This is a genomic window from Haematobacter massiliensis (assembly GCF_000740795.1).
GTDB lineage: Bacteria > Pseudomonadota > Alphaproteobacteria > Rhodobacterales > Rhodobacteraceae > Haematobacter > Haematobacter massiliensis.
Window position 1 is genome coordinate 115,344 of record NZ_JGYG01000008.1, and the last position, 57,671, is coordinate 173,014.

At 66.7% G+C, this 57,671-nt stretch carries 49 protein-coding genes and 3 pseudogenes (2 of these 52 cut by a window edge); 25 read left to right on the forward strand and 27 right to left on the reverse strand.

The window, feature by feature from the left end:
* The 5 genes from CN97_RS12820 to CN97_RS12835 form a co-directional block, all read left to right on the forward strand.
* Positions 1-163 carry the 3' end of a type II toxin-antitoxin system RelE/ParE family toxin gene (locus tag CN97_RS12820; RefSeq protein WP_035712083.1) on the forward strand. The gene continues 197 nt to the left of window position 1, outside the view, so 163 of the gene's 360 nt are visible here — the last part of the coding sequence; the start codon falls outside the window, past its left edge; it ends in the stop codon at positions 161-163.
* A gap of 663 nt (positions 164-826) precedes the next feature.
* Entirely contained in the window at positions 827-1,201 is a 375-nt protein-coding gene (locus tag CN97_RS12825) for a hypothetical protein (protein WP_035712088.1), read from the forward strand.
* 94 nt (positions 1,202-1,295) lie between these two features.
* On the forward strand, positions 1,296-1,556 hold the full coding sequence (locus tag CN97_RS12830) for a hypothetical protein (RefSeq protein WP_035712090.1): 261 nt from the start codon (positions 1,296-1,298) through the stop codon (positions 1,554-1,556).
* 252 nt (positions 1,557-1,808) lie between these two features.
* Positions 1,809-1,952: a hypothetical protein gene (locus tag CN97_RS20700; protein WP_156969588.1), complete on the forward strand. Its 144-nt coding sequence runs from the start codon at positions 1,809-1,811 to the stop codon at positions 1,950-1,952.
* Between the two features lie 179 nt (positions 1,953-2,131).
* The gene (locus tag CN97_RS12835) at positions 2,132-3,010 is read left to right on the forward strand and encodes an aminoglycoside phosphotransferase family protein (protein WP_035712093.1); all 879 of its coding nucleotides are present in this window, start codon (positions 2,132-2,134) and stop codon (positions 3,008-3,010) included.
* Positions 3,011-3,077: 67 nt separating this feature from the next.
* Here CN97_RS12835 and CN97_RS21545 read toward each other — a convergent pair.
* The 3 genes and pseudogenes from CN97_RS21545 to CN97_RS12845 form a co-directional block, all read right to left on the reverse strand.
* Positions 3,078-3,188, reverse strand: a pseudogene (locus CN97_RS21545) (helix-turn-helix domain-containing protein); the annotation flags it as partial.
* Positions 3,189-3,273: 85 nt separating this feature from the next.
* On the reverse strand, positions 3,274-3,699 hold the full coding sequence (locus CN97_RS12840) for a GlcG/HbpS family heme-binding protein (protein ID WP_035712096.1): 426 nt from the start codon (positions 3,697-3,699) through the stop codon (positions 3,274-3,276).
* Between the two features lie 200 nt (positions 3,700-3,899).
* Entirely contained in the window at positions 3,900-5,594 is a 1,695-nt protein-coding gene (locus tag CN97_RS12845; protein WP_035712099.1) for an L-lactate permease, read from the reverse strand.
* 235 nt (positions 5,595-5,829) lie between these two features.
* Between CN97_RS12845 and CN97_RS12850 the strand changes: the two genes are divergently transcribed.
* Both CN97_RS12850 and CN97_RS20290 read left to right on the forward strand, forming a co-directional pair.
* On the forward strand, positions 5,830-6,609 hold the full coding sequence (locus tag CN97_RS12850; RefSeq protein WP_035712100.1) for an FCD domain-containing protein: 780 nt from the start codon (positions 5,830-5,832) through the stop codon (positions 6,607-6,609).
* A 68-nt stretch (positions 6,610-6,677) separates the two neighbouring features.
* Positions 6,678-6,950: pseudogene (locus tag CN97_RS20290) on the forward strand (IS5/IS1182 family transposase); the annotation flags it as partial.
* A gap of 538 nt (positions 6,951-7,488) precedes the next feature.
* Here the strand turns inward: CN97_RS20290 and CN97_RS12855 are convergent.
* The gene (locus CN97_RS12855) at positions 7,489-8,295 is read right to left on the reverse strand and encodes a helix-turn-helix domain-containing protein (RefSeq protein ID WP_035712102.1); all 807 of its coding nucleotides are present in this window, start codon (positions 8,293-8,295) and stop codon (positions 7,489-7,491) included.
* 45 nt (positions 8,296-8,340) lie between these two features.
* Positions 8,341-9,378: a phosphotransferase gene (locus tag CN97_RS12860; protein WP_051911226.1), complete on the reverse strand. Its 1,038-nt coding sequence runs from the start codon at positions 9,376-9,378 to the stop codon at positions 8,341-8,343.
* Positions 9,379-9,506: 128 nt separating this feature from the next.
* Between CN97_RS12860 and CN97_RS12865 the strand changes: the two genes are divergently transcribed.
* A complete protein-coding gene (locus CN97_RS12865) occupies positions 9,507-10,778 on the forward strand; it encodes an acyl-CoA dehydrogenase family protein (RefSeq protein ID WP_035712104.1) in 1,272 nt (423 codons plus the stop codon).
* Positions 10,779-11,017: 239 nt separating this feature from the next.
* Here CN97_RS12865 and CN97_RS12870 read toward each other — a convergent pair whose 3' ends face one another.
* The 7 genes from CN97_RS12870 to CN97_RS12900 all read right to left on the reverse strand — a co-directional run bounded on the left by CN97_RS12870 (position 11,018) and on the right by CN97_RS12900 (position 17,540).
* The gene (locus CN97_RS12870; RefSeq protein ID WP_035712106.1) at positions 11,018-11,725 is read right to left on the reverse strand and encodes an oxidoreductase; all 708 of its coding nucleotides are present in this window, start codon (positions 11,723-11,725) and stop codon (positions 11,018-11,020) included.
* A gap of 119 nt (positions 11,726-11,844) precedes the next feature.
* A complete protein-coding gene (locus CN97_RS12875; protein ID WP_035712108.1) occupies positions 11,845-12,666 on the reverse strand; it encodes a crotonase/enoyl-CoA hydratase family protein in 822 nt (273 codons plus the stop codon).
* A gap of 3 nt (positions 12,667-12,669) precedes the next feature.
* Entirely contained in the window at positions 12,670-13,743 is a 1,074-nt protein-coding gene (locus CN97_RS12880; protein WP_035712109.1) for a branched-chain amino acid ABC transporter permease, read from the reverse strand.
* Positions 13,744-13,754: 11 nt separating this feature from the next.
* On the reverse strand, positions 13,755-14,783 hold the full coding sequence (locus CN97_RS12885) for a branched-chain amino acid ABC transporter permease (RefSeq protein WP_035712244.1): 1,029 nt from the start codon (positions 14,781-14,783) through the stop codon (positions 13,755-13,757).
* Positions 14,784-14,795: 12 nt separating this feature from the next.
* Positions 14,796-15,518 carry an ABC transporter ATP-binding protein gene (locus CN97_RS12890; protein ID WP_035712111.1) on the reverse strand — a complete coding sequence of 241 codons (723 nt, stop codon included), beginning with the start codon at positions 15,516-15,518 and terminating at the stop codon, positions 14,796-14,798.
* On the reverse strand, positions 15,511-16,308 hold the full coding sequence (locus CN97_RS12895) for an ABC transporter ATP-binding protein (RefSeq protein ID WP_242685293.1): 798 nt from the start codon (positions 16,306-16,308) through the stop codon (positions 15,511-15,513). Before CN97_RS12895 ends, CN97_RS12890 begins: the two co-directional genes overlap by 8 nt.
* Positions 16,309-16,331: 23 nt before the next feature.
* The gene (locus tag CN97_RS12900) at positions 16,332-17,540 is read right to left on the reverse strand and encodes a substrate-binding domain-containing protein (RefSeq protein WP_035712113.1); all 1,209 of its coding nucleotides are present in this window, start codon (positions 17,538-17,540) and stop codon (positions 16,332-16,334) included.
* A 203-nt stretch (positions 17,541-17,743) separates the two neighbouring features.
* Between CN97_RS12900 and CN97_RS12905 the strand changes: the two genes are divergently transcribed.
* From CN97_RS12905 to CN97_RS12940, 8 genes are all read left to right on the forward strand, one after another.
* Positions 17,744-18,928: an acetyl-CoA C-acyltransferase gene (locus tag CN97_RS12905; protein WP_035712115.1), complete on the forward strand. Its 1,185-nt coding sequence runs from the start codon at positions 17,744-17,746 to the stop codon at positions 18,926-18,928.
* On the forward strand, positions 18,925-19,722 hold the full coding sequence (locus CN97_RS12910; protein WP_051911227.1) for an enoyl-CoA hydratase/isomerase family protein: 798 nt from the start codon (positions 18,925-18,927) through the stop codon (positions 19,720-19,722). The genes CN97_RS12905 and CN97_RS12910 overlap by 4 nt, the downstream gene beginning before the upstream one ends.
* 116 nt (positions 19,723-19,838) lie before the next feature.
* A complete protein-coding gene (locus CN97_RS12915) occupies positions 19,839-20,138 on the forward strand; it encodes an MBL fold metallo-hydrolase (RefSeq protein WP_165496735.1) in 300 nt (99 codons plus the stop codon).
* 248 nt (positions 20,139-20,386) lie between these two features.
* Positions 20,387-21,535 (forward strand): acyl-CoA dehydrogenase family protein, encoded by a 1,149-nt coding sequence (locus CN97_RS12920; protein WP_035712117.1) that lies wholly within the window; start codon positions 20,387-20,389, stop codon positions 21,533-21,535.
* Positions 21,536-21,595: 60 nt separating this feature from the next.
* A complete protein-coding gene (locus CN97_RS12925; RefSeq protein WP_035712120.1) occupies positions 21,596-23,155 on the forward strand; it encodes a class I adenylate-forming enzyme family protein in 1,560 nt (519 codons plus the stop codon).
* Positions 23,136-24,059, forward strand: coding sequence for an SDR family oxidoreductase (locus tag CN97_RS12930; RefSeq protein ID WP_051911237.1), 924 nt, complete (start codon positions 23,136-23,138; stop codon positions 24,057-24,059). The genes CN97_RS12925 and CN97_RS12930 overlap by 20 nt, the downstream gene beginning before the upstream one ends.
* Positions 24,052-25,233 (forward strand): acyl-CoA dehydrogenase family protein, encoded by a 1,182-nt coding sequence (locus CN97_RS12935; RefSeq protein ID WP_211253700.1) that lies wholly within the window; start codon positions 24,052-24,054, stop codon positions 25,231-25,233. The genes CN97_RS12930 and CN97_RS12935 overlap by 8 nt, the downstream gene beginning before the upstream one ends.
* 15 nt (positions 25,234-25,248) lie before the next feature.
* Positions 25,249-27,381 carry a 3-hydroxyacyl-CoA dehydrogenase NAD-binding domain-containing protein gene (locus CN97_RS12940; RefSeq protein ID WP_035712122.1) on the forward strand — a complete coding sequence of 711 codons (2,133 nt, stop codon included), beginning with the start codon at positions 25,249-25,251 and terminating at the stop codon, positions 27,379-27,381.
* A gap of 153 nt (positions 27,382-27,534) precedes the next feature.
* Here CN97_RS12940 and CN97_RS12945 read toward each other — a convergent pair whose 3' ends face one another.
* From CN97_RS12945 to CN97_RS12975, 7 genes are read right to left on the reverse strand one after another with little or no spacing between them, the layout of a single operon-like run.
* On the reverse strand, positions 27,535-28,422 hold the full coding sequence (locus CN97_RS12945; protein WP_035712124.1) for a BKACE family enzyme: 888 nt from the start codon (positions 28,420-28,422) through the stop codon (positions 27,535-27,537).
* A gap of 45 nt (positions 28,423-28,467) precedes the next feature.
* A complete protein-coding gene (locus CN97_RS12950; RefSeq protein WP_035712127.1) occupies positions 28,468-29,106 on the reverse strand; it encodes a glutathione S-transferase family protein in 639 nt (212 codons plus the stop codon).
* Between the two features lie 7 nt (positions 29,107-29,113).
* Positions 29,114-30,880 (reverse strand): acyl-CoA dehydrogenase, encoded by a 1,767-nt coding sequence (locus CN97_RS12955; protein WP_035712130.1) that lies wholly within the window; start codon positions 30,878-30,880, stop codon positions 29,114-29,116.
* A 3-nt stretch (positions 30,881-30,883) separates the two neighbouring features.
* Positions 30,884-31,657, reverse strand: a complete 774-nt coding sequence (locus CN97_RS12960) for an enoyl-CoA hydratase-related protein (RefSeq protein ID WP_035712133.1) — start codon at positions 31,655-31,657, stop codon at positions 30,884-30,886.
* Between the two features lie 3 nt (positions 31,658-31,660).
* Positions 31,661-32,428: an enoyl-CoA hydratase-related protein gene (locus tag CN97_RS12965; protein WP_035712137.1), complete on the reverse strand. Its 768-nt coding sequence runs from the start codon at positions 32,426-32,428 to the stop codon at positions 31,661-31,663.
* The gene (locus tag CN97_RS12970) at positions 32,425-34,419 is read right to left on the reverse strand and encodes an acetyl/propionyl/methylcrotonyl-CoA carboxylase subunit alpha (RefSeq protein WP_278251011.1); all 1,995 of its coding nucleotides are present in this window, start codon (positions 34,417-34,419) and stop codon (positions 32,425-32,427) included. Before CN97_RS12970 ends, CN97_RS12965 begins: the two co-directional genes overlap by 4 nt.
* Positions 34,416-36,032, reverse strand: a complete 1,617-nt coding sequence (locus CN97_RS12975; RefSeq protein WP_035712140.1) for an acyl-CoA carboxylase subunit beta — start codon at positions 36,030-36,032, stop codon at positions 34,416-34,418. The genes CN97_RS12970 and CN97_RS12975 overlap by 4 nt, the downstream gene beginning before the upstream one ends.
* A 232-nt stretch (positions 36,033-36,264) precedes the next feature.
* Between CN97_RS12975 and CN97_RS12980 the strand changes: the two genes are divergently transcribed.
* Positions 36,265-36,933 (forward strand): GntR family transcriptional regulator, encoded by a 669-nt coding sequence (locus CN97_RS12980; protein WP_051911230.1) that lies wholly within the window; start codon positions 36,265-36,267, stop codon positions 36,931-36,933.
* Between the two features lie 443 nt (positions 36,934-37,376).
* Positions 37,377-37,571, forward strand: coding sequence for a hypothetical protein (locus CN97_RS20955; RefSeq protein ID WP_035712142.1), 195 nt, complete (start codon positions 37,377-37,379; stop codon positions 37,569-37,571).
* 350 nt (positions 37,572-37,921) lie between these two features.
* Here CN97_RS20955 and CN97_RS12990 read toward each other — a convergent pair whose 3' ends face one another.
* The gene (locus CN97_RS12990; RefSeq protein WP_035712144.1) at positions 37,922-40,210 is read right to left on the reverse strand and encodes a heavy metal translocating P-type ATPase; all 2,289 of its coding nucleotides are present in this window, start codon (positions 40,208-40,210) and stop codon (positions 37,922-37,924) included.
* A 105-nt stretch (positions 40,211-40,315) separates the two neighbouring features.
* Here CN97_RS12990 and CN97_RS12995 point away from each other — a divergent pair, with 105 nt between their 5' ends.
* The 7 genes from CN97_RS12995 (at position 40,316) to CN97_RS13030 (ending at position 48,775) form a co-directional block, all read left to right on the forward strand.
* Positions 40,316-40,747 (forward strand): MerR family transcriptional regulator, encoded by a 432-nt coding sequence (locus CN97_RS12995; RefSeq protein ID WP_035712146.1) that lies wholly within the window; start codon positions 40,316-40,318, stop codon positions 40,745-40,747.
* Positions 40,748-41,625: 878 nt separating this feature from the next.
* On the forward strand, positions 41,626-42,696 hold the full coding sequence (locus CN97_RS13005; RefSeq protein WP_035712149.1) for an ABC transporter ATP-binding protein: 1,071 nt from the start codon (positions 41,626-41,628) through the stop codon (positions 42,694-42,696).
* Complete coding sequence (locus CN97_RS13010) at positions 42,693-43,628, forward strand: ABC transporter permease (RefSeq protein ID WP_176414899.1); 936 nt, start codon at positions 42,693-42,695, stop codon at positions 43,626-43,628. The genes CN97_RS13005 and CN97_RS13010 overlap by 4 nt, the downstream gene beginning before the upstream one ends.
* Complete coding sequence (locus tag CN97_RS13015; RefSeq protein WP_035712151.1) at positions 43,625-44,428, forward strand: ABC transporter permease; 804 nt, start codon at positions 43,625-43,627, stop codon at positions 44,426-44,428. The genes CN97_RS13010 and CN97_RS13015 overlap by 4 nt, the downstream gene beginning before the upstream one ends.
* 26 nt (positions 44,429-44,454) lie before the next feature.
* Positions 44,455-45,471 (forward strand): extracellular solute-binding protein, encoded by a 1,017-nt coding sequence (locus CN97_RS13020; protein ID WP_084684160.1) that lies wholly within the window; start codon positions 44,455-44,457, stop codon positions 45,469-45,471.
* 65 nt (positions 45,472-45,536) lie between these two features.
* A complete protein-coding gene (locus tag CN97_RS13025; protein ID WP_035712153.1) occupies positions 45,537-47,183 on the forward strand; it encodes an amidohydrolase in 1,647 nt (548 codons plus the stop codon).
* Positions 47,183-48,775: a GMC family oxidoreductase gene (locus tag CN97_RS13030; protein WP_035712156.1), complete on the forward strand. Its 1,593-nt coding sequence runs from the start codon at positions 47,183-47,185 to the stop codon at positions 48,773-48,775. Before CN97_RS13025 ends, CN97_RS13030 begins: the two co-directional genes overlap by 1 nt.
* A gap of 39 nt (positions 48,776-48,814) precedes the next feature.
* Here CN97_RS13030 and CN97_RS13035 read toward each other — a convergent pair whose 3' ends face one another.
* The 7 genes and pseudogenes from CN97_RS13035 to CN97_RS13065 form a co-directional block, all read right to left on the reverse strand.
* Complete coding sequence (locus tag CN97_RS13035) at positions 48,815-50,884, reverse strand: oxidoreductase (protein ID WP_035712158.1); 2,070 nt, start codon at positions 50,882-50,884, stop codon at positions 48,815-48,817.
* A gap of 49 nt (positions 50,885-50,933) precedes the next feature.
* Positions 50,934-52,424 (reverse strand): aldehyde dehydrogenase, encoded by a 1,491-nt coding sequence (locus tag CN97_RS13040; RefSeq protein WP_035712160.1) that lies wholly within the window; start codon positions 52,422-52,424, stop codon positions 50,934-50,936.
* Between the two features lie 10 nt (positions 52,425-52,434).
* Positions 52,435-53,109 carry a DUF1028 domain-containing protein gene (locus tag CN97_RS13045; protein ID WP_035712162.1) on the reverse strand — a complete coding sequence of 225 codons (675 nt, stop codon included), beginning with the start codon at positions 53,107-53,109 and terminating at the stop codon, positions 52,435-52,437.
* A 4-nt stretch (positions 53,110-53,113) separates the two neighbouring features.
* Positions 53,114-53,530 (reverse strand): RidA family protein, encoded by a 417-nt coding sequence (locus CN97_RS13050; protein WP_035712165.1) that lies wholly within the window; start codon positions 53,528-53,530, stop codon positions 53,114-53,116.
* Positions 53,531-53,564: 34 nt separating this feature from the next.
* Positions 53,565-54,842, reverse strand: a pseudogene (locus tag CN97_RS13055) (flavin-containing monooxygenase).
* A gap of 1,467 nt (positions 54,843-56,309) precedes the next feature.
* Complete coding sequence (locus tag CN97_RS13060; protein ID WP_035712168.1) at positions 56,310-57,485, reverse strand: serine hydrolase domain-containing protein; 1,176 nt, start codon at positions 57,483-57,485, stop codon at positions 56,310-56,312.
* A gap of 61 nt (positions 57,486-57,546) precedes the next feature.
* Positions 57,547-57,671, reverse strand: the 3' portion of a protein-coding gene (locus CN97_RS13065; RefSeq protein ID WP_051911231.1) for a flavin-containing monooxygenase. 1,549 nt of this gene lie beyond the right edge of the window; the window shows 125 of its 1,674 coding nt (coding positions 1,550-1,674); its start codon lies beyond the right edge, outside the window; the stop codon is at positions 57,547-57,549.

The following is a 57,671-nucleotide window of genomic DNA, read 5'->3' on the forward strand; positions in this document are numbered from 1 at the left end:
TCTTCTGCCGGGATTGAGGCACCTTGCCCTTGGCAAAGCAACCTTCTGGTTCACCGTCGACGATGATGAAGGGGTAATTCAGATTCTCTCGGTTTTCTTTGGTGGCCAGGATCAACAGCGCCGGATTCTGATCCGCCTGTTGGAGCGGCGCCATGACAACTGATTTCCGCGAAGGCGCGGCTCCCTCTTTGCCTCGCCGGAGCACCAACGACCTTGCTCTACGCGGGGGCAATTCCGAGGCGGCCAGAGCTGCCATCACCCCATCCTGTCTTCGACTGGGAGCATTTCAGCAACTGGTGAAGCCACGGATGCACTGACCCCTGACCCTCACCAATCAAGGTACCCATGAAGGCTGCGTCATAATCGGCGTTGTTTGTGCCGTTCTTCCTGCGGTTTTCACCAGGAGGTTTGTCATGACCTTATCCTTTCCGACCTGCGAGGAGAGTGCGTATCGACGCTGTTCCACAGCGATGTGATCGTGGTGCTGAACGTCGCGACGGATTTCGACCTGAACACGCCTTACGTCCAATATCTGACGGAGAGTTTCCCTCCCCGGTTTTCAACGACGCCGCAGTGGAAACGCTGGTCCGGGCCGCCGACGCACTCCCCCAGCGTCCCCGTCGTTCGACATGCAGACAAACGGCCTCCCGCAGGGCGATGCCATGGAAGCCTCCGGCGGCCATTCGCTGCAAGGGCCAGCACGGCACTGTTGACCGAGGCCGCCACGCAGACCTCCGATGCGGCCCTCCTGCTGGCAAGCCTAATCAATGGCGCGGTGCGGAAACCCTGGCAATGATGGCGCCTTTGGTTCGGCCTCGGCGGCGGTGTGATCCTGTCGACAGGGGAGGTCATCGACCTCCCCCGCGCCAACACCCGGGACCGTGGCGAGACGACGCCGATCCCGGTTACCCTCGGCTCCGAGAAGATGAACTCCGGCAGCGGCAACGCTGTCTACCGCCGACATCACCGGCTCGATATCCGTTCGCTCACCCCAACCGACAGCAACTCCCGTGTCGGCGGTAAGACCAGCTATGCCAGCAGCTTCAACATCGACGCGTTGACGATAAGGCACACCCGTTTCGACAGCGTGTCCGGGGCGGCAGATCTGAAGGTGCTCGCGTGGCTTGACGTCTTCGATTTCTCCAACGCGCGCCTTGATTTCACGCGGGTAGCCAAGGGGACCCGGCCTTCGTCGTGCTGAACGGCGCCACTTCCACCGGACTCGTGAACAGCAATTTCGCGCGCTTTGATCCGTTCGGAGACCCAGCTCCATGACTGCCACCTGACATTCGGCGATGGCGGCAGACGTGAAGGCGCGGCCCGATACCGCCTCCCCCACCTATCTCTACATGTGGCGAGGTCGGGAGTTCCGATCTTGGCGAAACCCTCTTCGCCAGCGTGACGGGATCCGCCACGCGCTTGAGCCGGAGGGCGATCTTTCCACCGATTTCGGTTTGGCCGGCGCGGAGGACGACCCCGGCTACGACCCCGGATCCGGGCCGATACGGCGGCCAGCCTTGCCCGGCTTGCCGCGGGGATTGGCGTTTCTGCGCTGATCGGTCCGGTGCCCGGGCTGCTGACCGGCTCCGTTCCATATTTTGCGCCATGTTCCAGCCTTTTCTGGCGGTGCTCTATGGGTAATGCGTGCCCCGCATCATCGACATCGCCTCAGAGCTCGGGCCGCGCGAACGCCTCGGCCTATGCGGCGGCGAAGGCGGGATGCTGGCGATGACCCGATCCTGGGCGGAGGCGCTGACACCGCGCATCTTGGTCAATGCCGTCGCACCCGGGCCGGCTGATACCCCCTCATGGCATTCGACGGGCTGACCCCCGGGGAGCAGGCAGGGGAGGCCGACAAAGCGCTGAAGTGGATCGACTGCCCGGAGGAGATCGCCGCAGTCGTCGCTTTTCTCGCCTCCCCCGGAAGCCCCGAAGCAGGTTTGGCCAGTTAGAGTTGAAATGCGATAAGTCCTGTCAGCATAGCATGATCCGGGCGGGCGGAGAGCTCGGCATCGCAGCCGGACCGGATCATGCGGTCAGGTTGGGGTAGTCGACGTTCAGAGCCATACCTGCCGTTGACCCTGCCTTTCTAAAAGCCCACAAAACGGCATGCATGTAGGCGTGAGCAGGAATGGCCACCGACGAGCTTCCGGTTGATGCCCGATCCGTTGCCCGCCTGCTCCAAGCGCAGGCGCCTGAATGGGCTGATCGGCCCGTGGTTCGCCTAGCCTCCACTGGGACGGATAATGCCATCTTCCGTCTGGGAGAGGATCTTCTCGTCCGATTGCCGCGACAACAAAGTGCCGTTGCATTGCTGAAGAAGGAGCTTGACTGGCTGCCGCACCTGAGGGGCTTGCCGTTGGACATCCCCGCTCTGCGCTTTCGGGGGAAAACCGACGGCGGCTTGGACTTCGGCATCTTCGATTGGATGGCTGGAGAAATTGCCTCCGCTGAGCGATTGGCCGATCCAGGGGAATCTGCCCGCCGTCTCGCAGATTTTCTGCACGCGCTTCATCTGAACGACACGACGGGCGCGCCTGTGGCTGGAGCCGAAAACCACCGCCGTGGCGCGATGCTGGACAACCTGACGCCCCTGACCATTCGCGCCATCGACATCCTCCGCGATGAGGTGGATTCTCCTCGCGCCCTTGCGCTTTGGAACGACGCCTGTGCGCACCGCTTCGAGGGGCCTGCTGTCTGGCTGCACGGCGATCTCAAGGCCGACAATCTGATTGCGAGGGGCGGCGTCCTGCGAGGGGTCATAGATTGGGGGCTGGCAGCCGTCGGAGACCCAGCAGCCGATTATGCGAGCGCTTGGTCATGGGTCGATCCTCGCGCGCGCAACGTCTTTCGCGATAGCCTTAATTTGTCAGAGGCCGACTGGCTCCGAGCTCAAGGATGGGCGCTTTACGGCGCGGTGATTGCCCTGAGTTATTATCGCGGCGGCAAAAACGAGGCCCTAACCTCGCAGTCGCGGCAGACGCTCTCGCGTCTGACTCTTCTGCGTTAGCTTGATCGGCTCAAGGTGAGTTCACCGGCAGCTTCGTCCCGCAAAGCAGACCCTATCCTTGCACTTCGGGATCATGCCAGAAATTGCGCCGGATCTCGCGATGGATGGTGGAGCGGTGTCGGCCGAGCTGAATCGCGATCTGCGCCACGCTGACCCTGCGATGCAGCAGTCCAGCCATAAGCCGGCGTTCATCAAGTGACAACTGCGCTGCCTCACTATTGAGGTCAACAACTTCCATCCCATGCGGGTGGTCCGCCTGCCGGTCAGCCGCGCGCTGCAAGCCAGGCGTCGATACCGGCCTGTGCTACGGCCTGGTCCTGCGCGGGTGAGCCGGAGGATATGCCGATCCCACCGACAACATCCCCGTTCCACACCACAGGCAAGCCGCCCCCGACGACTATCAGCCGGCCTCCGATGGCGGAGTTGATACCGTAGGCGGCTGATCCGGGCTGGCTTGCGCTCCCATAGTCATGGGTCGCTTTCTTTGCCGCGGAAGCTGTGAACGCCTTGTCAATCGCAATGGTTGTCGAGGTGACCTTCCCGCCTTCCATGCGCTCGAAAGCGATGAGCTGTCCGCTTTCATCCGTCACGGCGATGCACATCGGGACGCCGATTTCCCTTGCGTGTGCGGCGGCGCCCGAGATCAATTCACGCGCGTCTTCGATGTCCAGTCTCGTGAGTGTCTTCATTGATCTTCCTCGGGCCTCTTTGGTCGATATTCGCACATTGGATTTGAAGGGCTGCTGACTGCCGCTGTCGTGGCCAGCTTGCTCACCGCATTGCCGAGGCGCGCGGCAAGCCATCGCATCCTCCGCGCAACGATCCTCTGCTCCACCGCAATCCGCGTGGCGGTCCTCAGGCCGCTGATCGCCACGCGCTGTCCCGCACCTCAGTTCAGGAGCAAGGGATCGTTGATTCCCAGAACGTAGAACCCGACGCAGAGAAGGATCCCTGAGAAGCAAAGGTAATAGATCGTCGGCAGAATTGTGATCCTGAGCGTCGCGCCTTCCCGCCCGAGCAAGCCCACCGTCGCCGAGGCCGCCACCACATTGTGGATCGCGATCATATTGCCGGCGGCCGCGCCCACGGACTGGCCCGCCACCATCAGGGCCGATGAAAGCCCGAGTCCTTCCGCAACCGAGAACTGGAACTGGCTCAGCATCAGATTGCTGACGGTGTTCGATCCTGCGAGGAAGGCCCCAAGCGCGCCGACGGCGGGGGCAAAGAACGGATAGACGGCGCCGACCTGCATCGCAACCCAATCGGCGACAAGGATCGGCATGCTTTGCAGATCGTTGGCATTGACGCCGGAGTTGATCATGACCCGCACCATCGGAACGGTAAAGATGAGCACGAAGCCCGCCCCGGCGATCGTGGTGGTGCTCTCCCGTATTGCCGCGGCGAAGTCCGAAAGGGACATGCGGTGCAGGAAGACCGTCATCATACAGATCATGACGAGAATGCCGCCGGGGGAGAAGAGCAGCGAGAAATCTCCGTTGATACCCTCTTCACCCATGATGCCGTTGAACATGACATTGGCGGATTTCAGCAGATCACCGAACGGGACGAATGTCCGGCTCAGGACAAGCACCAGCGCGAGGATCACATAGGGGGTCCAGGCCAGCGCCAGAGAAATCTTTTGCCGGGAAAGGTTCTCGAGCTTGATGTCGACCTTGCCAAACCATTCCTTCGCCCAGGCTGACTTCTCCGGGAAATCCCACGTGTCGCGGGGTACGAGGATGCGCTGCTTCGCCGCCAAGGTCATGAGTGCAAGCCCCACGAGGCCCCCGAGGATCGAAGGGAACTCTGCCCCCAGAAACACGGCCGCCAGCACATAGGGAACCGTCATCGCGCACGCCGCCATGATGGCGAACGGCGCGATGGAGAGCCCCTCCGTCCAGGATTTGTTCTTGCCGAAGAACCGCGTCATGATGACGACGAGAAACAGCGGCATGAACGTGCCGCAAATGGCATGGAGGATCGCCACTTCAGAGGTGATGAGGTGAAAGAAGTGCTGCCAGTTCGATCCGTTCGCAACGAGTTCGCCGGTGATAGCGGTCTGGTCCAGCCCGCTCTGCACACCAACGATGAGCGGTGTTCCCACCGCCCCGAAAGAAACGGGTGTGGACTGGATGATGAGGCCAAAGACGACCGCCGCCATTGCCGGAAATCCGACAGCGACCATGAGCGGTGCCGCCACGGCAGCCGGTGTTCCGAAACCGGATGCCCCCTCAATGAAGGACCCGAAGAGCCATGCGATGAGGATGACCTGGATCCTCCTGTCGGGACTTATGGCAGTGAAACCCGACCGGATTGTCGAAACCGCGCCCGAGTGTTTAAGCGTGTTGAGGAGGAGCAGGGCACCGAAGATGATCCACAGCAGGCCCGCGCTCTGCAGAAGGCCCTGAATCGTCGAGGAGATCACGCGACTTGGGCTGACCCCCCATGCGGTGAGAGCGACTACGACCGCGATGACATAGGTCAGCGGCATGACGTATTTCGCGGGCGCTCGAAAGCCCACCAGCAGGACCCCTGCCGTAAGAATTGGCAAGAACGCCAATAGCGCCAAGAAACCAGAACTCATCCTGCAACTCCCCCCCTGAATGCCGCATGGATGGGCACTGCTCGCTGGGCGTGCTGGCTGCGGCAAATTTTTCGTTGTGTCTCATCGCCCCTCCCAGACCGATGATACTTTTTGGTAAAATATTTTTACCAAACGAGTCAAACGTTATGCCGGGCGCTCCCCTTCCGGAAACCGATTGCCTGCGCCACAGGCGTAAAGATATTGGTGTGCATGATTATCAACGGAGGTCGCGTTGATGAGCGAGATCAAGTCTATCGGGCCGGAGCGGGCATCCGACTGCATACGCAAGCATATCGAAGACCTGATCTTGGAAGGTTCCCTGAGGCCGGGCGAACAGCTTCTGCCCGAGCGGGAGATGGCCGCCAGGCTCAACACATCGCGGCCCACACTTCGGGATGCCCTCAGGGCGCTTGAGGCGGCTGGTCTGCTCATCAAGGAGGGGCGAACGGTCAAGGTCGCTCGGCTCGGCACGAAGAGCATCACCGATCCCCTGCTCAAGATGCTGTCCGATCACCGCGAGGTGGCCGACGACTATCTGGAGTTCCGCGATGTCGTGGAAAGTTCCGCTGCGGCAATGGCGGCAGAGCGTGCCAACGCACCCGAGATCAAGCGCATCGAGGATTGCGTCGCGCGTATCGAGGCCGCGCATGATACCGGGAGCCCGGCGGACGAAGTCGATGCCGACGCAGAGCTTCATATCGCGATTTATGAGGCGAGCCATAATCTGGTGTTGCTCCAGATCATGCGCGCTCTCGCGGAAAATCTGAGGACGGACATTCTCTACAATAGGCAGCGCTTGTTCACCGTTCCAGATGTCCGCGACGTACTGCGCGATCAGCACCTTGCGATCGCCCGCGCGATTATCGAACGACAGCCGGACGCGGCGCGATCCGCAGCACATGAGCACTTGGATTATCTTCGCCGCGCGATCCGGGAGGTCCATGAAACACAGGTAAAGCTCGAACTTTCCCTGCGGCGGCGCGACAGCGGGGGGCTTAGCGCGCTCAAGGGTTAGGTCACGTTGACAAAAACGGCCTCCACTAGGGTGGGAACTGTGATTTGCAGCGTGCCTTTAGGTGGGACATCTGCTCGCCGCGCAACCTGATATCCGATGATGAGTGGGCATTCTTCGCAAGCTTTATCGGTGCAGTCCGGCATCCGAACGGGCCTTCGGACTACCCTCTTGTTCCGGATGGGATTTCCCGGAGTGAGGCGTGAGCTGCCACCGGTTCAAGGCCATGCGTAACACGAAGCGGGCGTGGCCTGCCCGAAGTGTTCGGCAAGTGGTCGTCGGTCTACCGCCAGTTCCGCCGCTGGACGCTCGCGGGGCTATCGGAGGACATCCCGGACGCGCTGGAACCATGCGGGGGAGACGGGCGAGACGGCGGTGCGGTTCCTCTATGGCGAGGTGATCGACCCTGCGGAGACGCCCAGGTTCCTGATCCTGACGATGGACAGCTTCGCAAACCTCAACCCCCGCGCGCCCGTGCCGCGCCTATATCGACACGCTCTGCCCGCGCCCAAGGGCCGTTCGTCCCCAGGCGCAGGATCACCCGCGCCACTTTTGCAGCTTCGCCATGCCGCCGATCCAGCGGCCATACAGCGCGGCCTTGTGCTGCATGTAGCCCTCCGGGCGAGACCGGGCGCGCTATACCGTCGGCTTGTCCGGGTCCGTGACCAGCGCACCGGCCAGCCCATGCGGCACCATCTTTCGGCTCAGTTCCGGCATTGGCAGGGGATTGGCTACGGCTATTGGCGCAAGCTAGGCGGCGGCGGTGGCGGGAGCGCCAACGCGCTGATCGTCGGCGAGGTGGAGGAGACGGCGGCCCGTAACGAATGCGCCCCGCCTCCTCTGCGGGTGACGGGGCGGTTCTTCGCCGGCGTGGTGGAAGAGTCAGTTCAGCGCCATCGCGGGCTGCAAGCGATAGTCGCTGCCCGCAAACACTCGCAGGCGTCGCGACCCCATGCGGATGAAGCGCGGCTGCAAGCCGAAGACGCGGCGGATCGAATGGCTGAAATGGCTGCTGTCGGGATAGCCGAGGTCCAGCGCCACATCGGTCAGGCTGGTTTCGCGGTTTGCATGATCCATGAAGCGTCGCGCTCGCCGCCACATCCGGTGCGAGCGGAAGGAGGTCTGCGTCGTCTCCTTGAAGAGATGCAGGAAGCGGGAGGTGGAGAGATCCACCGCCGCTGCGCAGGCCTCGGCGGAGACGGCTTCCTCCGGGTCGTCATGCAGAAGGTCCAGCGCCCGCGCGATGCGGGGCTCCAGCTCCCTGCGCCCGAAGGCGCGCCCGAAGAAGAGGCGGTCGAATTCGGAGGTGGAAAAGCCGCCCGCATCCTCCATCGCGGCGACCGACCCCGCCGCGCGGCGGATGCGGTCCGCGATGTCCGGCCCCGGCGGGGTCGCGGTCAGCGCGCCGATTTCCTGCTGGGTGATGCTTTCAGGCTCGATCAGCAGGCAGGCGATGCTGCCGCTGGCGGTGCGCAGGCGATGCGGGGTGTAGGGCGTCACCACCGCCACATCCACCCGCCGCGCCGGCCCCGCGCCCTGCGCGATCTCCAGATCCCGGTTTGGCGCGACATAGACCGCCACCGCCCCCAGTTCGCGCCTGTGCATCGAATTGCCGACCAGCCCGCAGTAATAGATGCGGTCGCGGCCGATCATCATGCAGTTCTGACGAATTGCGTCGTAATGGCTCATTTTCCCCTCCCCGAGATCTGAACCTGTTTCCTCCACGGCGCGCGATCAGCCGCGCACCATCCTCCATGCGAGATCCGCAATCGGCGCCGCCTTTGCCCCCACTTCCCTCGCATCCGCGTTCGCGGCCGACCCGTGGATCGCGCGCTGCGCGATTCCCTGAAGGATCGCCGCGATCCTGAACATGCTGAGTGCGAGGAAGAAGGTCCAGTGCTCACCGGGCCGCTGCCCCGTCCGCGCGGAATAGGCGGCGAGGTAGGCGGCCTCGTCCGGGATGCCGAGCGCCGCGAAATCCACCCCCGCCAGCCCGCGGAAGAGCTCCGGCGGAAAGCGCCAGCTGAGGCAGTGATAGGCGAAATCCGCCCGCGGATCGCCGAGCGTCGACAGCTCCCAGTCCAGCACCGCGACGATGCGCGGCTCGGTCGGGTGGATCATCACATTGTCCAGCCGGTAATCGCCATGGACGAGCCGCACCTCCCCCTCCGGCGGCAGGTTGGCGGGCAGCCAGTCGATGAGCCGGTCCATCGCCGGGATCGGCACCGTCTCACTGGCGCGATACTGCCTGGTCCAGCGGGTGATCTGGCGGGAGAGATAGTCGCCATGGCGGCCGAAATCGCCCAGTCCGAGGACCAGCGGGTCCAGCGCGTGGATCGCCGCGATCACCCGGCCCATGTCCTCGAAGACCGCCGCCCGTTCCGGCCTCGTGAGTTCGGGCAGGCGCGGATCCCAGAAGATGCGCCCCGGCACCAGATCCATGACGTAGAACATGCTGCCCGCCACGCCGTCGTCGCGGCAAAGCGCATGGACGCGCGGCACCGGAATCCCCGCGCGGCCCACCGCCGCCAGCACCCGGAACTCCCGGTCGACGGCATGGGCGGAGGGCAGCAGATGCCCCAGCGGCTTGCGCCGCAGCACATAGTCCCCCGAGGCGGCGGAGAGGCGGAAGGTCGGGTTCGACTGCCCGCCCGTGAAGCGGCTGAGCCGCGCGGGCCCGCGATAGCCCTCGACATGCGCGGCGAGCCAGCGCTCCAGCGCGGGCGGGCAGGTCGGGGCGTCCAGCGGGTCGGCTATCGCGGTATCGGTCATCGTCTTCCTCCCTCGCCCTGAAAGATTCCGCAGTTTCCTGTCATCGTCAATCGAAATCGTCGGACACTATTGCCTGAAAGAATGTTCCGACCTAATCTGCCGCCAACCATCAGGAGGAGGTTCAATCCATGATCCCGGAAAAGTCGGCCCGCGCGCAGGAGTTTGAGGCGCGGGTCAGCGCCTTCATGGAGGACCATATCTACCCCAGCGAGGAACGGTTCTACCGGGAGAGCGAGGACCTCGGCCCCTGGAAGGTGCAGCCGGTGGTGGAGGAGCTGAAGGCGAAGGCGAAGGCGGCGGGCCTCTGGAACCTCTTCCTGCCGGACCACGAATTCGGCCCGGGCCTGTCGAATGTCGAATATGCGCCGCTCTGCGAGATCATGGGGCGGTCCCACCTCGCGCCGGAGGTGTTCAACTGCTCCGCGCCCGATACGGGCAACATGGAGGTGCTGGCCCGCTACGGCACGCCCGAACAGCAGGACCGCTGGCTGACGCCGTTGCTGGCCGGGGACATCCGCTCCGCCTTCGCGATGACGGAGCCGGATGTCGCCTCCTCCGACGCGCGCAACATCGAAAGCGCGATCCGCCGCGACGGCGACCATTACGTCATCAACGGGCGCAAATGGTATACGACCGGCGCCACCGATCCGCGCTGCAAGATCATGATCTTCATGGGCAAGACCGACCCGGAGGCGGAGACCTACCGCCAGCAGTCCATGATCCTCGTGCCGAAGGACACGCCCGGGGTGACGGTGCGCCGGTCGCTGCCGGTCTTCGGCTTCTACGGCGTGCCGGACCGGGCGTCGGAGGTGACGTTCGAGGACGTGCGGGTGCCCGTCTCCAACATCCTGCTGGGGGAGGGACGCGGCTTCGAGATTGCGCAGGGGCGGCTCGGGCCGGGGCGGATCCACCATTGCATGAGGTCCATCGGGCTGGCGGAGCGGACGCTCTCCAAGATGTGCCTGCGGATGGAACGGCGCGTGGCCTTCGGCAGGAAGGTCGCGGAACAATCCGTCTGGCGCGAGAGGGTGGCGGAGGCGCGGATCATGATCGAACAGTCCCGCCTGCTGACCCTGCGCGCCGCGCATCTGATGGACACCATCGGCAACAAGGAGGCGAAGGCGGAGATCGCGATGATCAAGATCGCGGTGCCGAACATGCTCTGCAAGGTCGTGGACTGGGCGATCCAGGCCTTCGGCGGCGGCGGCACCTCCAACGATTTCGGCCTCGCCTCCGCCTATGCCACCGCGCGGCTGCTGCGGCTGGCGGACGGGCCGGACGAGGTGCACCGCGACCAGCTCGCCCGCATGGAGTTCCGCCGCCAGATGGGCACCAACGGTGCGGGGGGCGTGGACGGATGGGTGCCCGCGGTCTCCGACCGCGCCCTGGGCCTGGTCTGACATCCCGCACGGCGGCCTCAAAGGGAGGCCGCCAGACGCACTGCCGTGTCGATCGCCGCCGTGACGTCCAGTTCCGCCGCCAGCAGCGCGCCGCCCACCAAATGCCCGGTCCGCCCCGCCGCCGGAAGCTCCGCCGCCGGGGGCGAGGTCGGAAGCCTGCCCGGCGCAGATAACCACCGTACCGGTGGGTACCTTCTTCACCGATCCGTATGGCGCTGGCAGGCGCTGGCCCTGCGGCGTCATATCGATATACTCGGCCCCGCCCCGCCCCGCCCCGCCGCCGGGGGCGAGCGTTGCGCGATGGGTCCAGCCCGTGGTCTTGCCCGGCTCCGCGCCATGGCGGTCGGACCCCCTTGCCCGTGCGCCAGGATCGCCTCCGCCACCTCCGGCGTATTGATCCGGTTGGAGGCCGCAACCGGGATACCCACCACGCGCCGCACCCTCTCCGTGCAGCCGACGAAGGCCGCGCGGGGCGCGGAGGTGGCGATGGTCGGCCCCCGCGCCTCATGCCGGCCGATCGCGGTGGTGAGCATGTCCGCCCCCGCGCCCTCCAGCGCCTGGGCGAGTTCCACCACCTCCGCCTGGGTCATGCCGCCCGGCGCAAGGTCCATCATTGACATGCGCAGGATGAGCAGGAAATCCGGCCCCACCGTGGCGCGGATCCTGCGCACCGTCTCCATAGTGAAGCGGCGGCGGTCCTCGGCGATGTCTTGCGGGTGCAGGAGCCGCTTCGGCGGTATCAGCGCCGCGCCCTCCGCATTCGGCGCGATGCGCCGGTGAAGATGAGCGCGACCCTGCCCCGCGCCCGCACGGCGTAGAAGGCGGCGATGCGCGGCCGGTCCCCGGCTTCCTCCAGCCCGGTGTGCATGGACCCCATGATGACCCGGTTGCGCCGGGTAACGGGGGCCGACGGTCACCGCGCTGGCGAGATGCCGGAACGGGGTCATGAGTCTCTCCTTTGCTGCGGGTAAGGGCAGCATGGACGGGGCGCGCGGCGCTTGTGCGATCTGGTCATCTCGCAGGGGGGATCAGGCGGGCAAGGCAGGTTCAGGCGGGAAAGGTGGGTTCAGTCGGGAAAGGCGGGCGGCCGGCGGGCGGCAAGGGCGGCCAGCGCCTCTTCCATGTCGCGGGAAAAGAGGATCCCCGCGTTCAGCGTCGCGACATGCTCCAGCCCTTCGGCAATGCGGTCGGCCTCGCGGCGGACCATCACCTCCTTGGTGCCGCGCAGCGCCAGCGGCGATTTCGCCGCCAAGTGTCGCGCAAGCGCCTCCGCCGCGGCCATCAGCGCCCCGGCCTCCCCATGCACCTGCTGGACAAGGCCGATGGAGAGCGCCTCGCGCCCGCCCACCTCCCGCGCTGTGAAGGCCATCTCCCGTGCGCGGCCCTCGCCCACCAGGGCGGGCAGGCGTTGCAGCACACCCACATCGGCGACGATGGCGAGGTCGACCTCCTTCACCGAGAACCGCGCGTCATGGGTGGCGAGCCGGATGTCGCAGGCCGCTACGATGTCCAGCCCGCCACCGATGCAGGCGCCATGGATCGCGGCGATCACCGGCTTGCGGCAGCGTTCGATGGCGGTGACGCTTTCCTGTATCGCAAGGATCGCGCGGCGCAGACGCTCGCTCTCCCGCGCGGGGCAGGCGCCGGGATCGGGGCGCAGCGCGGAGAGCATCGAATGGTCGAGCCCTGCGCAGAAATGCCGCCCCGCGCCGGAGAGCACCACGACCCGCACGGGGGCGGCTTCGTCCAGCCAGCGGAAGGCCGCGTGCAGATCCTGCCAGAAGGGGGCGTCCAGCGCATTGGCCTTCTCCGGGCGGGAGAGGACCAGATGTGCGACACTCCCCTCCAGCCGCAGGCTGAGTCGGCGGAGAGCGGGGGCTTCCTCCATGGCTCAGGTCACCACGGCGGCGGCGCGGTTTCGCCCCGCCGCGCGATCGCGCAGCCGGCCCACCATGCCGGTCGGCAAGAAATACACCGCCAGCACGAAGATCAGCCCAAAGAAGAGCAGCCAGCGTTCGGGGTTCAGCACCGCCTCCACCACCGGTACGTCCTCCACCAGCCCGTGCAGCCTGCCCAGCAGAAGCTGGATATAGTTCTCCCCCAGAACGAAGATCGTGACGCCGATCACCGCGCCATAAAGCGTGCCCAGCCCGCCGATGACGCACATCAGCAGCACGTTCAGCATGACGTTGAAGCCGATGGTCGTCTGCGGCCCGACATAGCGCAGCCAGATCGCCATCAGAACCCCCGCCGCCGCTGCGTTCATCGCCGCGATGACATTGGCGATGAGCCGGTAGCGCAGCGTGGGATAGCCGAGCGCCTCGGCGCGGAACTCATTCTCCCGGATCGCCTCCAGCACCCGACCGAAGCGCGAATTGACCAGCCGCAGCATCAGCAGGAACAGCACCGCCGCGCAGGCGAGGACGAGGTAATAGGTGAGGTGCTGCCCGGTGACATGGCCGAAGACCACGCGCCCGGGCGAGAGCACCTCCGGCATGCGAAAGGTCAGCCCGTCGTCCCCGCCGGTCAGATCCGTGCGCCTTAGCACCAACGCGCCGAAGGCGGAGGCAACGGCCATCGTGGCCATGGTGTAGAAGATGGCCTTTACCCGCAGCGCGACCAGCGCGATCAGCGCCGCGGCGATCCCAGCCAGCAGGATACCCGCGCCCGCGCCCACCAGAAGCGGCCCCCACCCCGGCCCCAGCCGCACCATCGCGATGGCGACCGCATAGGCGCCAATGCCGTAGTACATTGCGTGGGCGAAGGAGACGATGCCGCAATAGCCGATCAGCAGGTCGTAGGAAGCGACGAGCACGGTGAAGATCGCGATCGTCATCGCGGTGTTCAGCACCCGCGCGCCGCCGAAGAACACGGGCGCCAGCAGCAGGAACCCCACCACTGCGCAGAGGAGCAGCGCCAGCGCGCGGCTGCGCGGCAGGTCGTCGGAAAGGATCGCCTTCAGCATCTGTTTGCCCCTCAGCCGTTCAGAGGATAGAGCCCGCGCGGCCGCCATAGCAGCACGGCAAGCATCATCGCCACATTGGCGACCATGGCGAAATCGGGCGCGAGATAGCCCACGTAATTGGTGGAAAGCGCCACCAGGATGGAGGCCGCAAAGCACCCCGGCAGAGAGCCGAGCCCGCCCATGATGACGATGATGAGAAGCTGCACCAGCACCTCCGCCCCGATGGTCAGGGTGAAGATCTCCCGGTAGAAGCCCCACATCGCGCCGCCCAGCCCCGCCAGCGCCGCGCCCCCCGCAAAGACCAGCACGAAGAGCGTGTTGATCCGGTAGCCGAGCGCCTCCACCATCTCCCGGTCCTCCACCCCCGCGCGGATCAGCAGGCCGAGCCGGGTGCGGGAGAGAAGCAGCATCAGCCCCGCGAAGACAACGAGCCCTAGAAGGCAGGCGGCGATGCGGTATTTCTCGATGAACATGTCGCCGAGGATCACGGAGCCCTGGAGGGAGAAGGGAAGCTGCAACCACATCTGGTTCGGCCCCCAGAACACCACCAGAAGCTGTTCGATGATGATCATCGCGCCGATGGTGACGAGGATCTCCTTCAGGTGGTTGCCGCCGGCGGGACGGATGAAGAGCCGCTCGAACACCAGCCCCATCAGCGCCGTCGCCGCCATCGCGGCGAGCGCGATGATCGCCAGCCCTGCCGCATTGGCCCAGGGCGAGGGGGAGAGGAGCAGCGGCTCCACCGGCAGGGTGAGGCTCGTCGCGACATAGGCGCCGAACGCCACGAAGGCGGCATGGCCGAGGTTCATCACATCCATCAGCCCGAAGACCAACGTGAGGCCGCTGGCCATCAGGAAGAGCATCATCCCCATGGCCAGCGCGGCGACGGTCAGCGTGCCCCAGCTCGGCAGGTCGCCGACCAGCGGAAAGGTCAGCGCCATGAGCGCGAGGATGACGAGCAGCGGCACGAAATCCCGCGGGCGGCCGGGAAGCGGCTCCTCCATCGGCGGCGTGATGGAGGCCAGGGTCGTTTCTGTCATCATCTCCCCCTCTCAGATCGCATGAATGCCGGACATGCCCAGCAACCGGCCCTGAAGCCCGCTGTCGGAGGCGAGCGCCGCCATGGCGCCCGCGTGCACGATCCGCCCGTCGTCGATCACCGCGCAATGCTCGGCGATCCCGGTCACGAAGTCGAAGTTCTGTTCCACCAGCAGGATGGTGGTCTGGTGCGACAGCCGGGCCAGGGCCTCGCCCATCGCCTCGACGATGGCGGGGGCGAGGCCCTTGGTCGGCTCATCCACCAGCAGCAGGTCCCGCGGTTCGATGATGGCGCGCGCGATGGCCGCCATCTGCTTCTGCCCGCCGGAGAGCAGCCCCGCGGGCCGCTGCCAGAAGTGTTTCAGCGCCGGGAACACCTCGAAGATCCGCTCCAGCCGCGCCTCGTCGAAACGCCCGGCGATGGCGGCCAGGCGCAGGTTCTCCTGCACCGTCAGCCCGCCGAAGATGCCCATGCCCTCCGGCACATAGGCGATGCCGAGGCGGGCGATGCGCGGCGTCTTCGCGCCCCCGATCTCCTGCCCGGCGAAGCGGATGCTGCCCGAAGACGCGCGCCAGAGGCCCATGATCGTGCGCAGGGTGGTGGTCTTTCCCGCCCCGTTGCGGCCCAGAAGCGCGGTGATCCCCCCGCGCGGGACGGCCAGGTCGACGCCCTGGAGGATGTGGTATTGCTGGATATGCGTGTGCACGCCGGAAAGCGACAGCAGCGGTTCAGCCATGGGAGGCCCCCTTGCGGCCAAGATAGGCCTCCCGCACGATGTCGGAGGCCATGACCCGTTCGGGCGGGCCGTCCTCGATCCGGGTGCCGTGGTGCAGCACGATGATCCGGTCGGCGAGCTGGCGGATCACGTCGATCTTGTGCTCCACCAGCAGGATGGTGCGGTTCCCTTCCGCCTTCAGCCCGCGGATGATGTCGAGGATGGCGGGCACATCGGCCATGCCCATGCCCGCGGTCGGCTCGTCGAACATCAGCACCCGGGGGTCCAGCGCAGTGAGCATCGCGATCTCCAGCTTGCGCTTGTCGCCGTGGTTCAGCGTCTTCGCCGCATCGCCGCGCCGCGCCATGAGCCCGGTGCGGGAGAGGCAGTGTTCCGCCGCGTCGATGAGGTCGCGGCGGCGGTTCCAGATCTGCACCATGTTGAGGCCCGCCCCTTCCCGCGCCTGCACGGCGAGGCGGACGTTTTCCATCACCGTGCAGTCGGGGAAGATGTTGGTGAGCTGAAAGGCCCGCCCGATGCCCCGCCGCGCCCGCTCCGCCGGTCCCACCCGGGTGACGGGCCGGCCCTCGAAGATCACCTCGCCGCCGCTCGGCCGCAACTGGCCGGAGAGGAGGTTGAAATAGGTGGTCTTGCCCGCCCCGTTCGGCCCCACGATCGCGGTGAGCGTGCCCGCGTGAAACCCGGCGGAGACCGCGTTGACCGCGACATGGCCGCCGAAACGGATGGTCAGGTCGCGGCTTTCGAGGATCGGCGCGGATGTCGGGCCGGGGCCCGGCAGGGACGCTGGCACGAGCGGCATCCGTTCGGCGAGCATCAGTTCTGGACGCGGCCGGGCGCCCGCACGGGCACCGGCATCTCATCCGCGGGCACCACGCGGACCAGATCGAGCAGATCCCAGCGGCTTTCGGGCTTTTCCTTCATGCGAAACTGATACTGGTCCTGCATGCCCTGATGGTCCTCGGCGCGGAAGGTGATGCGGCCCTTCGGCGTGTCGAAAGACATCCCCTCCATTGCGGCGATGAGGGCCTCCGTCTCCACCGTTCCGGCCTTTTCGATCCCGGCGACAAGGGCCGCCGCGGCGGTGAACCCTCCCACGGTGAACAGATCCGGGGGCTGGCCATAGCGGGCGTTGTGTTGCTCCACCAGCCAGTCGTTCATCGGATTGTCGGGAAAGCTCCAGAAGTAGAAGGTGCCGCCGCCGACCGGCAGCCCGCGCCACGCCTGAATGGATTCGATATTGGAGCTTCCGACGGAGACGATCTGGATGCCGTAACGGTCGGGCCGCGTCGCGGCGAGCTTCGGGATCGGGTTCGGCGCGCCCCAGATCAGCACCAGATAGCGGTTGCCCGGCGCGTCGCGCAGCTTGGAATAGATCCGCTGCATCGGCGCGGTGAAGTCGGTGGTGTTCACCGGGACGAATTCCTCATGCACCACGCTGGCGCCGGAATTCATCGTCTCCATCGCGGTCTTATAGGCGGCGACGCCATCCTTGCCGAAGACGTAATCGGCGGCGAGGAAGGCCACGCTGTCGCCGGGTTTCAGCATCGCGGCGGAGGCAAGCGCATCCTGCGTGGAGTTGCGGGAGGCGCGGAAGATGTAGCGGTTGAAATGGTCGCCGGTGATCGAATCGGCCAGCGCTGGTTCCATCAGCAGGATCTTCCTGTATTGCTCCGCCACCGGCGCCATGGCCAGCGCGCCGCCCGACCAGGAGGTGCCGACCGCGACATCCGCCTTGTCGTCGGCGAAGGCTTCTGTGACCATCGCCTTGGACAGCTCCGGCTTGAACTGGTCGTCCTTTACGATGACTTCGACAGGGCGCCCAAGGATCTCGTTCTTGCCCCCGGTGAGGTATTCGAGCCCCAGACGGAAGCCCCGCTCCGTATCTCGGGCGTAGATCTCGTTAGGCCCCGTGGCACTGCGGATCAGAGCGAACCGGATCGGATCGGCCGCCTGCACCGGGGACGTAAGGCCCGCGCCCGCCGCCAGCGCCAAAGCACAAATGCTCGAAATGACCTTCTTCATATCATCTCTCCCCTCCAGGACGCCGGCACGGGCGCCCATTCCGCCGCTCAGAGACTAGAGATGCACTGGCCGCGGAGTCTTGTGTCCAGCCGTCGCCGCCTCGGTGGCGACCTGGCGCAAGATCCCCGCGAGCAGTTTTGCGATGAACCGAGGAAAGGTGGGGGCGGATACCGTCCGCGGGGGCGGGGTTGGAGAGGCAAGACATGAGAGAGGCCTATATCGCCAGCACCGCGCGCACCGGCATCGGTAAGGCTTACCGCGGCGCTCCGAACACCATGGCGTCGTCCGCGATGGCGGGGCATGCGCTGGCCGAAGCGCCGCGCCGCGCGGGGGTGGAGCGTGGGCAGCTGGAGAATGTGGTGCTGGGCACGTTGCTCTCCGCCGGGATGAGCGTCGCACGCGGCGCTTCCTTCGCCGCAGGGCCGCCGGCGGAGGTTTCCGCGCAAAGGGGGGATCGGCCCCGCGCCTCCGGCCTCAGAAAAATCGCCACGGCCAAGCAGATCATCGTGGACGGGAGGAGCATCGTGGCTGCGGGTCGGCAGGAGAACATCTCCGGCGTGCAGGGCCGCTACTTCGGCTGGGTTGAGGAAGCCGCGGACCCCGCCGTCATCGCCCGCGTGCCGCACGACTACATGCCGAATACCGCCGAACATGTCGCGGACAAATACGGCATCCGCCGGGAGGCGCAGAATGCCTGTGCGCTCTCCTCCCAGTCCCGCACGGCGACGGCGCAGGCGGCTGGGCGGTTCGCCGCGGAAATCGTGCCCTATACGACCATCATGCGCGTCACCGACAAGGCCAGCGGCGAGATGCGGGAGGAGGCGGTGACGCTGGTGCGCGATGAGGGCAACCGCCCCGCCACCACGCTGGAAAGCCTCGTCGCGCTGGTGCCTGTGATCGAGGGCGGCACCGTCACCGCAGGCAATGCCAGCCAGCTTTCCGACGGTGGCTCCGCCTGCGTGCTGATGTCGGGGGAGGAGGTATCGCGCCGGGGCATCGTGCCGCTCGGCCGCTGCTGTGGCATGGCGGTGGCGGGCTGCGCGCCGGAGGAGATGGGCATCGGCCCGGTCTTCGCCATTCCCCGGCTGTTGGAGCGTCACGGGCTCCGCGTGGACGACATCGGCCTGTGGGAGCTGAACGAAGCCTTCGCGGTGCAGGCGCTCTACTGCCGCGACCGGCTGGGCATCGACCCGGAGCGTTACAACGTCAACGGCGGCGGCATCTCCGTAGGCCATACCTATGGGATGACCGGATCCCGCCTCGTGGGCCATGCACTGATCGAAGGGCGCAGGCGGGGCGTGCGCCATGCCGTCGTCACCATGTGCGTGGGCGGCGGCATGGGGGCGGCGGGGCTTTTCGAGGTCACGCAGCGACGGGCGATGCAGTGACGGGCGAGGCGTTGACTGGCGGCGCGGTGACGCTCGACCTCTCCGGGGCGGCGGCCACGCTGACGCTCCGCCGCGCGGACAGCGGCAACCGGCTGGGCCGGGAGATGGCGGCGGCGCTCTGCGAGGCGGCGGAGCGCCTCGCTGCGGCGCCCGGCCTGCGCGCGCTGCACCTGCGGGCGGAGGGGCTTAATTTCTGCGTGGGCGGCGCGCTCGACGAATTCGGTACGGACGAGCCGCTCTCCCGCCGCCTTGCCCGCGATCTGCCTGCCATCCACGGCGCGGTAGCCACGCTGGCCGCTCTGCCCTTTCCGGTCGTCACGGAACTGCGCGGCGCGGTGGCGGGGGGCGGCATCGGCCTCGCGCTTCTGGGAGACATCATCCTCGCCTCCGACACGACCTTCTTTCGCGCGGGCTACCCGGGCGTCGGGCTTTCGCCCGATCTCGGCGGCTCCTGGCAGATGCTGCGGCGGAGCGGCGTGACCTTTGCCAGCGAATTTCTGATGTCCAACCGCCGGATGACGGCGGCGGAGGCGCTCACCCGCGGCATCGTCACCGCCGTTCACCCGGATGCGGCGCTGTCACAGGCCGCGCGGGCCTGCGTGGAGATGCTGGCCACGGGGCCGACGCGGGCGCACGCCGCGCTGAAGGCGCTGATCGCCGCCCCCGGCGCTGATCTTGCCGCACATATGGCGCGGGAGGCGGAGGTGATGGCCGCCTGCGCCGCAACGGAGGATTCCATGGCAGCCATCGACGCCTTTCGCGCCCGCAGGAGCCCGCATTTTGCGGGGCGCTGACGGCATCGAGCCGCGCGCCGCAGTGATCCCGGAGCGGGAGCGCGCCGGGAATGGTGGCGGAGGTGGCGCCCGGCATCCTCTAGGCGCGCCTCGCTTTGCCCTTTCGGTTAGCCCATGTGAACGTGTATTTACCGGCGCGTGAGGACGGCTGGACCATCCTGGATACCGGCACCGCCGCTGCCGCGACGGAGGCTGCATGGCAGGCGCTGCTGGCAAGCCCGCTGCGGGGGGAGCGGATCGCCGCCGTCCTCGTCACCCATGCGCATCCCGACCCCATGGGGATGGCGGGATGGCTCTGCGAGCGGCTGGGGGTGCCGCTTCTGACCTCGCGCAGTTTCTTCCTGATAAAGTGCGTGGATGCTGCTCGGCGATCCTGGCATCGTCGCCAGTACCGACAGCTCGCCTTCTACCGGTAACACGGGGTGAGCGGGCGAACTGGCGGAGATCAACGAGGCGGGACGCCTCTTGGCCGCGGGCCTTTAATGCACCCGCCATCAGCGACTGGGCACAAGACCCGCGCCCGCGAAAGGCCGGATAGTCAGACAGCCTGGTATCGCGTCGACCTCTCGCGACGCGAATTGGCCATGAGGGGTGTGCCGCGTGAAGACTCCCCTCTCAACCGCGGATCGCGCGATACCGGGCGCCCAAAGGAGACCGAACCCTGATGCTGCTGACGCCTGAACACGAGGAATTTCGCCGCTCGATTCGCGCCTGGGTCGAGGCGGAGATCAACCCGCATGTCGATGCCTGGGAAGCTGCAGGGATCTTCCCCGCTCATCAGGTCTTCGCCTCCGCCGGGCGTCTGGGATTTCTCGGCGCGACGAAGCCGGAGGCCTATGGCGGATTGGGGCTGGACGAGAGCTTCGGCGCGGTGCTGGCCGAAGAACTGGGCGCGATCCGCTCCGGCGGAGTGGCAATGGCGATCGGCGTGCAGACCGACATGTGCACCCCGGCGCTTGCCGCCGAAGGGGGACCGGCGCTCTGCGAGGAATGGCTCCGACCGGCGATCGAAGGACGGCTCGTCGGTTGTATCGGCGTCTCCGAGGCCGGAGGGGGGTCCGATGTCGCGGCCCTGCGCACCAGCGCTGTGCGGGATGGAGCGGACTATGTGATCGACGGCTCCAAGATGTGGATCACCAACGGCACGCAGGCCGATTTCTGCTGCCTGCTGGCCAATACCTCCGATGGGCCGGTGCACAGGAACAAGTCGCTCATCATCGTGCCGATGAAGACGAAGGGCGTCCAGATCACCCGCAAGATCGACAAGATGGGCATGTGCGCCTCCGACACGGCGGAGATCTTCTTCGACGCCGTGCGCGTGCCGCAGGCCAACCGCATCGGCGAGGAAGGCATGGGCTTCATCTACCAGATGCGGCAGTTCCAGATCGAACGCATCTGGGGTGCCATGAACGCCGTGGGCATCATGCGCCGCGCCATCGCCTGCACCATCGCCTATACGTCGGAGCGCAGGACCTTCGGCCGCCCGCTGATCGCCAATCAGGTGGTGCAGTTCCGGCTGGCGGAGCTGGAGACGGAGGTGGAATCCGTCTCCGCGCTGGCGATGCGCGCGGTGGAGGAGGTCGTCGCGGGCCGCGACGCCACGCGGCTGGCCACCATGGCGAAGCTGCGCGCCGGACGGACGATCCGCCGGGTGGCGGACGAATGCCTGCAATTCTGGGGCGGGCTGGGCTTTGCCAGCGAGTCGGAAATCAACCGCATCTACCGGGACGCGCGGCTCGTCTCTATCGGCGGGGGGGCCGATGAGGTGATGTTGCAAATCCTGGCCAAGATGATGGGTTTACTCGGGCGCTGACAGGCGCCCGCCGCCCTGCCCGCGGGCGGGGCGCGAAGGGGAGAGAGGGAGGACAGAGGATTGGCGCAACCCAGCTTCGACATCGGTGTGCCCGCACCGCCGGGGATCATCTCCCGGCTCTGCATGCCGGATTTTATCCGGCGCATGGCGAAACGATTGCCCGGCAACGTCGCGCTTTTCGACGGGGAGCGGGAGATCACCTTTGCAGAACTCGACCGCATGGCCAATCGCGTGGCGAACGGCATCCTCGCCTCCGGCGCGGTGGCGGGGGAGCGGATCGCGCTGATCGGTCATAATTCCATCGAATTCGTCGCCGCACTGATCGGAGTCATGCGGGCGAACATGGTGCTGGTTCCGATCAACACCATGCTGGGACGCGAGGATAACGACTACATCATCGGCCATGCGGGCGTCAGCCGCGCCATCGTGGAACGCGGGCTGATGGAGGCGGCCAACTGCGGCGCGATCTGCGCCGCGCGCGGCATCCCCGTCTGGCCGATGGACGAGGACCTGCCAGCTTTCGGCGCCTTCCGCGTCAATGAGCCGCCGGTAGACATAGAAAATGACGACATCGCCATCGTCATCTACACATCCGGCACCACGTCGCGGCCGAAGGGCGCCTGCCATTCCCATTCCTCCCTCTCGCTTGCCGCGATGACCTGCGCGCTGGAATGGCGGCTGGGGCGGTCCGACCGGGTGACACTGCAACTCCCACTCTTCCATTGTGGCGGGCAGGCGCTCCTCTATGCGCATCTGATGGTCGGCGGCGCCGCCGTGCTGATGCGGGGCTTCGACGCTGGGCGGATGCTAGAGGAGATCGACCGGCGGCGGATCACCATGTGCGTCGGCCTGCCCATTATGTATGCGCAGATGATCGACCATCCCGACCGGGCGAAATATTCGACCGCCTCGCTGCGCCACAACATCTACACCATGGCGGTGATGCCGGAGCCTCTGATGCGCCGGTTGCTGGTGGAATTTTCCAACACATTCTATCTCACCTCCGGCCAGACGGAGATGTTCCCGATCACCACGATCGCCCAGCCTGACCGGCAGATGAAGCGTTTCGGCAACTACTGGGGCGAAAGCGCGCTCATCAACGATACGGTGATCCTCGACGACGATGGCAACCCGCTGCCGCAGAACACGGTGGGGGAGCTTTGCCACCGCGGCCCGAACGTCACCTCCGGCTATTACCGCAACCCGGAAGCGACGGAAGAGATGCGCGCCTTCGGCTGGCACCACACGGGGGATCTCGCGCTCATCGACGATGCGGGGGAGATACTCTTCATCGACCGCAAGAAGGACATGATCAAGTCCGGCGGCGAGAACATACCTTCCGTCCGCATCGAGGAAACTCTGCTCAGCATCGAGGGGGTGGAGGCGGCGGCGGTCGTCGGCCTGCCGCATCCGCATTGGGGGGAGGCGGTGACGGGCTTCGTGAAGATGCGCAACGGCGCCTCGCCCTGCGAAACCTCCATCCTGGAGGCGGCGAAGGAGCGGCTCGGCAGCGTGCAGACGCCCAAGCGCATCATCTTCATCGAGGATTTCCCGAAGACGGGAACCGGCAAGCTGCGCAAGATCGAACTGAGGCTGCAATATGCTGACTTCTACAACTGACCGGCTCTCGGGGCGGACGGCTTTCATCACCGGGGGGTCGCGGGGGATCGGCCTCGCCATCGCCTGCAAGCTGGCGGAGGCAGGGGTGAACGTCGCCATCGCCGCCAAGACGGTGGAACCCCATCCCCGGCTGGAGGGCACGATCCACACCGCCCGCGCCGCCATCGAGGCCGCCGCCCGCCACGGCGCGCGGGCGCTGGCCTTGCAGATGGACGTGCGCGACGACGCCTCCGTGGAGGCGGCCATCGCCCGGACGGTGGAGGTCTTCGGTGGGCTTGACATCGTGATCAACAACGCCTCCGCCATCGCGCTGGAGGATAGCGCCGCCCTGCCGATGAAGCGCTTCGACCTCATGCACCAGATCAACACGCGGGGGACCTATCTCGTCTCCCGCACCGCGCTGCCGCATCTGGAGGCGTCGGGCCACGCGCATATCCTGATGCTGGCGCCGCCCTTGAACCTCTCGCCCCGCTGGTTCGCGCCGCATCTGGGCTATTCGCTGGCGAAATACGGCATGTCGCTTTGCGTGCTGGGGCTGGCGGAGGAGCTGCGCGGGCGGGGCATCGGGGTCAATGCGCTCTGGCCGCGGACCTATATCGCCACGGCGGCGGTCGCCAATGTGGTCGGCGATGCGGAGAGCCTGAAGGGCTCGCGCAGCCCGGAGATCATGGCCGATGCTGCGCGGGAGATCCTCTCGCGCGATCCGCGGGCGGAGAGCGGTAATTTCCACATCGACGACGATGTGCTGTCACAGGCGGGGCTGCGCGATTTTTCCCGCTACCGGCTGGATGCGAAGGCGCCGTTGCACCTCGACATGTTCCTCGACCCCGACATGCCCCTGCCGCCCGGATCGGATCTGGCGGGGTCGGATCCGGCGGGGCGCAGGGATGCGCGGCGTGCCTGAGGGTCTTTTCGAGCGCACCTCCCCTTCCGGCCCGCTGACGGAGGAGCATCTCGCGCTGCGCGACACGATGCGGGACTTCGTCGCGCGGGAGATCGTGCCGCATATCGACGAATGGGAGGAGGCGAGGCGCTTGCCCCGTTCGCTCTACCGCAAGGCGGCGGAGGTCGGGTTGCAGGGGCTGATCTGGCCGGAAGAACTCGGCGGATCGGGGGGCGATTTCCTCATGCAGATCATCGCCTTCGAGGAGATCGCCCGCGCGGGGGCGGGCGGGGTCGCGGCCTCGCTCGGCTCCTATTCCATCGGCCTGCCGCCCATCGTGAAGCTCGGGCGTCCGGAGATCCTTGAGCGCTACGCCCGCCCGGTCATCGCCGGCGAGAAGATTGCGGCGCTCTGCGTCACCGAACCGGGGGGCGGGTCCGACGTGGCCGCACTCCGCACCACCGCGCGGCGGGACGGGGCGCATTACGTGGTGAACGGGGAAAAGACCTTCATCACCTCCGGGGTGCAGGCCGATGTGCTGACCGTCGCCGTGCGCACCGATCTGGAGTCGCGCGGGGCGAAGGGCATCTCCTTCCTCGTGGTGGAGGGCGACAGTCCGGGCCTCAGCCGGACGGAGCTTTTCAAGATGGGCTGGCACGCCTCCGACACCGCGCATCTGCATTTCGCCGATGTGCGGGTGCCGGCCGAAAACCTGCTCGGCGTGGAGCATGAGGGCTTCCGCGCCGCGATGCTGAACTTCAACGACGAACGGCTGGTCATTGCCGCGCAGGCGGTGGGCTTTGCCGAAGCCTGCCTGGCGGAGGCCCGCGCCTGGGCGGCGGAGCGCAGCGCCTTCGGGTGCAGGCTCTCCGAGAACCAGGCGATCCGGCACAGGCTGGTGGAGATGGTGATGCAGGTCGACGCCGCACGCACGCTGGTCCATGACGTGGTGGCGCGGCGCATGGCGGGGGCGGATCCGCTGCCCACCCATATCGCGCGCACGGCGATGGCCAAGATCACCGCCACCACGGCGCTTTTCAACGTGGCGGGGCAGGCGGTGCAGATCCTCGGCGGCATGGGCTACATGCGCGGCACCGTCTCCGAACGGGTGTTCCGCGAGACGAAGGTGCTTTCCATCGGCGGCGGCGCGGATGAGATCCTGAAGGATCTGGCCGCGCGGCAGATGGGTTTCTGAAAAAGGGGGAACGACATGCCCGTGACACTGCATCGCGAGGGCGTCATCGCCGTCATCCTCATCGACCAGCCGCCGGTCAATGCGCTCTCCGCCTCCGTCGTCGCCGGACTGGCGCGCGCCGTGGAGGAGGTGGAGGCCGATCCCGCGCTGCGCGGCGTGATCCTGCGCTGCGCAGCGCGGACCTTCGTGGCGGGCGGCGACATCACCGAATTCGCCGATCCGCGGTTTTCGGCCGCGCCCTTCAACGCGGTGCTGGACCGGATCGAGGCGCTGGACATCCCCGTGGTGGCGGAGCTTTTCGGCACCACCCTGGGCGGCGGGCTGGAGCTTGCCATGGCCGCGCATGGCCGCGTGGCGGCGGCAGGCACACGTCTGGGCCTGCCGGAGATCACGCTTGGCCTGATCCCCGGATCGCATGGCACGCAACGCCTGCCCCGCATCGCGGGCGTGGAGCGCGCCTATGAGATGATCTCCTCCGGCAAGCCGATCGCGGCGGCGGAGGCGCTGGCGGCGGGTCTCGTGGATCGCGTGGCGCCCGCGGGCGATCTGGCGGCGGCCAGTGCCGCGCTGATCGCAGATCTCCGCGCCGCGCCGCTGCCCCGGGCCGGGCTGAAAGCGGTGGCCGGCGACATTCCCGCCACGGTGGCGAGGGCGCAAGCGGAGGCCGCGCGCAGGCCCTGGCTCCCTGCCCTTGCCGCCATCGCCACGGCGCTGGCGGCGGCGGGCGGCGACTTCGCCACCGGCAAGGCGGTGGAGGCGCGGCTTTTCCGCGAGTTGATGGCGGGCGCGGTGTCGCGGGCGCAGCGGCACCTCTTCCTCGCCGAACGCGCGGCGCAGCGCATCCCCGGCCTGCCCCCCGGCACCCCGGTCAGGACGGTGGAGCAGGTGGGCATCCTCGGCATCGGCACGATGGGCGCGGGCATCGCGATGAACTTCGCGCTGGCCGGGATGCCGGTGCGGCTGGTGGAGACGACGGCGGAGGCGCTGGAGCGCGGCATGGCGCGGCTCGACACCACCTTCGCGCAACTGGTGAAACGCGGGCGGCTGACCGAGGCGCAGGCGGCGGAGCGGCGGGCGCTGATGACCGGCTCCACCGATCTCTCCACCCTCTCGCAGGTGGACATCGTGGTGGAGGCGGTGTTCGAGGACATGGCGCTGAAGCTCGACGTGGCGGCGCGGCTGGGGGCGGCCTGCAAGCCGGGCGCGATCATCGCCACCAATACTTCCACGCTCGACATCGACGAAATCGCGACGGCGAGTGGCCGGCCCGCGGATGTGCTGGGCACGCATTTCTTCTCCCCCGCGCATATCATGCGGCTTCTGGAAATCGTGCGGGGGCGGCAGACGGCGCCGGAGGTGCTGCAAACCGTGCTGCGGCTGGCGCGGCGCATCGGCAAGACGGCGGTGGTCTCCGGCGTCTGCTACGGCTTCATCGGCAACCGCATGGCGGAGGTCTACATGCGGGAAAGCGAGGCGATGCAGTTGCAGGGCACCTCCCCGCAGCGCATCGACGCGGTGATCGAGAGCCCGGAGTGGCTGGGCATGGCGATGGGGCCGAGCCGGATGCTCGACATGGCGGGCGTCGATGTGGGGGCGCGCACGGTCATCGAATGGATCAAGTCGGGCGAGGGGCCGCAGGATCCGCTCTACCGCATCATCGCGCGCACGATGTTCACCGAAGGGCTTCACGGCCAGAAGACCGGCCAGGGCTATTACCGCTACGCGGGGCGCGACGCCTCCGCCAACCCCGCCCATGCGGCGATGGTGGGCCGCCTGCGCGCCGCGCATGGCATTGCGGAGAGTCCGATGCTCGATGACCGGGAGATCTTCGAGCGGCTGCTCTTTCCCATGGTCAACGAGGCCGCGCGGATCCTGGAGGAAGGCATTGCCTTTCGCGGTGGCGACATCGACGTGGTGTGGACCGCCGGATACGGCTTTCCGGCATGGCGGGGCGGGCCGCTCTTCCTGGCCGATGCGATCGGCCTGGCGCGGATCGTGGAGCGGCTGGACCATTACGCCCGCAGCCTCGGCAACGGGCGGGGCTATTGGACCGTCGCGCCGCTCCTGCGGGAGCTGGCGGCAGGCGGCAGGCGGATCAGCGACTGGCAGGGCGGGGCCGCGGCGGAACGGGCGGCCCCCGCCGCCTGACGCGGGCGCGCCGCCGTCACAGATTGTCCGCCCTTTCCCCCGGGTTCGGTGACATGCCCGCTGCCTGACGCTGGTGCGCCACCGTCACAGGGATGCAGTTCACCAAGAGATCCCCCGCCGGAGCGCTCCGGCGGGAGTTTTCACGTGTCGCGCTCAGGCGGTGACGGCGGCCGCGCGATGCGCGGGCAGGCCCAGGATCTCGCGTGCCTCGGCGGCCGAGGCGATCTCCCGCCCGGCGTCCCGCGCGACGCCCGCGATTTCTTCGATGAGCTGGCCGTTCGACGTGACCTTCTCGCCGGAGGCGAGGTAGAACGTATCCTCCAGCCCGGTCCGCAGATGCCCGCCCAGTTCGGCGCAGGCGCGATGGACGGGCCAGATCTCCTCTCGCCCGATGGCCGTCACCTGCCAGCGCGCATCCGCGGGCGCCAGATCCCGCAGGATCGGCAGCAGATCCGCCCGGCAGGGCATCCCGGAGGCGACGCCCATCACGAAATTCATCTGCGGCACGCCGGAGAACATCCCCGCGCCCCGGAACATGCCGACCGACCGCACGATGCCGGTGTCGAAACATTCGAACTCCGGGATCGCGCCGACGGAGGTGATGGCGTCGATGAACTCCTGCACCTTTTCCACCGGATTGTCGAAGACCATCGGCGGCCAGGCCCATTGCCCGTTGGCGCGCGCCTTGAGGTAGTTCAGCGTCCCCGCGTTGCAGGCGGCCATTTCCGGCGTGGTCGCCTTCACCACGTCCAGCGCCTGCTGATAGCCCGGGCCGACGATGCCGGTGGTGTGATTGATGATGACGCCGGGACAGGTCTCGCGGATCGCCGCCTGCACCTCGCGCGACAGCGCGATGTCCCAGCTGGGCAGGTTGCCGCCCTGCGCCGACTGGTCGCGCAGGTGGATGTGCATGATCGTGGCCCCGGCCTCCCAGGCGCGGCGCGCCTCCGCCGCCATCTCCGCCGGGGTGACGGGAACATGGTGCTGGCGCGGGTCGGTCAGCACGCCATTCAGCGAACAGGTAATGAGGACTTTCGACATGGGTTTCCTTTCTGTTTCAGACGCCCGGCGCGGCGCGCCATCGGATCACGGGGCAAGGGCGGCCGCCCCTTCGCGCTCTGCCGCGCGGGCGCGCTGCCAGCCGGGGCGGGATTGCAAGGCATCGGCCCAGGCCAGGACATGCGGCGCGATCTCCGCCCGCGCGCCCGTCACCCCGGCGAGCTGGATCGCGTAGGCGACGACGACATCGGCCATGGTGAAACGCCCGCCCACCAGATGCGCGCGCCCGTCCTCCAGCGTGGCGGAGAGCATCCGCAGCCGGGAGAGGAACCATTTCCGGTAATCCTTCCCCACCTGCGCATGGAGGCTTTGCAGGTCGAAGACCGTGTAGCGCAGCGTCAGCGTCTGCGGAAAGGTCAGCGTCGCCTCGCCATGGTGCAGCCAGTTGAGATAGGCGCCGTAGCCTGGTTCCTCCGGGGCCAGCGCCAGCGGCGAGGGGCCGTGGCGGGTGGCGAGGTAATGCGGAATGGCGGCGGATTCGGTCAGCCGCTCCTCCCCGTCGATCAGGTAGGGAATGGTGCCGAGCGGGTTGACGGAGAGATACTCCTTGCGGAGCGCGCGGGGCGGAAAGGGCAGCATGTGGAGGCAGTAGGGCAGTCCCATCTCCTCCAGCGCCCAGAGTGCGCGGAAGGAGCGTGCCCCTTCGCAATGCCAAAGTTCGATCATCGGCTCCTCATCCGGCGAAAAGGGTTTCGGGGGCGGCGGAGGTCAGATCAGGCGCCCCGGTCAGCAAGGCCATCATGGCGGGGATCCGCGGCATTTCGGCGGCAAAGAAATAGCGGCAGGTCCAGCCCTTCGCCTCCGCCAGCGCGGCGGGGCCGGTGCGCGCCGCGGCCCGCGCCATGGAAAGCCAGACCCAGCCCAGCACGAAATGCCCGAACGCCTCCAGAAACCCGGTGGCATTGCCGAGCGCGCGCTCCGCCGGCCAGCCGGCCAGCCGGGCGACCAGCTCTTCCAGCGCATCGGCGGTGCGGCTCAGCGTGGCGGCCTCCTCCGCGAAACCTTCGCCCTTCGCCTCCCGGCGGACCAGCGCGAGGAACCGCCCGAAGGCCGCGCCGCCGTCGCCCAGCACCTTGCGGCCCAGCAGGTCCAGCGCCTGTATCCCGGTCGTGCCCTCATGGATCGGGTTCAGTCGGCTGTCGCGGTAGAGCTGTTCGAGGTCGAAATCCCGCGTATAGCCGTAGCCGCCGTGGATCTGGATGCCCATGCTCAGCGCCGCCAGCCCCTGTTCCGACGGCCAGCTCTTCGTCACCGGGGTGAGCAGCGCGAGCATCTCCGCCGCGCTATCCCGCTCCGCCTGCGTCTGCGCGGCATGGGAAAGGTCGGCCAGCATCGCCGATTTCAGGCAGAGCGCCAGCGCGCCTTCCGCAATCGCCCGCTGCGCGAGCAGCATCCGGCGGATGTCGGGATGCGCGACGATCGGCACCGGCCGCCCCTGCCCCTTGCGGCCCTGCGCCCTTCCCTGCCGCCGTTCGCAGGCATAGGCGGTAGACAAAAAATGCCCGCGGCAGGCCATCGCGGCGCCGGAAAGGCCCACGTTGATCCGCGCCTCGTTCATCATCTGGAACATCTGGGCGAGGCCCTGCCCCTCCTGCCCGACCAGCCAGCCGGTGGCGCCCTCCCGCTCCCCGAAGGCCATGGCGCAGTTCGGCGTGCCGCGATAGCCCATCTTGTGGTTCAGCCCGGTGACGGAGATGTCGTTGCGGCTGCCGTCCGGCAGGATCTTCGGCACCATGAAGAGCGAGATGCCCCGCGACCCTTCGGGCAGCGTCCCGTCCTCCCGCACGACCTTGGCGAGCACCAGATGCACGATCTGGCCGGTGATGTCCTGATCCCCGGCGGAGATCCACATCTTCGCCCCGCTGATGCGGTAGCGCGCGCCGAGATCGTCACGCCCCGCCGCCCGCGCCCGGGTGGTGATGTCACCCAGCGAGGACCCCGCCTCCGGCTCCGACAGACACATGGTGCCGAGCGCGCGCCCTGCATGCTGCGGGCGGGCGAAGGCCGCGACCTGCGCGGGCGTGCCGAAGGCGCAGATGAGCCGCGCATTGGCGCAGGAGAGCATGACGAAGGCCGACCCCGCCACATTCGCCGCCATCAGCCCCGCCATCCCGGCGGTGGCGACGGTGAAGGGCAGGCCCATGCCCCCCTCTTCCGGCGCCACATCCGCAAGGTGCAGTCCCGCCTCCAGCCAGAGCCGCACGGCGGCGGCCAGCGCGGGTTCCACGCGCACCTCGCCATTCTCCATCCAGGGTTCCTGCCGGTCGGAGGTCTTCCAGCAGGGCAGGAACTCCCGCTCCGCCATCGCATGGGCGAGGTCGAGATAGCGCCCCCAATCCTCCCGGTCCTGCCCGGCAAACCGTGGCAGCTGCGCAAGGCGGCCCGCGTCCAGCCAGTCATGCAGCAGAAAGTCGATGTCGCTCCGGGAAATCACCGCCATTCCTCACTCTCCCGCCCAGGCTGGATCGCGCTTTTCCTTGAAGGCGCGCGCGCCTTCCAGCGCATCGCGGCTCCGCTCCACCACCTTCCAGGCGGCGGTGTTGGCGGCCCAGTCGAGCCCGCGCCCCGCCGCCCCGTCGGCCAGCGCCAGCGACTGCGCCACGGCCAGCGGCGCATTGGCGGCGATGATGCGGGCCAGCTCCAGCGCCGGACCCTCCGCCCCGCCGGGTTCCGCCAGCGCATTGACGAGGCCGAACTCCGCCGCCCGCTCCGCCGTGATCGGCTCCCCCGTCAGGAGCATCTCTTTGGCCAGCGGCAGCGGCAGCAGCGAGGGCAGCCGGATCGCCCCGCCCCCCGCCGCGATTATGCCGCGCTTCACCTCTGGCACGGCGAACCGCGCATCGCGCGCGGCGACGGCCAGGTCGCAGGCCAGCATGATCTCGAACCCGCCCGCATAGGCGCCCCCGTTCACCGCGGCGATGATGGGCTTCGTGCGCGGGCGGGCAACGAAATGGCCGAAGCCCCATGGCCCGTCCAGCCCCGGCCGTTCGCCCGCCGCGAAGGCCGCCAGATCCATGCCCGCGCAGAACACCTTCCCCTCGCCGCGCAGCACCGCCACGCGGAGGCCCGGGTCTTCCTCGAACCGGGTCACGGCGTCGCGCAGCGCCTCCGCCACGGCGGTGTTCAGCGCGTTGCGCTGCTCCGGGCGGTTCAGGCAGATAACGGCGATGCCGGGCTCCGCGATTTCGAAATGCACGATGTCGAAACGCACGGGCATGGCTCAATCCCCCCTGAAGGCCGTGGGCCGTTTTTCGTTGAAGGAGGCCAGCCCCTCCCGCGCGTCGCCGGTGAGCGTGGCGAGGCCGAGCTGCCCTTCGGCAAAGCTGATCGCGCGGTCGAAATCCATCGCCGCCAGCGCCCGCATCGCGTATTTGCCCCGCCGCGTCGCGGTGGGCGAGGTGGTGGCCAGCGCCGCCGCCATCTCCTCCACCGCCGCCATGAGGCCGCCGCGCGGCACGACGCGGTTCAGAAGCCCCGCCGCCCCCGCGAATTCCGCGTCATAAAGCGCGCCGGTCAGGCACATCTCCCGCAGGATGCGGGGGGGCACGAGGTCCTTCAGCAGGCTCAGCACCTGATAGGGGAAAAGGCCAATCTTCACCTCCGGCAGGCCGAATTTCGCCTCCTCGACCGCAATCGCCATGTCCGCCATGGCGAGGAACCCCATTCCCCCCGCGACGCAATGGCCGTTCACGGCGGCGATGATCGGCAGCGGGCAATCCTGCGACTGGCGCAGGAGGTTGCCGTAGGCGGTGCGGGGGCTCGCGAAGTCGAAGTCGAAGCCGCCGCCCGGTTGCAGATCGCCCCCGGCGCAGAAGGCCTTCTCTCCCGCGCCGGTCAGCACGATCACACGGGCGCCGGAGGCCGCCGCCCGCGCGATGCCCTCCGAGACCAGCGCCAGCAGGTCATTGGTGATCGCATTGCGCTTTTCCGGGCGGTTCAGGGTGATCCAGGCGGCGGGGCCGCGCTCCTCATAGAGGACGATGCTCATTGCGCCTCGACCTCGACCATCACGCGATGCGCGTCCACCTGATCGCCCCGCGCGACACTCACCGCCTTCACCAGCCCGGCGACGGGGGTGACATGCGCATGTTCCATCTTCATCGCCTCCAGCACCACGACCGCGGCGCCTGCCTCCACCCGGTCGCCGACCGCCGCCTGCACGGCGACCACCCGGCCGTTCATGGAGGCGCGGATGCGCCCGTCCGACGCGCCGGCACCGCCCGTGACGCGGGGATGCAGGGTGCGGTCCTCGAACTCCCAGCCCTGCCCCTGCCAGTGCAGCAGGACGCGGCCGCCGTCCTGCACCAGCGTCGTGGTCATCCGCCGCCCGGCCATTTCCAGCCGGCAATGCCCCTCCCCATCCCGCCCGATCAGCCGCAGTCCGGTGGTCTGCCCGCCGCCGGTCACTTCCGCCGCGCCATCCGGCGCGATGCGGACGGCCAGTTCGTGCACCCGCTCGCCCGCCGCCAGCCGCAGGGGCGCGACGAAGCCGTGCTGGAGGCTCCCCGAAAGGCCGCTGCGCAGCAGGGCGGCGACGACGACGGCCGCCTCCCCCTCCGCGGCGGCGGTATCGGGGAGGAGGGCTGCCTCATTCTCCGCGATGAAGGCGGTGGTGGCGCCGCCCGCTGCAAAGACCGGATGCGCGAGGCAGCGGGAGAGGAATTCGAGATTGGTGCGCAGGCCGAGCGCCTCCGTTCCCCGCAGGCCGCCCAGCAGGCGGCGGCGGGCATCGTCGCGGTCCGTGCCATGGGCGATGAGCTTCGCGATCATGGAATCGTAATAGGGTGGCACCTCGATCCCGGAGCGGAGCGCATGTTCCACCCGCATCCCGGACCCCACGGTCCAGCGCGCCAGCCGCCCCGACTGCGGCATGAAGCCCGCCTGCGGATCCTCGGCGCAGAGCCGCACCTCGATGGCATGGCCCGACAGGCGTACGTCCTGCTGCCGGATGGCCAGCGGCTCCCCCGCCGCGATGGAGAGTTGCAGCGCCACGATGTCGAGCCCCGTCACCGCCTCCGTCACCGGATGCTCCACCTGAAGGCGGGTGTTCATCTCCATGAAGTAGAAGTTCCCCTCCGCATCGAGGAGGAATTCCAGCGTCCCCGCGCCCTCGTAACCGATGGCTTTCACCGCCGCGACCGACACCGCCCCCATCCGCGCGCGCAGCTCCGGCGTGACCACGGGGGATGGCGCTTCCTCCACCACCTTCTGGTGGCGGCGCTGCACCGAACAGTCCCGCTCGCCCAGATGGATGGCATGACCGTAGCGGTCGGCGAGGATCTGGATCTCGATATGCCGGGGCCGCAGGATCGCCCGTTCCAGCAGCACGGTGTCATCCCCGAAGGCGCCCCGCGCCTCCGACTTCGCGAGGGTGAGGGAGGGCAGGAACTCCTCCGCCTTCGCGACCAGCCGCATCCCGCGCCCGCCGCCGCCCGCCGTCGCCTTGATCATCAGCGGATAGCCGATGCGCCTGGCCTCCTCCGCCAGCCGCTCCGGCGTCTGGTCCTCTCCCTGATAGCCGGGCACGCAGGGTACCCCGGCGGCGATCATCAGCGCCTTGGCCCCCGCCTTGTCGCCCATCGCGCGGATCGCCTCCGGCGAGGGGCCGACGAAGATGAGACCCGCCTCCCGCACCGCGGCGGCGAAGGCCTCGTTCTCCGCCAGAAAGCCGTAGCCCGGATGGATCGCCTCCGCCCCAGTGGCGCGGGCGGCCTCGATGATCGCTGGGATCTTCAGGTAGCTGTCGCGGGGCGCCGCGCCGCCGATCCGCACCGCCTCATCGGCGAAGGCCGCGGGCGCGCCATCCGCATCCGGGTCCGAATAGACCGCCACCGTGGCGATGCCTCGTTCGCGGGCGGAGCGCAGGATGCGCATCGCGATCTCGCCCCGGTTGGCGACGAGGAGCTTGGAAAACGGGCTGGGTTTCAGGGTCATTGCGGTGTCCTCAGCGGCGGAGGGTTTGGTCAGCGTGCGGTTCATGGCCGCGCCACCGCGAATTGCATGGGTACGGGCCGCGCGGCCCGTGCCTCCCGCGTGATGCGCATGACGAGCGCCAGCACCGCCCGGGTCTCCCTCGGGTCAATCACCCCGTCGTCCAGCACCCGGGCGGAGGTGTAGAAGGCATCCATCTGCCGGTCGAAATTGTCGATGATCCTGCGGGACTGCTTCTCCAGCGCCTCTTCGTCCACTGCCTCGCCCAGCCGTTGCGCGCGCCCCTCCGCGATGACGCGCATGGTGCCCGCCGCCTGTTCGCCGCCCATCACCGCCGTGCGCGCATTGGGCCAGGAGAAGGCGAAACGCGGGTGGAAGCCGCGCCCGCACATGCCGTAATTGCCCGCGCCGAAGGAGGCGCCGCAGAAGACGGTGAACTGGGGTACGGTCGCATTCGTCACCGCTTGGATCATCTTCGAGCCGTGCTTGATGATGCCCGCCTCCTCATGCCGTCGGCCGACCATGAAACCCGTGGTGTTGTTGAGATAGAGGATCGGCACCTTCGTCTGGCAGCAGGCCTGGATGAAATGCGTGGCCTTGGCCGCGCCCGCCTCGTCGATGGGGCCGTTGTTGGTGATGATACCCAAGGGCCAACCCTCCACCATCCCCGTGCCGCAGAGCGTGGCGGAGCCGTAGCGGTCGCCGAAGACGGTGAACTCCGACCCGTCCACGATCCGCGCGATGACCTCCGCCATGTCGACGGGGGTGCGGTGATCGGGCGGGATCAGGCCCAGCATCGTCTCCGGCGGCGATGCGGGTGGCAGCCAGGGGCGTGGAGCCTCCGCCCCGGGTAGCCAGTCGATGTGGGCGATGATGTCGCGCGCGATGCCGATGGCATGGGCGTCATCCTCCGCCAGATAATCGCCGAGGCCGGAGATGCCGGTGTGCATCTCCGCCCCGCCCAGTTCCTCCTCCTCCGCGATCTCGCCGGTCGCGGCCTTCAGGAGCGGCGGCCCGGCGAGGAAGGCCCGCGTGCGCCCGCGCACCATGACGATATGGTCGGCAAGCCCGGTCTGATAGGCGCCCCCGGCGGTGGAACTGCCATGCGTGACCGTGATCACCGGCAGGCCGCGCGCCGACATCAGCGCGAGATTGCGGAAGAGATTGCCGCCGCGCACGAAATCCTCCACCCGATAGGCCATGAGGTTCGCGCCCGCGCTTTCCACCAGTTGAACGAAGGGCAGGTTGTTCTCCAGCGCGATTTCCTGCACCCGCAGGTGCTTGTCCAGCCCGCCGGGTTGCAGCGCCCCGGCTGCGATGCCGCTGTCGGAGGCGCAGACCATCACCCGCCGCCCGGCGACCACGCCGATGCCTGCGATGATGCCGCCGCCGGGGACGGATTTCTCCGCATCGTCGCGGTCCATCCGGTAGCCGGCCAGCGCCGCGATCTCCAGAAACGGGGTGCCGGGGTCGAGGAGTAGCGCCACCCGGCTCCTCGGCAGGATCTGGCCGCGTTTCTCGAACCGCGCCGCCTGCCCGGAGGAGGCATGATGCGCCCGCGCCGCGATATCGTACGCCTGATCCACCAGCGCCTGCATCCGCGCCGCATTGGCGCGGAACCCGGCGGTGTTGACCGAAACCCTGCTCTCTATCCTTGCCATTCCCGTCTCCCGAATGGTTCGGCGCGCGCCGAACCGGCACGGGCCTTCCTTTGAGGACGAGCTTAGTGGTGGCGGCGGCGGGTGACTTGCGTGATTGTGCTGCCCATGAAGCGGAACGTCGCGGAGGCCGTGGCGGCTGATGCGGCACGGGCGGGAAGGCCCTTGAAAATCGTCGGGCGATATTGTCATATTATCGGGCAACGCATTTATCCGGCAACAGACGGGGGCCGCCTTGGACAGCGCGCAGGCAAAGCAGGCGAAACCGCGCACCAGCGCCTCCGACAGGATCGTGCGGGACATTACAGTCGGCCTCTATGAGGGGCGTTTCGTGCCCGGGCAGAGGCTTGTAGAGCCCGACCTGATGGAACAATACGCCGTCAGCCGCCCCACCGTGCGCGAGGCGGTGCAGCGGCTGGCCGCGCAGGGCATCGTCGACGTGTCGCACGGCAAGAGCGCGCGCATCCGGCAGCTTTCGGTGCAGGAGGGGCTGAACATCCTCCAGATCATCGAGGTAATCGTGGGCCTCGCCGCGCGGCTGGCGGCGCAGAACATCGACCATCCCGGCGCGCAGGAGGATCTGGCGCTGGCGCTCTCCGCGCTGATGGAGACCATCGCCTCGGAGGATCGCGCGGCCTTCATGCGGGCGCGCAACCGGTTCCACCGCACCATGGCGCGCATCGGCGGCAACCCGGATCTGGAGCGGATCCTGACCGGGATGCAGGTGCATGTGCTGCGCAACCGGCTGGTGATGCCGCCCGCCGAACGCGCCGCCTCCTACCGCCGGATCGGGGAGGCGATAGCGGCAGGCGACCCGGAGGCCGCGGAGACCGCCGCGCGCCAGCATGTCCAGCGGATGATGAGCGCGCTTTCCGCCGAGGTGCCGCGTCAGGCGCAGAGCTGATCAGGGGTCTTCCATGAGGCTGGATAAGGTTTCCGAGGCTTGCGGCCGGAGCACGGCGTGGCGGGAGAGCCAAGCCAGGCGAACCCACCGCCTCAGCCAGCAGATCCAGCACATCGGAATACCCGAGCGCTGATCCGCATTCCCGGCCTCGGGATAGCCGCAGGGGGCAAGTACGACTCCGATACCGCCGGTCCAAGACTGATGGAACTTATGTTCGACGATGCGACGCACCATCTGCTTGGCAACAGACCGCCATGCAGGCGCCAAGGGCCACAAGCATGGAGAAAAGGGATTTTCTCGCCTGTCCGCCTTTGGTTAGCTCTGCGGCCAGTCCCGACAACCCTCCGCGACACTCCTGCGGTCCAGGGTTGCGGAGGACTGGTGTATCGGGCGCTACTGTCGAGCGGTTGCGGTTCTGAGCCGCGATCCATGGCGCTGCCGCCATGTTGCTGGGGCTGTACCGTGGGCCATTGCTCGCGGTCGGGGCGAGAGTCGGGACGCTGTCGGACGTGCTGCTGGCCCATGATCGGGCCTTGGGCTGCGCCGATGGCAAACAGGAGGCGATCGGAGAGAGTGTCGGCGCGCCCGCGGGTCACACCCCGGTGATCTCCCGGCGGGCGAGGTTTGCGAGGAAATAGGATCGCGCGACGTGCTTCCGTTCGGCTGCCGCGTCGATCGCTTTCGGCAAGCCGCTGTCAAGCGACAGGTTCCCACGAACAAGCGTCCCGGATGCCGCAATATACGGCAGGACGAGCAGCGTGCCCCTTGCGCCAATTCCTCCCGCACTTCCGGGAGTTTGCGGATTTCGTCAGGCGGCCGGAGTCCCGGCACGGCGTATCCTCAAGGTAGAGGTTCAGGGCTTCTGCAGCCGTGGCAGGGATTTCCGCCCAGGTATCGGCGGCCGGGACGCCGGGCAGGTCAGGGAAGGACAGGCCCCGATGGCTCCTCCCCGCCGTGCCCAAGGCGATGGCTCCCCTCGTCCGGCCTCCTAAACCTCCTTCGTCGGATCGACGGCGAGGAGGCGCAGGGCGTTCAGCGTCACCAGCACCGTCGCGCCGGTATCGGCCAGAATCGCGATCCAGAGCCCGGTCAGGCCCAGAACCGATGTCACGAGGAAGACGGCCTTCAGGCCGAGCGCGAGGGTGATGTTCTGCCGGATATTGCCCATCGTCGCCCGAGCCAGCCGGATCAGCGCAGGCACGTCCGTGACCCGGTCGCGCAGGATCGCAGCGTCCGCCGTCTCCAAGGCGACATCGGTGCCGGATCCCATGGCCACCCCAACCTCGGCCTGTTTCAACGCCGGAGCGTCATTGATCCCGTCGCCGACCATCATGACGCCGCCTGTCGCGCCCATGTCCCGGATCACATCCAGTTTTTCCTCGGGCATCATCTCGGCGCGATACTCCATCCCCAGACCGCCCGCGATGGCCGCGGCCGTGCGGGGATTGTCACCGGTCAGCATGGTCGCGCCCACGCCCAACGCCTTGAGTTGACGCACGGCGTCGGCGGCGTCCTTGCGCGGCTCATCGCGCATGGCGATCAGACCGAGGGGCTGGCGATCACGGAACACAGCGACCACCGTCTTGCCTTCTCCCTCCAGCGCCGTGGCGCGCCGAACGGCCTCATCGTCGATACCGGCCATCTCGGCCGCATGCCGAGGCGAGGAGACCCAGGCCTTCTGCCCCGCCACTACCGCCTCGACGCCCTTGCCGACGATGGCCTTCGCGTCGCGGACCTCCAGCGCAGCAATACCAGCCTCCTCGACCCGGCGCAGGATCGCCAGGGCGAGAGGGTGGCTCGATCCGGTTTCCACCGCCCCGGCCACGGCAAGCAGGTCCGCTTCCGATACGCCCTGCGCGGGCAGCAGATCGGTGACCACCGGCTTGCCATGGGTCAGCGTGCCCGTCTTGTCGAAGGCGACCTGTGTCACATGGGCGGCCGCCTCGATCACCGCACCGCCCTTCATCAGCAGCCCCTTGCGTGCGCCCGCCGATAGCGACGAGGCGATGGATGCCGGAACCGAGATCACCAGCGCGCAGGGGCAACCGATCAGCAGCAGCGCAAGGCCGCGATAGACCCAGGTTCCCCAGTCCTGTCCCAGCACCAGCGGCGGGATCAGGATCACCAGCGCCGCAATTCCCACGATCGCCGGCATATACCAGCGCGAGAAGCGGTCGATGAAGCGTTCGGTCGGCGCGCGCGCCTCCTCTGCCTCCTCGACAAGGCGGATGATCCGGCTGATCGTGTTGTCGGACGCCTCTTTCGTAACCTCGATCCGCAGCACCGCCTCGGTGTTGATCGAGCCTGCGAAGACGGGATCGCCGGGGCCTTTGGTCTTCGGCACGCTCTCGCCCGTCACGGGGCTTTCGTCGATACCCGAGGTTCCATCGGTGATCTGCCCATCCGCGGGGATCCGGTCTCCCGGCCGGACTGTCACCATCTGACCGACCATGAGACTTTCTGCCGGCACCTCGCGCATCTTCCCGCCTTCCTCGATCAGCGCGGTCTTGGGCACCAAATTGGCCAGCGCCCGTATCCCGTCTCGCGCCTTGTTCGCGGCCACGCCTTCAAGCACTTCGCCGACCGCGAAAAGGAACACCACCAGCGCGGCTTCTTCCGCCGCCCCGATGGACAGGGCGCCGACCGCGGCAATGGTCATCAGGCTTTCGATGGTGAATGGCGATCCGGCACGAAGCGCCTCGAAAGCGCGCTTTGCAACCGGGGCGATTCCGATCAGGCAAGCGATGAAGAAAGCCCAGTAGCCGAACTCGGCCGAGGTCAGCAATTCGAACGCCCAGGCAACCGCCAGCAGAGTCCCGGTCAGGATGACAAGCCGCCCCTTGGCCGTCTGATACCAGCTTTTACCGCGATCTGCCGGATCATCATGGGAATGCACATGCTCCGCCGCGTCGTGGCCTGCATCGCCTTCGTGGGCGTGGTCACCGCGGGCATTCCGAGGTGCAGAATTGCCCGAGCAGGTTCCGCCAGAGCAGCAATCGTCGACAGGCGCCGCCGGCAGGACAAAAGCCTTCTTGCGGGGCGCCTCCTGACCATACGGCGCGATGCTGAAGCCAAGCTTGCGCACCGCCGCCTCAATGGTTTCGGGATCGGTCTTTCCGGGTGCGAGGTCCAGCGTCAGCTTCTCCGCCATCAGGGCGACCTTCACGTCGCTCACGCCCGGCAGCCGTTCGATCGCGCGCGTCACCTTGGTCGTGCAGGCCGCACAATCCATTCCCGTGACGGTCCATTCCCGTCGCTCTGCGCCTTGTTCAGCCATGTCGGTCACCTCTAGCCGCAGGGGCCTAGTCCCTGCAGGGTCTTGTCGTCATCGAATCAAGAACCTAATTGCTCTAGCGACTATAGCTGCAATAGGTTTTTACCGATGATTCCGATCGGAAAGCTCAGCGAGGCGACCGGCGTCAAGGTGCCGACCATCCGCTATTATGAACAGATCGGCCTTCTGCCTGAGCCTGAGCGCAGCGGCGGCAATCAGCGGCTCTACGGTCGGCGCGCTCAGGAGCGGCTGGCCTTCATCCGCCATTCACGCGACCTGGGGTTTCCGCTGGAGGCCATTCGGGAGCTTCTCAGCCTGTCTGACGAACCGGATCGGCCCTGTGAGGCCGCCGATGCCATCGCGACGCGTCAGCTGGCCGCGGTCGACGCACGGATCACTCGACTTGTGGCCCTGAAATCCGAGCTGGAGCGGATGCTGGAGCAATGTGCCTGCGGCACAATCTCGGACTGCAGGGTCATTGAGGTGCTCGGCAATCACGAGCTTTGCAAGCACGATCATTCCACCGAGGATCGACGCTGACCTTGGCAGTCTGGCCATGATCTGTGCTCGCTGTTCGCGTGCTCGTCGCTGATTGGCGGCGCGTCCCATGGATGCAGTCGCGCTGAAACTGCAATTCGAGGCCAGCTGCAGATGAAGTCAGATATCGCTCGCCCGTCTAGCCTCCCCTCGATGCCTGACAGAGCTTGGTGGGCAGCGCTTCGCCCATTCCAAACAGTGGAAAGCGACGAAGCGGTTTGACCAGATCATCGTTCCATTGACCTGTCTCGGGCTTCTTCGACGACTGGCCCGGGCAACGACGACTGGGAAGGGGATGGGCGGCACGCAGGGAAAGAACCCTCGCTGCCACCTCGCCCACCGCGTTCACGAGCGCAAAGGCATCGTTCCACAGCCGAGCGGGGCGCAAACGGCTATCGGGAGCATCCGCCCGAACCTGGCGGCCGGCGGCACTTTATCGAGGAGGCGCCGGATCTGGGCTTCACGCTGAAAGAGATCGCCAGCGTCGAAGTCCAGGGCGGCCCCGCATCGTATTATGTGCCGAATATCATGGACCGAAGCGCTGGCGATGCCCGCGGAAAGGCACGCCGCCATCCTGAGGGCACTGAGCATTCAAGGTGTTGCAGCATAGGGCCTGCTCAGTCGTCGCGATAAAACTCGCCGAAATCCGACGAGCGCACAGAGACGGGATAATATTGCCCGCTTTTTTGGCGTTTGTGATGATTTTTGCTCATATACATCCGGGCCGCGCATGCCATGGAGCCAAACCTCACAAGATTTCAAATGCTTAGTTTTGTCCTAACCACGGGTTCTACAAGTCGTCATTTACGGCAGCGAACCAGGGTCTTTGTATGTGACCAGCAAAAGCCCGCAGGTGCGCCGAAAGCCATAAGGACAAGCAGATGCCCAACAATGCCATAGAGGTGATCGGCGTATCGAAAAATTTCGGCAGCTATCAGGCGCTGAAAGGCATCAGCTTCGTCATCCGCCGCAACGAGTTCTTCACGATGCTTGGCCCCTCGGGCTGCGGCAAGACGACGCTCCTGCGGATGATCGCCGGATTCGAAAGCCCTGATGAGGGGACTATCCTGCTGAATGGGACTGAGGTCATCGGCATCCCGCCCCACAAGCGGCGCGTGAACACGGTCTTTCAAAGCTATGCGCTGTTTCCGCATATGACGGTCGAACAGAACGTCGCCTTCGGGATCGAAAACCTGGGCTGGGACAAGGCCCGTATCCGCGCCCGCGCAGGCGAGATGCTGGAGCGTGTGCACATGAGCCAGTTTGCCGCCCGCAAGCCCACGCAGCTGTCGGGCGGCCAGCGCCAGCGGATCGCGCTGGCCCGCGCGCTTGCCCCCGAACCCGAGGTGCTGCTGCTGGACGAGCCGCTGTCGGCGCTGGATCTGAAACTGCGTCAGGCGATGCGCGACGAGTTGCGCAGCCTGCAGCGCGACACGGGCATCACTTTCGTCTTCGTCACTCATGACCAAGAGGAAGCCCTGGACATGTCCGACCGCATTGCGGTGCTGGGCAGCGGCGAGGTGCAGCAACTGGGCACGCCGACACAGATCTATGAAGAACCCGTCAGCCGCTTCGTCGCGGATTTCGTGGGCGAGACGAATTTCCTGCCGGTCGAGGTGCTGGAAACCAGCAGTAGGCAGGCGACCATCCGAACGCCCTTTGACCGGATCATGCGCGTCAGCGCGCCTGAGGGTCTTGCAACCGGGCCAGCCACACTGTCCGTCCGCCCCGAAAAGATCAATCTGGGCGATCAGGTGGTGTCGGGCGGCTTTGCCGCGCGGGTGGTGAACAAGAACTACATGGGTGGCTATACGCATTATCAGTTGCTGGCGCATGACATGCCCCTGCGGGCCTCTCGCCGGAATGCCTCTCGCGCGGGAGACCGGATCGAGGTCGGCGCCATGATCGAGGTCGGCTTCAGCGAAGCTGCAGCGCGGGTCTTGCCGGCATGACCGATATGGCCGATGGGGTGCAAGGCTCGCTGCAGCCCGCTGCCACGCGGGAGCCGTGGGCATGGAATAATCTGGCGGTGTGGGGCCTGTTGCCCGGTTGGCTGCTGATGGGTTTCGCGCTTTTGCTGCCGATGGTGATCATCGCCGCCGTGTCGGTTTCGACCCGGGGGGCTTATGGGGGCTTTGCCTGGGATCTGGATCTGTCGGGCTATCGCCAGATCCTGTTCAACGAAGGCTGGGACGGCGCACCGGAATTCACCACGCAATACTTGCAGATCATCCTGCGCACGGTTCTGCTGGCCGGGGTGACAACGCTGCTGTGTCTGCTGATCGCAGTGCCGGTGGCTTATCATATCGCCTGCCAGCCGCCCCGGACCAAGGCGATTCTGGTCTATCTGATCACCCTGCCCTTCTGGGTGTCGATGATCCTGCGCGTCTATGCTTGGATGATTATCCTGGGCCGGGACGGACCGTTGCCGCGCTTTCTGGAATTCTTCGGCGCTCCGGCGGGGCTGAGCTTCATGTACAACGACGGCGCCACGCTGGCAGCCATGGTCTATACCTACATGCCGCTTATGGTGTTGCCGGTATTTGCCTCGATCGAGAAGCTGGACGGCACGCTGATCGAGGCGGCACACGACCTTTACGGCAACCGCTGGGTGACGCTGCGCCGGGTCATCCTGCCGCTGACGGCGCCGGGTCTGGTCTCGGGCGCGATCCTGGTTTTCGTGCCCTCGCTGGGCGCGGTGCTGGAGCCGACGCTGATGGGCGGCGGCAAGCAGATGATGATGGGCTCGCTGATCCAGATGCAGTTCACCAGTGCGCGGAACTGGCCCTTTGGCGCGGCCATTGCCATGACGCTGATGGTCTTCGTGATGATCGTGCTGATCGTGATCGCGCGGCGGAGTGCCACGAGAGAGGCTCTGGCATGACCAACCGCCATGATGTGAAGCGCTATCCCGGCCTGAAACCGCTGAGCTTGCTGTTCTTCCTCTATCTTTATGCACCGCTGGCGGTGATCGTGGTCTATTCCTTCAACGACAACCGTATCGCGGGAGTGTGGACGCATTTCTCTCTGAAGTGGTATGGCTCGGCGCTGAACAATGCCGCGCTGATGGGAGCGCTGAAAACCTCGCTGCTGGTTGCGGCGATTGCCACCACGGTCGCCACTACGGTCGCGCTCATGGCGGCGCTGGCGATCGTGCGCGGGCGCAACCTGCGCTTTCGCAAACTGTCGGAAGCCGTGGTCAACCTGCCCCTGCTGCTGCCCGAGATCGTGCTGGCGGTGGCCACGCTGATCCTGTTTTCGCTGCTGGGCATCCAGAACGGGCTGCTCAAGCTGGTGATCGCGCATTCGGCATTCTGCACGCCCTTTGCCTTCCTGCCGATCCGCGCCCGCCTGCAAGGCATGTCGCTGGACTTTGAGGAGGCGGCGGCGGATCTTTACGCCTCGCGCTGGACCGGGTTCCGCCGCGTGACCCTGCCGCTGATCTTTCCGGGGCTGTTTTCGGGGGCGATGCTGGCCTTCCTGATCTCGATGGACGACTTCATTACCTCGAACATGCTGAGTTCGGGCGGAACCACGACGCTGCCTGTCTATATCTTCTCGCTGATCCGGGCCGGCACCTCGCCCGAACTGAATGCCATCGCCTCCCTGCTGATCCTGGCCTCGCTGATCCTGGCCACGGTGGCGCTGGTGGTCGGCACGCGCGGCGGGCGCGACAAGATCTGAACCATAAAAACCAACAGGAGAGACCCATGAAAAAGATCCTTGCGGGCACCGCCCTGCTGCTGTGCCTGACCCCCATGGCGCAAGCGGCGGGCAAGTTGAACCTTTACGTCTGGTCCGAGTCGATCTCACCGGCGCTGATCGAGAAATTCTCGAAAGAGAACGATGTCGCGGTGCATGTGGACGGCTATACCTCGAACGAGGATCTGCTGACCAAATTGCAGGCCGGGGCCTCAGGCTATGATATCTCGACCCCCTCGCAGCATTTCCTGAAGATCATGATCGATCAGGGCCTGCTGGACAATTACGGCGCCAACACACTGAAAGCCTACGATAATATCGACCCGCGCTGGCGCAACCAATGGTGGGACGAGACCCAAGGGTATTCGATCCCGATTGCCTATGGCACCGCCGGTTTCGTGGTGAATACCGATCTCTACAAGGGTCCGACCGACAGCCTGAAGTATTTCTTCGAACCCGAGGGCGAGTTGGCGGGCAAGATCGCCATGCTGGCCCAGCCCGACGAGGTGATCGGCGCGGCGCAGCTGTATCTGGGTGTTCCCTTCTGCACCGAAGACTCGGCCGAGATGAAGAAGGTGCTGGATCTGCTGATGGCGCAGAAACCTTCGGTCGCGGTCTATTCCTCGGATAGCATCGCCAGCCGCCTTGGCTCGGGTGAGGTTTCGGCGCATTTCTGGTGGGATGGGGAAGAGCTGAAGGCCCGCGCGGGAGGCGCGCCTTTCCAGATGGCAATGACCAAGGAAGGCCTCGTCGGCTGGATAGACAGCATGGTGATCCCCAAGGGCGCGCCCAACCGGGAAAATGCGATCAAGTTCATTGAGTTCATGTCAGAACCAGAGAATGCCACCGAACAGATGAACTATTACGCTCATAGCTCACCGATGAAGACGGTGACGGAAAAGGTGGTCTATACCAAGGAAAAGGCGCCCGAGCTTTATCCAGACGTGCCGGTTGAATTCTCCCGCACCTGTTCGCCCGCCGCACAGGATCTGGTGACGCGGGTATGGACCCAGTTGCTGCAGTAACCCCTGACTAAGGGGGACCGCGCCGGGGTTGTTCCCCCGGGGTCAGATTGCCAGCCGGAGGAGCAATGCCAGCCGACCTGATCATCGTGAATGCGCGTACACGCGCGCTGTTCGCACCGCCGTGCACCACTGCGATTGCCGTCGCGGCGGGTCGCATCCTGGCGCTTGGCGGCGATACCGAGATCGGCGCCCTTGCCGGGCCGGACTGCCGCGTCATCGACGCCGGGGGCGCCGAACTGCTGCCGGGGCTGATCGAAAGCCATCTGCACCTGTTCATGGGCGGCGCCACGCTGTCGATGCTGAACCTGGGGCCGGTGTTCGGCTTCGATGCCGTGGCGGGTGCGTTCCGCAGCTTTATCGCCGCCAATCCCGGTGACGAGATCCTGTTTGCCTATGCGGTGAACTATACCATCTTCGGCGAGGATCGCCGTCCGGACCGTCACCTGCTGGACGCGATCTGCGCCGACCGCCCCATCGCCATGCTCGCGACCGACCTGCATTGTGCCTGGGCCAATACCCGCGCCCTTGACCTGGCGGGTCTGTTGCAGGGTGCCGATGTCGGGCCGGGCGCCGAAGTGGTGATGGGCCCGGACGGGCTGGCCAATGGCGAGCTGCGGGAATCGGCGGCGATGATCCGCGTGCAGGGGCTGTCGCGGTTGCAGGGCCGCGATGGTCTGAACTATCGCGGCGAAGACGAGGTGGCCGAGGCGGATCGCGCCCATGACCGGGCGCTCATCCGCAAGGCCGGCGACTATTGCGCGCAACACGGCATCACGACCGCCGTCAACATGGACGGCAATCCCTATCAGGCCCGGCTGCTGCGCGATCTGGCGGAGGCTGGCGACATGCCGGTGCGCGTCAGCCTGCCGCTGCGGCTGACCTCGGATGTCGGCGCGGCGGGCGTGGCGCTGATCGACAGCTTCGGTCCCGAAGTGCCGGGCTGGCTGCGCTTTGGCCGCATCAAGCTGTTCATGGACGGCGTGTTCGACACCTGGACCGCGTTGACGGCGACAGATTATCCCGACCGGCCCGGCTTTCGCTCGGCGCCGCTGATCCCGCAGGATGTCTTTGACGCGATCTGCATCGAGGCCGACCGGCGCGGCTTGCAGATCGCCACCCATGCGGTGGGCGACGGCGCGGTGCGCGGGGCCATCGACGGATACGAGGCCGCCCGGCGCACCAATGGGCCGCGCGACGCCCGCCACCGGATCGAGCATATCGACACCATCACCCCCGAGGATCTGGACCGGCTGGCGCCCTTGGGCATCGTGGCCTCTATGCAGCCGGTCCATCCGCCGGGCTCGGCGGGGCTGCCGCTGGAACCCACGACCACCATCATGGGCCGCGACCGCTGGCCGACCGCCTTTCCCTGGCGGATGATCCGCGACCGGGGCGTGGCCGTGGCCTTCGGCACCGACTGGCCGGTGTCGCCTCTGTCGCCGCTGTATGCCATCCATTGCGCGCTGACCCGCGAGCCCTGGGCGCCCGACATGCCCGATCAGCGGCTGACCCTCGATGAATGCCTTGCGGCCTATACCATAGGCGGCGCCCATGCCGATTTCTGCGAGGACCGGCGCGGCGCGCTGACCCCCGGCTTTGACGCCGATCTGGTGCTGATCGCGGGAAGCCTCGACGGACTGGCCGACAGCGCGGACGCGGCGCAGATCGCCCTGACCGTCTGCGGCGGGCGCATCACCTATCGGGCGCCGTGATGGAACGGTTCGATCATATCGTCATCGGCGCGGGCTCGGCGGGCTGCGTGCTGGCCAATCGCCTGTCCGCCGATCCCGCCACCCGCGTTCTGGTGATCGAGGCCGGGGGTCATGACCGCGACTTGCGCGTCAAGGTGCCTGCGGGGATTCTGGCGATGTATGGCCGGGCGCGCTTTGATTACGGCTGGGTGGGCGTGCCGCAGCCCGGCCTGAACGACCGCCGCATTCCGGTGAACCGGGGGCGGATGCTGGGCGGGTCGTCCTCGCTGAATTCGATGCTGTATATCCGGGGCGCGGCGCGGGATTACGACGACTGGCGCGATCTGGGCTGTCCCGGCTGGGGCTGGGACGAGGTGCTGCCGGTGTTCAATGCGTTAGAGCGTAACCGCAACGGTCAGGATCCCGCCTTTCACGGCGCCGAGGGGGAATTGATCGTCAGCCGCCCGCGCGATCCGAACCCGGTCTGTCAGGATTACATCGCTGCGGGCGAGACGCTGCAGCTGCCGCGCAACACCGATTTCAACGGTCCCAGCCAGCTCGGCCTTGGCGTCTATGACGTGACGCAACGCGACGGTCTGCGCTTTTCGGCCTATAACGCCTTTCTGGAACCGGTCAGGTCGCGGCCCAATCTGGTGATCCGTCCGGGGTGCACCCTGCGCCGCCTAATCGTCGAGACTGGCCGGGTGACGGGGATCGAGGTGCAGCAGGGCGATCAGCCGCAGCGCATCCTTGCGGGTCAGGTGATCCTGTCGGCCGGTGCGATCGGCACGCCCATGGCGCTGATGGCATCGGGCATTGGGCCGGGGGCACAGCTTTCCGCGCAGGGCATCGCGGTCGTGCATGACCTGCCGGGCGTCGGCCAGAACCTGCGTGATCATGTCGACGGGATGATCACGGTGCGCAGCGATTCGACCCGGACGCTGGGCTTTTCGCTGGGCAACTGGCGGCGGTTGCTGGCCGCGCCCTTCGCCTTTGCCGCCGGGCGCAGGGGCGAGCTGTCCACCAATTACGTCGTCGCGGGCGGTTTCGCAAAGACGCCGCTGGCGGGCGATCTGCCGGATGTGCAGTTCCATTTCGTGCCCGGCTATCGCAGTCATCGCGGGCGGCTGGTCGAATGGGGCCATGGCTTTGCCGTGCATACCTGCGTGCTGCGGCCCCGCTCCATCGGCGAGATCCGCATTGCCCGCGAGGGCGAAGGCTTTGCGCCGCAGATCGACCACCGCTTCTTCAGCGATCCCTTCGATGCACAGGTGCTGGTCGAAGGGATCAAGCTGGCCCGCCGTATCTTTGCCGCCCCGCCGCTGACGGGCCTGAACGGGCGCGAGATCCTGCCCGGGCCGGATGTGATCAGCGATGACCAGATCCTTGCCTATCTGCGGGCCGAGGCGCTGACCGTCTATCACCCGGTCGGCACGGCGAAGATGGGCCGCGACGGCATGGCCGTGGTCGATCCGGTGACGATGCAGGTGCATGGGATCGCGGGGCTGCGTGTCGCCGATGCCTCGGTCATGCCGACGCTGATCGGCGGCAATACCAACGCCCCGTCGATGATGATCGGAGAGAAATGCGCCCGCGCGATCCTCGGGCGCTGATCGCCGGGGCGGCAAAGGGCGCTTGCGGCGCCCCTTTTTTCAATCCGCCGCCAGTTCGGTGATCTCGCGCCGGAAGGGCAGTGCATCGCCCCGGTCCGGCTCGTCCAGTTCCCGCGCATAGCGGTGCCCGGCATAGGTCGCCCATGCGATCGGCCCCGGCGCATTGGCGTCACCGATGATCCTGACCGAGCGGATGCCGGCATCCGCCCAATCCGTCTCGCGCCCCTTCAGATCGAGATAGAGGCCGTTCTCCTCGCGCCGCGAGGTGACCACGACCACCGCATCACAGCCATGGCTTTGCTCCCCATCGGTATAGACGCAGGTCGACACCACATGCCCGCCCGCAATGGCACTGACGCCCCGGTTCAGCACGATGTTCACGCCCATACCGGCCAGACGGCGGTGGATCGTGTGCTGTTCCAGCGTGTTCAGCGTCCAATCCGACAGATAGGCCGAGGGGGTGATGATCGTGACCTCGCAGCCCTCGCCGCGCAGCAGTTCCGCCATGACACCGCCCATGTAATAGTGGTCGTCGTCAAAGATCACCACGCGGCCCGAGGGCTTGCGCCCCTCCATGATGTCATCGGGTGTATAGACCGGGACCGAGCCATCCATGGCCATCGGCACGACATGCTGGCGCGCGACGCCATCGGCGCGCCATCTGGCCCCGGTGGCGATGCAGATGTTCTGAAAGCCGAATTCCAGGATCGCCTCTGCGTCCAGATGGCTGTCGAAATAGGTTTCGACATTCGGACGCTGGCTGATCTGGTATTGCCGGTATTCGACCACGCGCCCCCAGGCCGAGAGGCCCGGCAGCTTGCGTTCGCGCGCCACGCGCCCGCCCAGTTCGGTGCGCGCCTCGGCAATCGCCACCTCATAGCCGCGCAAGGACAAGGCACGCGCCGCCTCGAGCCCCGCCGGACCGGAACCAACGATCAGCACGCTTTGGCTGTCGCCCTTGGCGTTCATCTTTTCGGGGTGCCAGCCCTTGCGCCATTCCTCCATGAAGGTCGGGTTCTGGGTGCAGCGGCTGATCGACATGGTCATGTCGCCGGTGATGCAGATATTGCAGCCGATGCATTCGCGAATGTCCTCGATCCGGCCTTCCTCGATCTTTTTCGGCAGGAAGGGATCGGCGATGGAGGGCCGGGCGCAGCCGATGAAATCCAGCGTGCCCGACTTGATCATCCGCACCATGGTATCGGCCGAGGTAAAGCGCCCCACCCCGACCACCGGCCGGCTGGTCAGGTCGCGAATGCCCCAGACCAGATCTTCCTGCGCCGATTCGTCCTTGAAGCGCGAGGGGCCGGAACAATCCTCCCAGGTGCCATGCGCCAGATCCCACAGGTCGGGCAGGTCGCGGTTCATCTCGATGAACTCGCGGACCTCGGCATTGGAAAAGCCCAGCTCGCCGATGCTTTCGTCCAGGCTGACGCGCAGGGTCAGGGCCATCGTGTCGCCGACCGCATCGCGCATGTCGGCGATGACCTCATTCACGAAACGCGCGCGGTTTTCCAGACTGCCGCCATATTCATCCGTACGCTGGTTCGTGGCGCGGCTCAGGAAATGCTGGAAGATGCCGAAGCCATGCGCGCCGTAAAGGCAGATCAGGTCAAAGCCCGCCAGCCTGGACCGTTTCGCCGCGTTCACGAACCAGCGGCGCAGGTCGCGGATGTCGGATTTGTCCAGCGCGCGGGCCTGCACCGGGTCATTGGTGAAGGTGCGGATCGGCATGGCCGAGGGCGCCAGCGGCACTTCCTTGGTGTAGAGGTTCGGGCCGTTGATGCCGGAATAGGCCAGCTGGATTCCCGCCAGCGCGCCATGCGTCTTCATCCGCTCGGCCATCTTGGCAAGCTGCGGGATGTCCTTGTCCTCCCACAGGCGCAGCTCGATGAAGGGGGTGATCTCCGAGGTGTGATGCATCTCGCATTGCTCGGTAAAGATCACGCCCCAGCCGCCCTCGGCCTTGATGCCGCGCATGGCGGCCGCCGCCGACGGGTCGCGATAGCCGCCGCCATTGCAATGCGGCACCTGATAGAAGCGGTTCTTCGCGGTGACAGGGCCGATCTGCATCGGCTGGAACAGGATGTCATAGCGGGGATCGCGCAATTTTCTCTCCTAGAGGGGCTGGGTGCGAAGGGGATGCACCTGGCGGGCGTCAGGTCCGGTATTTGATCCAGACCGTTTTCAGCGCCGTGTATTTGTCCAGTGAATGCAGCGACAGGTCGCGCCCGAACCCGGACTGCTTCATGCCGCCAAAAGGGGTCTGCGCCGACAGCGCATCGACCGTGTTGACTGAGACCGTGCCGACATGCAGCCGCTCGGCCACGCGGCAGGCACGCGACAGATCGTCGGTCCAGACCGAAGCAGCCAGCCCATAGATCGAATCATTGGCCATGGCGACGGCCTGATCCTCGGTCTGAAAGCCGATGACCGACAGGACCGGGCCGAAGATCTCGTCCCGGGCCAGCGGATCGTCCTGGGTCACATCGGCAAAGATGGTCGGCTGCACGAAACAGCCCTTGCCCTCCATGGTGACGCGATTGCCGCCGGTGACCAGCCGCGCGGTGGCCTTGCCCGCCTCGACAAAGCGCATGATGCCCTGCGTCTGGCGCTCATCGACGATGGCGCCCATCTTGGACTCCGGGTCCAAGGGGTCGCCTGGCTGCATTGCCGCAGCGCGTTGGGCCAGCTTTTCCAGAAACGCCTCGCGGATGCTGTCCTGAACATACAGCCGGGAATTGGCCGAACAGACCTCGCCCTGATTAAAGAAGATGCCAAAGGCCGCCATGTCCGCCGCCGCATCCAGATCCTGGCAATCGGCAAAGACGATGTTCGGGCTTTTGCCGCCGGTCTCGGGCCAGACCTGTTTCAGGTTCGACTGGCCGGAGTATTCCATGAACCGCTTGCCGGTGGCGGTGGAGCCGGTAAAGGCTAGGCAATCCACATCCATATGCAGCCCGAGCGCCCGCCCGGCGGTGGCGCCAAAGCCCGGCACCACGTTCAAGACGCCATCGGGCAACCCGGCCTCGGCGGCCAGTTCCGCCAGCCGCAGCGCCGACAAGGGTGATTGCTCGGCCGGCTTCAGCACCACGGAATTCCCCGCCGCCAGCGCGGCAGCGGATTTCCACGTCGCCATGTCCAGCGGAAAGTTCCACGGCACCACCGCGCCGACGACGCCCAAGGGCACGCGGCGCACCAAGGCAAGGTCGCCGGGGCCGGTCGGGGCCACTTCGTCATAGAGCTTGTCGATGGCCTCGGCATACCATTGAAAGAAATGCGCCGAGCCGGGGGCGTCGATGGTGGCCGCGTCGCGCACCAGCTTGCCCATGTCCAGACTGTCCAGCAGCGCCAGTTCCTGCAGGTTCTCGCGGATCAGATCGGCCAGCTTCAGCAGCACTGCCTTGCGCTCGGCCGGGGGCTTGCGCCACCAGCGGCCATCATCAAAGGCGCGCCGCGCCGCCGTGACCGCGCGGTCCACATCCGCCGCGTCGCATTCCGCGACCTGCGCCAGCACCGCGCCGGTGGCGGGGTTGATGCTGTCGAAGGTCTTGCCCGAGACGGCGTCGGTAAAGCGGCCGTCGATGAAAGCCTGATGGCGAAAGCGCAAGCCTGCGGCGCGGGCTTTCCAGCCCTGATGGTCCAGCATCTCGGTTCCCCTATTCATCGCCCGGAACGCCATAGGACGGCGCCGCCCGGGGGTCGAGCGCGCGCTGCACATAGGCGTCGAGCTGCGGCTTGTAGATGGCCCACAGATCGGCCAGCGCCCGGATCGGGCAGGCCTCCGTCCAGTCGCAGCGCAGATCGGCCACCGGCCAGCTGACCGTGTCGACGATCTTCAGCCCCGCCGAATGCACCGGCCCGGCCTCTCCGCCCTGCGCCAGCCCGGCCTGCATCGCGGCGATCAGCCGGTCGCCGATATGGCCCCGGGCCTTCAGGAACCCGTCCACGATGGCCTGCGGCACGCCGTCATTGGCCAGCAGGTTCCCGCCCGAGGCCACATCCGGCCCCTGCGCCTGCGTCCAGATGCCCAGCGAGTTCGGGCCCGAATGGATCGCGGTCGCGCCCTGGGCATCGACCGCCAGCACCTGCCGATAGTCGATGAAGCGGCCCCGCCGCACCACCTCGGCCACGGCATCCGGGGCCGAAAGCCCCTGCTCCATCAGATCCAGCGTCAACGGCCCCAGCGACGGATCGGTGACATTCTGGCTGGCGACCGCGCCCACGCCCGCGCGGGCAAAGGCGCAGCGCGCCGCCACGGCGGGCGAGGAAGAGGCGATGGCCATGCCGAACATGCCCGTCTCGGCGCAGCGGGCGACAAGCGAGAAGGTCATCTGATCAGTCCGGGATCACGGCGGTGCCGTCGATCTCCACCAGCCAGTCGGGCCGCGCCAAGGCCTGCACCACCAGCCCGGTCGAGACCGGATGCACGCCCTTGAGATATTCGCCCATGGTGCGATAGACCGCCTCGCGGTGGCGCACATCGGTGATGTAGACCACGACCTTGACCAGATGCTCCATCTGGCCGCCGGCTTCCTCGATCAACTGCTTGATGTTCTGCATGACCTTGTGGGTCTGCTCGACCGGATCATGGCTGTCGATGTTTTTCGCATCGTCCAGATTCTGCGGGCACTGACCGCGCAGCCAGACGATGCGGCCGCCCTGCGTCACCACCGCCTGGCACAGGTCATTGTCCAGGTTCTGCTCGGGGTAGGTGTCCTTGGTGTTGAACTTGCGGATACGGGTATGAGCCATCTGGATCTCCATCGGGCGGGCTTGGGTGGCAGGGTCAGGCGGTCTTTGCCTGTGGCAGCGGCGGCGTGCCGTGATGATAGTCGGCATAACTGTTCTGGATGCCGATCTGCTCGGCGATATGGCGGGCATCATGCCAGACCCCCCAGATGAAGCTTGATCCGCGCCGCGACTGTCAGGGCTGGCCCAGGACATAGATCCCCGGCTCCATCGACACGCCGCGCTGATGGATCGGGCGACCTTTGGCGTCGAAGATATCGAGCTTGATCCAGCTGAAATCAACCGAGAAGCCGGTGGCCCAGATGACGGTGCCGATCCCCGCCCCGGCCAGATCCAGCGACAGGACCGGATCGGTCACGCAATCGGGGTCGGGCTGGCGGTGGCGCGCCTCCGGCTCGGGCGGCAGGTCCAGGCCGTTGCGCAGGACATAGGCGTCCGCCTCGTCCAGCAGGCCAAGATAATTCGCGTCGCCCCGATCCAGATTGTCGCGCAGGTCGGGCGCGAAATGCAGCCTGCCATCCGCAAAGCGTTCGGTCCGGCCCAACAGCACCATGCCCTGATGGCCCAGCCTGCGGAAATCCACGGTTTCGCCGCCGCGCGCGCCGCTGACAGCGATAGTGACATGCTCGGTCCCCGGCGCAGGCGCGGCCATGTCCCATTTGCCCAGAACCCCCAGCCACCAGCAGAAATCGCGCCCGCGATAGCGGCGCGGCGGGCGGTCATGGGGGCCGACTGACAGGAACACCTTGCGCCCCGCGCGCAGCAATTCATCGGCGATCTGGACCCCGGAGGAGCCCGCGCCGATCACCAGCACCGCGCCCGGCGCCAGCTGATCCGGATTTCGATAGCCGACCGAGTGCATCTGCGTGAGGCCCGCCGTCTCAGGGATCAGCGGCGGCATCACGGGCGTCTGGAACGGGCCCGTCGCGGCGACGACATGGCGCGCCTCTATCACGCCCTGCGAGGTAGTGACGGTAAAGCCCGGCCGTCCGTCATTGCGGCGCACCTCCTGCACTTCGACCCCGCAACGGATCGGGGCGCCGATCATGCCGGCGTAATCGACAAAGTAATCCGCGACATCCTCTTTGCCGACAAAGCCGTCGGGATCGGCGTTGAAGGCCATGCCGGGAAAGCGATCGTGCCAAGCCGGACCATTGGCCACCAGAGAATCCCAGCGCCAGGACCGCCAGCGTTCGGCGATGCGGCCCCGCTCCAGCACCAGATGGTCGATCCCTGCCCGGCCCAGATGCTCGCTCATGGCAACGCCTGCCTGACCGGCGCCAACGACAATCGTATTGGTCGTTTCCACTGACATTGCTGCGTCCCTCGGATGATCTGCGACCGGCGCGGCAAAGGATGGCTGCCGCCTGGATCCAGCTTAGCGACCCGACGATATGGCTAAAATTACGATTTGATACAGCAAGGCTTAGGGGCAGCCTAAACAGCCACTTGCCGGGTCCGACGCTCCCACGAACCCCTGAACCTTCGGTCGTTTGTCCCTGTTTTACCGGACAGTCAGGTTGCGGTTTGAGCGGCGGCACCTCGCGGGGTGAGAGCATCTTCAGCGTTGTGATCCCCGATCCAGCTGCCGATCCATCCAAGCATTGGCTGGTCATGGTCGATGAGGACGGCGGATGATATCGCCGTTCCAGCAGGCGAACTCGCACCGGTCGGAGCACGGGCGCAGGTTCGACCGCATACGGTAGCCTTGCCGTCTTAGGGATGCTCAGACCGCCCGGAATATTTTCTCGCCAGCATCAGGTTATGGGCCTTCATGATCCGGCAGACCTGTTCGTGGTTCACCGGCGCGGTCCGTCTCAGCGTCGGTGCCGGCGCAAGATCGTGGCGCCGACTCCAACCCTGCGCCTTGTAATGACTTGCAGCAGCCTGCTCCGTTCCTGCAGATCGTCGAGCAGGTTCGACCGGACCGTGCCCAATGTCTCCGCCCGCCTTTATTGAGAGTCTCCCTTCGTGATCTCGCGCAGAACCCCCGCTTCCATGGTCATGCGCCCGATCTGGCGTTCCAGCTTTTGGATCCGGCGTTCCCTCTCGCGCGCGAGACGATTGCTGGTGACATCGTCCCCGCCGGTTACGACGACACTTGCCCACGCGCATTAGGCTCCGTCAACGCTACGATAGATGCTACGCCATTGCGCCCGCGACAATCGACATGCCGGCGTGATCGTCTCCCCGACGATGAGCAGCTTCCGCCGCACGGCATTGATTATTAAAACCGTTATCAGCTCCATGACCTGCGGCAGCGCGCCCTCCGACCCTGTGCGGCAAGCCATCAGGGACGCGCTTATCAGGCTGCATGGCTGCGCTGGTGGCTCTGCCGATGACACCGACGCGGAACAGCCTGTCACAACAAGAGCCGCGCGCGCTCTGCACCGGACTGACTGCCACCCCCCGCACAAAGCCTCGGTTCCGCGCACCCCGGCCGAAGTCTTCAAGGCCAATATCCTCAGGCTACGGCCGCAAGATCACTTCTGCCGCCCGGCTCCAGCATGAACTGACCCGGATGACCCGGGTTCTTTCAGCATCGTTCACGCCGCCGCATTCCGGTCTCATGGGCCATGCCCACGCCCTCGTTCCGCAACCCCCGACGCGCTTGTCGAAAGCGCGCCCTCCACGTTCCGCCGGAGCGGTTGCCGCGGAGGGCGCGGAGCGCGGGGATCGGACACCCCGACAGCGGATGACCCCCTCCCCTGTCCGGGGCCAGCGGGCGGCACGGTGCGCCTCCGGTGCTGCTTCATCGGTCCTGGACGGTGACAAGATCCTGCTACTGCGACAGCGCCTGATAGACCCTGCTTTCGAACGCAATGTATCCCCCAAAGGAAGCGGGATCCCCGAACGGCAGGATCTGCGTCGCCCAAAAACCGCCGAGGCCGTTCCTCCGGTCGATCCAGTAGAACAGGTTGGCCAGCCCAGCCCAGCCAAGCGCGCCTGCGGGACGCCCGGTAGGCGCTTGCTCGTCATTGACCATGAAGCCATAGGCCCAGGACTTCGACTGACCCGGGAAGAACTCAGCATCATTCGAAAGCGTCGAGATGACGCCGGGCAGCATGGTCACCTTCAGGTCGCCAAGATGGTTCTTCTCAGCCATCGCCACTGTCTCGGGGCGCAGCACCTGACCATGTTCGCCGCGGCCATCGTTCAGCCACATGCGGATGAAGCGCATGTAATCGCCCACGGTTCCGTAAAGCCCATGTCCGCCCATATGCACCTCGGGATCGGCAGGCAGTTCGAAATCTATGGCCTCAAGTGTGCCGTCGGGTGCCCGCTGATGCATCCCTGCCAGCCGTTGACGCAGCGGGTCGGTCAGATCGAAGCTGGTCTCGGTCATGCCCAAGGGCTCAAAGATGCGCTTCCGAAAGACCTCGCCCAGCCGCTCTCCGGTAACACCTTCGATGACCTGACCCAGCCAGTCGATGTTCGAGCCGTATTCCCACTTTTCGCCGGGATCGAACAACAGCGGGGTCATCAGCGCGGCCTTCGATGCGGTTATCACGCTCGGCTGGCCCTGCTCCTCGGCAAGGCGCCTGTAGGTTTCATTGAAGAAATCATAGCCGAATCCTGCCCGATGCAGCAGCAGATCCTTGGCCGTGATGGCGCGTTTCGGGGCGCGCAGGCGGGGTTCGCCGTCGGACTCGAACCCGTCGATGACCTGCAACTTCCCGATCTCGGGTGCATAGCGGGCGGCAGGGGCGTCGAGATCCAGCCTCCCCTCTTCGACAAGCTGCAGTGCGGCCGTGCTGGTTATGGCCTTGGTGGTCGAGAACAGCGCAAAGACGCTGTCGGTGGTCATGGGATCAGGGCGATCAAGACGCCGCACGCCCGCAGCGCCCTCATAGAGATTGCCGTTCCGGTCGCTCACCATCGCGACCACGCCCGGAACCCCCGGCGTGGCTGAAACGGTCTGATGAAGGATGTCATCGGCATTGAAAATCTTGTTCATATCGGTTTCCTGAACATGTGAACATCGCCCCGCCCGCGCAACCGGAGGAGCGATGACGGTGTCAGCTGGCTTGCTCTGCAGGGCTGTGGCCGAGGGCGAAACCTGGATAGCCGTTCGCGGCGACCTCGCTGCATTTCGCGCGATAGGTGCCGACGCCGCCGGTATAGGACAGAACCCTGCGCGGCT

What these genes read in the sequence shown, in the direction of transcription:
- CN97_RS12830 (WP_035712090.1), top strand. Translation starts at nt 1,296, where the DNA reads ATGGCGGCAGACGTGAAGGCGCGGCCCGATACCGCCTCCCCCACCTAT.
- CN97_RS20700 (WP_156969588.1), top strand. Translation starts at nt 1,809, where the DNA reads ATGGCATTCGACGGGCTGACCCCCGGGGAGCAGGCAGGGGAGGCCGAC.
- CN97_RS12835 (WP_035712093.1), top strand. Translation starts at nt 2,132, where the DNA reads ATGGCCACCGACGAGCTTCCGGTTGATGCCCGATCCGTTGCCCGCCTG.
- CN97_RS12840 (WP_035712096.1), bottom strand. Translation starts at nt 3,699, where the DNA reads ATGAAGACACTCACGAGACTGGACATCGAAGACGCGCGTGAATTGATC.
- CN97_RS12845 (WP_035712099.1), bottom strand. Translation starts at nt 5,594, where the DNA reads ATGAGTTCTGGTTTCTTGGCGCTATTGGCGTTCTTGCCAATTCTTACG.
- CN97_RS12850 (WP_035712100.1), top strand. Translation starts at nt 5,830, where the DNA reads ATGAGCGAGATCAAGTCTATCGGGCCGGAGCGGGCATCCGACTGCATA.
- CN97_RS12855 (WP_035712102.1), bottom strand. Translation starts at nt 8,295, where the DNA reads ATGAGCCATTACGACGCAATTCGTCAGAACTGCATGATGATCGGCCGC.
- CN97_RS12860 (WP_051911226.1), bottom strand. Translation starts at nt 9,378, where the DNA reads ATGACCGATACCGCGATAGCCGACCCGCTGGACGCCCCGACCTGCCCG.
- CN97_RS12865 (WP_035712104.1), top strand. Translation starts at nt 9,507, where the DNA reads ATGATCCCGGAAAAGTCGGCCCGCGCGCAGGAGTTTGAGGCGCGGGTC.
- CN97_RS12870 (WP_035712106.1), bottom strand. Translation starts at nt 11,725, where the DNA reads ATGACCCCGTTCCGGCATCTCGCCAGCGCGGTGACCGTCGGCCCCCGT.
- CN97_RS12875 (WP_035712108.1), bottom strand. Translation starts at nt 12,666, where the DNA reads ATGGAGGAAGCCCCCGCTCTCCGCCGACTCAGCCTGCGGCTGGAGGGG.
- CN97_RS12880 (WP_035712109.1), bottom strand. Translation starts at nt 13,743, where the DNA reads ATGCTGAAGGCGATCCTTTCCGACGACCTGCCGCGCAGCCGCGCGCTG.
- CN97_RS12885 (WP_035712244.1), bottom strand. Translation starts at nt 14,783, where the DNA reads ATGACAGAAACGACCCTGGCCTCCATCACGCCGCCGATGGAGGAGCCG.
- CN97_RS12890 (WP_035712111.1), bottom strand. Translation starts at nt 15,518, where the DNA reads ATGGCTGAACCGCTGCTGTCGCTTTCCGGCGTGCACACGCATATCCAG.
- CN97_RS12900 (WP_035712113.1), bottom strand. Translation starts at nt 17,540, where the DNA reads ATGAAGAAGGTCATTTCGAGCATTTGTGCTTTGGCGCTGGCGGCGGGC.
- CN97_RS12905 (WP_035712115.1), top strand. Translation starts at nt 17,744, where the DNA reads ATGAGAGAGGCCTATATCGCCAGCACCGCGCGCACCGGCATCGGTAAG.
- CN97_RS12920 (WP_035712117.1), top strand. Translation starts at nt 20,387, where the DNA reads ATGCTGCTGACGCCTGAACACGAGGAATTTCGCCGCTCGATTCGCGCC.
- CN97_RS12930 (WP_051911237.1), top strand. Translation starts at nt 23,136, where the DNA reads ATGCTGACTTCTACAACTGACCGGCTCTCGGGGCGGACGGCTTTCATC.
- CN97_RS12940 (WP_035712122.1), top strand. Translation starts at nt 25,249, where the DNA reads ATGCCCGTGACACTGCATCGCGAGGGCGTCATCGCCGTCATCCTCATC.
- CN97_RS12945 (WP_035712124.1), bottom strand. Translation starts at nt 28,422, where the DNA reads ATGTCGAAAGTCCTCATTACCTGTTCGCTGAATGGCGTGCTGACCGAC.
- CN97_RS12950 (WP_035712127.1), bottom strand. Translation starts at nt 29,106, where the DNA reads ATGATCGAACTTTGGCATTGCGAAGGGGCACGCTCCTTCCGCGCACTC.
- CN97_RS12955 (WP_035712130.1), bottom strand. Translation starts at nt 30,880, where the DNA reads ATGGCGGTGATTTCCCGGAGCGACATCGACTTTCTGCTGCATGACTGG.
- CN97_RS12960 (WP_035712133.1), bottom strand. Translation starts at nt 31,657, where the DNA reads ATGCCCGTGCGTTTCGACATCGTGCATTTCGAAATCGCGGAGCCCGGC.
- CN97_RS12965 (WP_035712137.1), bottom strand. Translation starts at nt 32,428, where the DNA reads ATGAGCATCGTCCTCTATGAGGAGCGCGGCCCCGCCGCCTGGATCACC.
- CN97_RS12970 (WP_278251011.1), bottom strand. Translation starts at nt 34,419, where the DNA reads ATGAACCGCACGCTGACCAAACCCTCCGCCGCTGAGGACACCGCAATG.
- CN97_RS12975 (WP_035712140.1), bottom strand. Translation starts at nt 36,032, where the DNA reads ATGGCAAGGATAGAGAGCAGGGTTTCGGTCAACACCGCCGGGTTCCGC.
- CN97_RS20955 (WP_035712142.1), top strand. Translation starts at nt 37,377, where the DNA reads ATGTTGCTGGGGCTGTACCGTGGGCCATTGCTCGCGGTCGGGGCGAGA.
- CN97_RS12990 (WP_035712144.1), bottom strand. Translation starts at nt 40,210, where the DNA reads ATGGCTGAACAAGGCGCAGAGCGACGGGAATGGACCGTCACGGGAATG.
- CN97_RS12995 (WP_035712146.1), top strand. Translation starts at nt 40,316, where the DNA reads ATGATTCCGATCGGAAAGCTCAGCGAGGCGACCGGCGTCAAGGTGCCG.
- CN97_RS13005 (WP_035712149.1), top strand. Translation starts at nt 41,626, where the DNA reads ATGCCCAACAATGCCATAGAGGTGATCGGCGTATCGAAAAATTTCGGC.
- CN97_RS13010 (WP_176414899.1), top strand. Translation starts at nt 42,693, where the DNA reads ATGACCGATATGGCCGATGGGGTGCAAGGCTCGCTGCAGCCCGCTGCC.
- CN97_RS13015 (WP_035712151.1), top strand. Translation starts at nt 43,625, where the DNA reads ATGACCAACCGCCATGATGTGAAGCGCTATCCCGGCCTGAAACCGCTG.
- CN97_RS13020 (WP_084684160.1), top strand. Translation starts at nt 44,455, where the DNA reads ATGAAAAAGATCCTTGCGGGCACCGCCCTGCTGCTGTGCCTGACCCCC.
- CN97_RS13025 (WP_035712153.1), top strand. Translation starts at nt 45,537, where the DNA reads ATGCCAGCCGACCTGATCATCGTGAATGCGCGTACACGCGCGCTGTTC.
- CN97_RS13030 (WP_035712156.1), top strand. Translation starts at nt 47,183, where the DNA reads ATGGAACGGTTCGATCATATCGTCATCGGCGCGGGCTCGGCGGGCTGC.
- CN97_RS13040 (WP_035712160.1), bottom strand. Translation starts at nt 52,424, where the DNA reads ATGCTGGACCATCAGGGCTGGAAAGCCCGCGCCGCAGGCTTGCGCTTT.
- CN97_RS13045 (WP_035712162.1), bottom strand. Translation starts at nt 53,109, where the DNA reads ATGACCTTCTCGCTTGTCGCCCGCTGCGCCGAGACGGGCATGTTCGGC.
- CN97_RS13050 (WP_035712165.1), bottom strand. Translation starts at nt 53,530, where the DNA reads ATGGCTCATACCCGTATCCGCAAGTTCAACACCAAGGACACCTACCCC.
- CN97_RS13060 (WP_035712168.1), bottom strand. Translation starts at nt 57,485, where the DNA reads ATGAACAAGATTTTCAATGCCGATGACATCCTTCATCAGACCGTTTCA.